Source organism: Umezawaea sp. (assembly GCF_057122925.1).
The window spans coordinates 1-43,955 of sequence record NZ_DBNGPQ010000068.1 but is presented as its reverse complement, the minus strand read 5'-3'; the positions used below and the strand labels follow the sequence as shown (position 1 = coordinate 43,955).

General features: G+C 71.4%; 48 protein-coding genes. 8 read left to right on the top strand and 40 right to left on the bottom strand.

Annotated elements, in window-relative coordinates:
- The 4 genes from AC156L_RS15565 to AC156L_RS15550 form a co-directional block, all read right to left on the bottom strand.
- Window positions 1-735 (bottom strand): ParA family protein (locus AC156L_RS15565; RefSeq protein WP_484406957.1); only part of this gene is annotated, 735 nt, incomplete at its 3' end.
- A 199-nt stretch (window positions 736-934) separates the two neighbouring features.
- The gene (ccsB, locus tag AC156L_RS15560; RefSeq protein ID WP_330881216.1) at window positions 935-1,897 is read right to left on the bottom strand and encodes a c-type cytochrome biogenesis protein CcsB; all 963 of its coding nucleotides are present in this window, start codon (window positions 1,895-1,897) and stop codon (window positions 935-937) included.
- Window positions 1,897-3,447, bottom strand: a complete 1,551-nt coding sequence (resB, locus tag AC156L_RS15555; RefSeq protein WP_330881218.1) for a cytochrome c biogenesis protein ResB — start codon at window positions 3,445-3,447, stop codon at window positions 1,897-1,899. Before resB ends, ccsB begins: the two co-directional genes overlap by 1 nt.
- Window positions 3,448-4,227, bottom strand: a complete 780-nt coding sequence (locus AC156L_RS15550) for a cytochrome c biogenesis CcdA family protein (RefSeq protein ID WP_330881220.1) — start codon at window positions 4,225-4,227, stop codon at window positions 3,448-3,450. It lies immediately after the preceding gene.
- Between the two features lie 168 nt (window positions 4,228-4,395).
- On the opposite strand from AC156L_RS15550, the gene AC156L_RS15545 reads away from it, so the two are divergent.
- The gene (locus AC156L_RS15545; RefSeq protein WP_330881222.1) at window positions 4,396-5,385 is read left to right on the top strand and encodes a M64 family metallopeptidase; all 990 of its coding nucleotides are present in this window, start codon (window positions 4,396-4,398) and stop codon (window positions 5,383-5,385) included.
- 30 nt (window positions 5,386-5,415) lie between these two features.
- Here AC156L_RS15545 and AC156L_RS15540 read toward each other — a convergent pair whose 3' ends face one another.
- From AC156L_RS15540 to AC156L_RS15455, 18 genes are all read right to left on the bottom strand, one after another.
- Window positions 5,416-5,988: a TlpA disulfide reductase family protein gene (locus AC156L_RS15540; protein ID WP_330881224.1), complete on the bottom strand. Its 573-nt coding sequence runs from the start codon at window positions 5,986-5,988 to the stop codon at window positions 5,416-5,418.
- A complete protein-coding gene (locus tag AC156L_RS15535) occupies window positions 5,985-6,614 on the bottom strand; it encodes a histidine phosphatase family protein (RefSeq protein ID WP_330881226.1) in 630 nt (209 codons plus the stop codon). Before AC156L_RS15535 ends, AC156L_RS15540 begins: the two co-directional genes overlap by 4 nt.
- Window positions 6,611-7,927 carry a glutamate-1-semialdehyde 2,1-aminomutase gene (gene hemL, locus AC156L_RS15530; RefSeq protein WP_330881228.1) on the bottom strand — a complete coding sequence of 439 codons (1,317 nt, stop codon included), beginning with the start codon at window positions 7,925-7,927 and terminating at the stop codon, window positions 6,611-6,613. Before hemL ends, AC156L_RS15535 begins: the two co-directional genes overlap by 4 nt.
- Window positions 7,928-7,938: 11 nt before the next feature.
- On the bottom strand, window positions 7,939-8,280 hold the full coding sequence (locus AC156L_RS15525) for a hypothetical protein (RefSeq protein ID WP_330881230.1): 342 nt from the start codon (window positions 8,278-8,280) through the stop codon (window positions 7,939-7,941).
- Between the two features lie 46 nt (window positions 8,281-8,326).
- Window positions 8,327-8,770, bottom strand: coding sequence for a hypothetical protein (locus AC156L_RS15520; RefSeq protein WP_330881232.1), 444 nt, complete (start codon window positions 8,768-8,770; stop codon window positions 8,327-8,329).
- Entirely contained in the window at window positions 8,770-9,336 is a 567-nt protein-coding gene (locus AC156L_RS15515; RefSeq protein ID WP_330881234.1) for a hypothetical protein, read from the bottom strand. Before AC156L_RS15515 ends, AC156L_RS15520 begins: the two co-directional genes overlap by 1 nt.
- The gene (locus tag AC156L_RS15510) at window positions 9,333-9,941 is read right to left on the bottom strand and encodes a hypothetical protein (protein ID WP_330881236.1); all 609 of its coding nucleotides are present in this window, start codon (window positions 9,939-9,941) and stop codon (window positions 9,333-9,335) included. Before AC156L_RS15510 ends, AC156L_RS15515 begins: the two co-directional genes overlap by 4 nt.
- Window positions 9,942-9,961: 20 nt before the next feature.
- Window positions 9,962-10,360, bottom strand: a complete 399-nt coding sequence (locus AC156L_RS15505) for a hypothetical protein (RefSeq protein ID WP_330881238.1) — start codon at window positions 10,358-10,360, stop codon at window positions 9,962-9,964.
- Window positions 10,357-10,947 carry a hypothetical protein gene (locus tag AC156L_RS15500; protein WP_330881240.1) on the bottom strand — a complete coding sequence of 197 codons (591 nt, stop codon included), beginning with the start codon at window positions 10,945-10,947 and terminating at the stop codon, window positions 10,357-10,359. Before AC156L_RS15500 ends, AC156L_RS15505 begins: the two co-directional genes overlap by 4 nt.
- Before the next feature lie 77 nt (window positions 10,948-11,024).
- Entirely contained in the window at window positions 11,025-11,618 is a 594-nt protein-coding gene (locus AC156L_RS15495; protein WP_330881242.1) for a hypothetical protein, read from the bottom strand.
- Window positions 11,619-11,671: 53 nt separating this feature from the next.
- A complete protein-coding gene (locus AC156L_RS15490) occupies window positions 11,672-12,202 on the bottom strand; it encodes a hypothetical protein (RefSeq protein ID WP_330881244.1) in 531 nt (176 codons plus the stop codon).
- Window positions 12,199-13,176: a porphobilinogen synthase gene (hemB, locus tag AC156L_RS15485; protein ID WP_330881246.1), complete on the bottom strand. Its 978-nt coding sequence runs from the start codon at window positions 13,174-13,176 to the stop codon at window positions 12,199-12,201. Before hemB ends, AC156L_RS15490 begins: the two co-directional genes overlap by 4 nt.
- A gap of 94 nt (window positions 13,177-13,270) precedes the next feature.
- Window positions 13,271-14,803: a bifunctional uroporphyrinogen-III C-methyltransferase/uroporphyrinogen-III synthase gene (locus AC156L_RS15480; protein ID WP_106187000.1), complete on the bottom strand. Its 1,533-nt coding sequence runs from the start codon at window positions 14,801-14,803 to the stop codon at window positions 13,271-13,273.
- A gap of 15 nt (window positions 14,804-14,818) precedes the next feature.
- Window positions 14,819-15,769: a hydroxymethylbilane synthase gene (hemC, locus tag AC156L_RS15475; protein WP_330881249.1), complete on the bottom strand. Its 951-nt coding sequence runs from the start codon at window positions 15,767-15,769 to the stop codon at window positions 14,819-14,821.
- Window positions 15,766-17,103 carry a glutamyl-tRNA reductase gene (locus AC156L_RS15470; protein ID WP_330881251.1) on the bottom strand — a complete coding sequence of 446 codons (1,338 nt, stop codon included), beginning with the start codon at window positions 17,101-17,103 and terminating at the stop codon, window positions 15,766-15,768. Before AC156L_RS15470 ends, hemC begins: the two co-directional genes overlap by 4 nt.
- 55 nt (window positions 17,104-17,158) lie before the next feature.
- Window positions 17,159-17,920 (bottom strand): redox-sensing transcriptional repressor Rex, encoded by a 762-nt coding sequence (locus tag AC156L_RS15465; RefSeq protein ID WP_330881275.1) that lies wholly within the window; start codon window positions 17,918-17,920, stop codon window positions 17,159-17,161.
- 481 nt (window positions 17,921-18,401) lie between these two features.
- Window positions 18,402-19,073 (bottom strand): fasciclin domain-containing protein, encoded by a 672-nt coding sequence (locus AC156L_RS15460; protein WP_330881253.1) that lies wholly within the window; start codon window positions 19,071-19,073, stop codon window positions 18,402-18,404.
- A gap of 88 nt (window positions 19,074-19,161) precedes the next feature.
- Complete coding sequence (locus tag AC156L_RS15455; RefSeq protein ID WP_330881255.1) at window positions 19,162-20,727, bottom strand: molybdopterin-dependent oxidoreductase; 1,566 nt, start codon at window positions 20,725-20,727, stop codon at window positions 19,162-19,164.
- 116 nt (window positions 20,728-20,843) lie between these two features.
- Between AC156L_RS15455 and AC156L_RS15450 the strand changes: the two genes are divergently transcribed.
- Complete coding sequence (locus AC156L_RS15450) at window positions 20,844-21,083, top strand: glutaredoxin family protein (protein WP_330881257.1); 240 nt, start codon at window positions 20,844-20,846, stop codon at window positions 21,081-21,083.
- Between the two features lie 465 nt (window positions 21,084-21,548).
- On the opposite strand, the gene AC156L_RS15445 is transcribed toward AC156L_RS15450, so the two are convergent.
- Window positions 21,549-23,057, bottom strand: a complete 1,509-nt coding sequence (locus AC156L_RS15445; RefSeq protein ID WP_484406954.1) for an AMP-binding protein — start codon at window positions 23,055-23,057, stop codon at window positions 21,549-21,551.
- 138 nt (window positions 23,058-23,195) lie between these two features.
- Here AC156L_RS15445 and AC156L_RS15440 point away from each other — a divergent pair, with 138 nt between their 5' ends.
- From AC156L_RS15440 to AC156L_RS15430, 3 genes are all read left to right on the top strand, one after another.
- Window positions 23,196-23,849 carry a sigma-70 family RNA polymerase sigma factor gene (locus tag AC156L_RS15440; protein WP_330881776.1) on the top strand — a complete coding sequence of 218 codons (654 nt, stop codon included), beginning with the start codon at window positions 23,196-23,198 and terminating at the stop codon, window positions 23,847-23,849.
- Between the two features lie 86 nt (window positions 23,850-23,935).
- Window positions 23,936-25,033, top strand: a complete 1,098-nt coding sequence (locus tag AC156L_RS15435; protein ID WP_330881778.1) for a DUF5667 domain-containing protein — start codon at window positions 23,936-23,938, stop codon at window positions 25,031-25,033.
- 48 nt (window positions 25,034-25,081) lie between these two features.
- On the top strand, window positions 25,082-25,978 hold the full coding sequence (locus tag AC156L_RS15430; RefSeq protein WP_330881780.1) for an HAD family hydrolase: 897 nt from the start codon (window positions 25,082-25,084) through the stop codon (window positions 25,976-25,978).
- 230 nt (window positions 25,979-26,208) lie between these two features.
- On the opposite strand, the gene AC156L_RS15425 is transcribed toward AC156L_RS15430, so the two are convergent.
- The 13 genes from AC156L_RS15425 to AC156L_RS15365 form a co-directional block, all read right to left on the bottom strand.
- On the bottom strand, window positions 26,209-27,213 hold the full coding sequence (locus AC156L_RS15425; protein WP_484406953.1) for a lysophospholipid acyltransferase family protein: 1,005 nt from the start codon (window positions 27,211-27,213) through the stop codon (window positions 26,209-26,211).
- Between the two features lie 18 nt (window positions 27,214-27,231).
- Window positions 27,232-28,269 carry an NAD-dependent epimerase/dehydratase family protein gene (locus tag AC156L_RS15420; protein ID WP_330881784.1) on the bottom strand — a complete coding sequence of 346 codons (1,038 nt, stop codon included), beginning with the start codon at window positions 28,267-28,269 and terminating at the stop codon, window positions 27,232-27,234.
- Between the two features lie 252 nt (window positions 28,270-28,521).
- A complete protein-coding gene (locus AC156L_RS15415; protein WP_015105422.1) occupies window positions 28,522-28,623 on the bottom strand; it encodes a 30S ribosomal protein bS22 in 102 nt (33 codons plus the stop codon).
- 144 nt (window positions 28,624-28,767) lie between these two features.
- Complete coding sequence (locus AC156L_RS15410) at window positions 28,768-28,980, bottom strand: helix-turn-helix domain-containing protein (protein ID WP_259628474.1); 213 nt, start codon at window positions 28,978-28,980, stop codon at window positions 28,768-28,770.
- Between the two features lie 130 nt (window positions 28,981-29,110).
- Complete coding sequence (gene proC, locus AC156L_RS15405) at window positions 29,111-29,923, bottom strand: pyrroline-5-carboxylate reductase (RefSeq protein ID WP_330881786.1); 813 nt, start codon at window positions 29,921-29,923, stop codon at window positions 29,111-29,113.
- A gap of 86 nt (window positions 29,924-30,009) precedes the next feature.
- A complete protein-coding gene (locus tag AC156L_RS15400; protein ID WP_330881788.1) occupies window positions 30,010-30,843 on the bottom strand; it encodes a thioesterase family protein in 834 nt (277 codons plus the stop codon).
- Window positions 30,840-31,760 carry a proline dehydrogenase family protein gene (locus AC156L_RS15395; RefSeq protein ID WP_330881790.1) on the bottom strand — a complete coding sequence of 307 codons (921 nt, stop codon included), beginning with the start codon at window positions 31,758-31,760 and terminating at the stop codon, window positions 30,840-30,842. The genes AC156L_RS15400 and AC156L_RS15395 overlap by 4 nt, the downstream gene beginning before the upstream one ends.
- Window positions 31,761-31,788: 28 nt before the next feature.
- Window positions 31,789-32,595, bottom strand: a complete 807-nt coding sequence (locus AC156L_RS15390) for a sugar phosphate isomerase/epimerase family protein (protein WP_330881793.1) — start codon at window positions 32,593-32,595, stop codon at window positions 31,789-31,791.
- Complete coding sequence (locus tag AC156L_RS15385; RefSeq protein ID WP_330881795.1) at window positions 32,592-33,935, bottom strand: hypothetical protein; 1,344 nt, start codon at window positions 33,933-33,935, stop codon at window positions 32,592-32,594. The genes AC156L_RS15390 and AC156L_RS15385 overlap by 4 nt, the downstream gene beginning before the upstream one ends.
- Entirely contained in the window at window positions 33,935-34,945 is a 1,011-nt protein-coding gene (locus AC156L_RS15380) for a Ppx/GppA phosphatase family protein (RefSeq protein WP_330881797.1), read from the bottom strand. Before AC156L_RS15380 ends, AC156L_RS15385 begins: the two co-directional genes overlap by 1 nt.
- A 27-nt stretch (window positions 34,946-34,972) precedes the next feature.
- The gene (locus AC156L_RS15375) at window positions 34,973-35,653 is read right to left on the bottom strand and encodes a response regulator transcription factor (RefSeq protein ID WP_330881799.1); all 681 of its coding nucleotides are present in this window, start codon (window positions 35,651-35,653) and stop codon (window positions 34,973-34,975) included.
- Window positions 35,650-36,822 carry a sensor histidine kinase gene (locus tag AC156L_RS15370; protein WP_330881801.1) on the bottom strand — a complete coding sequence of 391 codons (1,173 nt, stop codon included), beginning with the start codon at window positions 36,820-36,822 and terminating at the stop codon, window positions 35,650-35,652. The genes AC156L_RS15375 and AC156L_RS15370 overlap by 4 nt, the downstream gene beginning before the upstream one ends.
- A 133-nt stretch (window positions 36,823-36,955) precedes the next feature.
- The gene (locus AC156L_RS15365) at window positions 36,956-37,756 is read right to left on the bottom strand and encodes an oxidoreductase (protein ID WP_330881803.1); all 801 of its coding nucleotides are present in this window, start codon (window positions 37,754-37,756) and stop codon (window positions 36,956-36,958) included.
- A gap of 67 nt (window positions 37,757-37,823) precedes the next feature.
- Here AC156L_RS15365 and AC156L_RS15360 point away from each other — a divergent pair, with 67 nt between their 5' ends.
- On the top strand, window positions 37,824-38,450 hold the full coding sequence (locus AC156L_RS15360) for a helix-turn-helix transcriptional regulator (protein WP_330881805.1): 627 nt from the start codon (window positions 37,824-37,826) through the stop codon (window positions 38,448-38,450).
- Here the strand turns inward: AC156L_RS15360 and AC156L_RS15355 are convergent.
- Both AC156L_RS15355 and AC156L_RS15350 read right to left on the bottom strand, forming a co-directional pair.
- Window positions 38,447-39,193, bottom strand: a complete 747-nt coding sequence (locus AC156L_RS15355; protein ID WP_330881807.1) for a phosphoglyceromutase — start codon at window positions 39,191-39,193, stop codon at window positions 38,447-38,449. The genes AC156L_RS15360 and AC156L_RS15355 overlap by 4 nt on opposite strands.
- A gap of 61 nt (window positions 39,194-39,254) precedes the next feature.
- Window positions 39,255-40,787, bottom strand: a complete 1,533-nt coding sequence (locus tag AC156L_RS15350) for an MDR family MFS transporter (RefSeq protein ID WP_330881809.1) — start codon at window positions 40,785-40,787, stop codon at window positions 39,255-39,257.
- A 125-nt stretch (window positions 40,788-40,912) separates the two neighbouring features.
- Between AC156L_RS15350 and AC156L_RS15345 the strand changes: the two genes are divergently transcribed.
- Window positions 40,913-41,512, top strand: coding sequence for a TetR/AcrR family transcriptional regulator (locus tag AC156L_RS15345; RefSeq protein ID WP_330881811.1), 600 nt, complete (start codon window positions 40,913-40,915; stop codon window positions 41,510-41,512).
- A 215-nt stretch (window positions 41,513-41,727) separates the two neighbouring features.
- Here AC156L_RS15345 and AC156L_RS15340 read toward each other — a convergent pair whose 3' ends face one another.
- Window positions 41,728-42,582, bottom strand: coding sequence for an SDR family NAD(P)-dependent oxidoreductase (locus tag AC156L_RS15340; protein WP_330881813.1), 855 nt, complete (start codon window positions 42,580-42,582; stop codon window positions 41,728-41,730).
- Window positions 42,579-43,304 (bottom strand): dioxygenase family protein, encoded by a 726-nt coding sequence (locus AC156L_RS15335; RefSeq protein WP_330881815.1) that lies wholly within the window; start codon window positions 43,302-43,304, stop codon window positions 42,579-42,581. The genes AC156L_RS15340 and AC156L_RS15335 overlap by 4 nt, the downstream gene beginning before the upstream one ends.
- A 91-nt stretch (window positions 43,305-43,395) precedes the next feature.
- Between AC156L_RS15335 and AC156L_RS15330 the strand changes: the two genes are divergently transcribed.
- Window positions 43,396-43,955 (top strand): TetR/AcrR family transcriptional regulator (locus AC156L_RS15330; RefSeq protein ID WP_330881818.1); only part of this gene is annotated, 560 nt, incomplete at its 3' end.

Here is a 43,955-nt window from a genome sequence, read left to right as displayed (position 1 = left end):
GCCGCGCAGCGACGAGAACGTCGAGCCGAGCGAGGCGGTGGTCGTGGTCTTGCCGACACCGCCCTTGAGGCTGAGCATCGCGATCTTGTAGCACCCGCGCAGCGGCTGGTTGATCCGCGTGATCAGCTCGCGGCGCCGGATGTCGGCCGGGCTCTCGCCCAGGTTGAGCAGGCCACCGGTCATCGTGTGCACGGTCTTGCGCCAGCCGGTCTGCGGTGGGCGCTTCTCCTGCCGGATGAGCCGCTGCGACGACATGTCGTGCGCGGTCATCGGCTGCTGCTGGTGCTGGTGGTGATGGCCCTGCTGGTGCGGCAGCGACTGGGGGAAGTTGTTCGGGAACGCGCCCTGGCCCTGGTACTGCTGCTGGGACGGGTCCACGTAGTGCTGGCCGGACGGGCCTCCGCCGACCTGGTAGGGGCCCGAGGGACCGCCGCTGACGGGGTACCTGCCGGACTGGCCGCCCTGGACCGGGTGCTGACCGGACGGGCCGCCGCCGACGCTGTGCTGACCGGAGGGCCCACCGCCGACGCTGTGCTGGCCCGACGGGCCGCCACCGACGCTGTGCTGGCCCGACGGACCGCCACCGACCTGGTGGGCGCCGGACGAGCCGCCACCCACCTGGTACGGGCCCGACGGGCCGCCGCTGACGGTGTGCTGGCCGGACTGGCCACCACCGGCCTGCTGGGCCGCGTCGACCTGGTGTGCGCCCGACTGAGCCGGGTTGGTTTGGTTCATGTGGCCCTCCGCGCCCGTGGGCTGCGGCTGCCATGACACGTTGTGCCGCGGCTCAGGCTCCTCGTAGCGACCAGTCACCGCTGGGGTCCTCCCCTGAGCAAGCGGATCGAGACCTCCCCGACCCCCACCTGGGACGGTAGTCGGCGACAACAGGTTCCACTAACGGGGGTGGGCATCCCACCTGGGGTGATGTCGGAGGTCAGCCGACGCCCGCATAGGAATGCAACCCGCTCGTCACCAAGTTGATGAAGAAGAGGTTGAACACGGTCAGCAGGAAGCCGAGCGTGTTGATCCACGCGGCGTTCGCCCCGCGCCACCCCGCGGTCGCGCGGGCGTGCAGGTAGGCCGCGTAGACGACCCACGACACGAACGCCACGGTCTCCTTGGGGTCCCAGCCCCAGAAGCGGCCCCACGCGGCCTCGGCCCAGATCGCGCCGAACATGATGCCGATCGTGAACAGCGGGAACGCCAGCACGGTGCTGCGGTAGGCGAGCCGGTCGAGCGTGTCGGCCGACGGGAGCCTGCCCGCGAGCTTCGCGAACTTCTCCGGCTTGCGGTCGTTGGTCGCCTTCGCCAGGTACAGCAGGCTCGCGACGCCCGGCACCAGCAGCATGCCGGTGGAGATCGAGATGACCGAGACGTGGATGACGAGCCAGTACGACTGGAGCGCGGGCTGCACGGGCGCGGCGGGCGCGTAGAGGGCCGTGCCGCCGAGGAACATGAGGATCACGACCGGCACGAGCACGAACCCGCCGAGCCTGCGGACCGGGAACGACCGCATCAGCACGACGAACGTGATCACGGCGGCCAGCGTCAGCAGCGCGCCGTACTCGTACATGTTGCCCCAGGGGGCGCGGCCGGTCGCGATCCCGCGCAGCACCAGCGAGGCCGCGTGGAACAGGGCGCCCAGCAGCGTCAGCGCCACGGCCGCGCGGCCGAACCGCTCGGCGCGGGACCGCTCTGGCTTCGTCGGCACGACCAGGCCGGGCTTCCAGGTCCCGCCCGCGCCGCCCGCGACGACGAGGTCGCGCTCCTTCGCCTTCGCCCTGGCCTTGCCGAAGGCGTACTCGTAGACGTAGAGGAACGTGGCGAGGAGGTACACGCCGACCGCGCTGTTGTACAGCCAGTCGCCGTAGGTCGCCATCGTCTCGTTGACCGGCATCAGCTCTCCTTGTCCTGACCGGCAGAGAGGAGGTCTCGGGACAACCCGGTGAACTCCCCGCCGTAGCCTGCCTGGTCGGTGCGCGCGAGACCACCGACCTCGATGAACGTACGCCCGTCGTCCCGAGGGGACACCCGCACCCACACGCGGCGGCGGCGGATCGCGAGCGAGACGCCGAGGCCTGCCACCATCAGCATCGAGAACACGAGCACGTAGACCTGGGCCGGGTCGTGGGACACCTGGAGCGACACCCAGTCGGTGACGCCGTCGAAGCGGATCACCGTGCCGTCGTCGAGCGTGATCTCCTGGCCCACTTCGAGGTTCTGCCGGGCGACCTTGGTCAGCCTGCCATTGTCGACCATGGACCGGTCGATCGAGAAGATCGACTGGCCGCGGCCGGAGTCGGTGCCGAGGTCGCCGCGGAACACGTCGACCGCCACCGCGGGCTTGCGCGCCTCGGGGAAGTCGGAGCTCATCAGCGTGCCGTCGAACACGGCGCTGGGCGCCAGCAGACCGGTGATGGCGAGCTGGTTCTTCCGCCGCTCCTCGGAATCGGTGATCAGCGGCGGGTCGAACTTCGTCGCGCCCTCGGACAGCAGCGTGATCGGGTCGACCGGCTTCCACTGCACCTCGGCGGAGCGGACCTCGCCGTTCGGGAACGTGACGGTGAACTTGGGCGTGTAGCCGTGGCCCAGCAGGTAGAGCCGGTCGCCCGCGGTGCGCAGCGGGTGGTTGACCTCCAGCGGGTACGGCTTCCAGGCGCCGGTGTCGAGGTCCTCGCCGGACTGGTAGTCGATGTTGGCGCGGAAGCTCTCCGCCTGCCCGTTGTCCAGGTAGGTGGCGTGGAAGTCGTTGACCCGCACGCAGAACGGGGTGAGCTGGGTGCCGTCGACCCGCAGGCCGGGGCGGAACGAGTCGAAGTTGAAGACGCCGGAGTTGCAGTACTGCTTGCCGGTCGCCTGGACGATGACCTGGCCCTCGTAGCCGAACATCTTGCCCAGCGCGAACGCCACCAGCAGGCCGAGCAGCGCGAAGTGGAAGACGAGGTTGCCGGTCTCGCGCAGGTAGCCGCGCTCGGCGCTGATCGTGCGGACGCCGTCGGCCTCCTCGCGCTCGACCGTGCGCCAGCCCTTGAGCCGGGTGCGGGCCGCGGCGACGACCTCGTCGACGCCGCGACCGCTGTGCGCTTCGGCGTGGTGCGGCATCCGGGCCAGGTTGCGGGGCGTGAGCACCGGCTTGGCGCGCATCTGGCTGAAGTACTCCCAGAGGCGCGGCAGCAGGCAGCCGACCAGCGACACGAACAGCAGCACGTAGATCGCGGAGAACCAGAAGCTGCCGTACACGGCGTAGAACTGGCCGCGGTCGAGCAGTCGGCCCCACCAGCCGTTCTCGGCGATGAACTCGTCCACCGCGAGGGAGTTCAGCGACCGCTGCGGCAGCAGCGCGCCGGGCATCGCACCCAGCGCGAGCAGGAAGAGCAGCGTCAGCGCCGTGCGCATGGCCGTGAGGCCGCGCCACGTGTTGCGCAGGAAGGCCAGTGCGTTCTTCATCTACAGCGGCAGCTCTAGGTCGTTGACGACGGTGACGCGCAGCCAGCCGACGAAGTCGCCCCACAGGCCCGTGACGAGCGCGAGGCCGACCATGATCAGCAGCACCCCGCCGAAGACCTGCACGCCGCGCACGTGGGTGCGCAGCCAGCCGGTGACGCGGACGGCCCAGCGGGCGCCGATGGCGATCAGCACGAACGGCAGGCCGAGGCCGAGGCAGTAGGCGAGCACGAGGACCGCGCCGCGGGCCGTGGACGAGCCGACCTCCGTGCCGCGGGCGAGCGCGAGCACGCCTGCGAGCGTCGGGCCGAGGCACGGGGTCCAGCCGAGCGCGAAGACGCCGCCGAGCAGCGGGGCGCCGATCAGCCCGGCGCGCGGGCGCTTGTGCAGCCGGACGTCGCGCTGGAGCACGGGGACGAGGCCGATGAAGACCAGACCCATCGCGATGGTGATGACACCGCCGATGCGCTGGAGCAGGTCCTCGTTGAGCCACAGCGCGTCCACGAGGCCGAGCACGGCGAACGACGTCAGCGAGAACACGACCGTGAAACCGAGGACGAACAGCAGCGCGGCGCCGGTGACCCGCCAGCGGCCCGCCTTCGGCGACTCGCCGTCCTGCACGGCCGGGGCCTCGGCGCCGACCAGTCCCGCGAGGTAGGCGAGGTAGCCGGGGACGAGCGGCACCACGCACGGGGACGCGAACGAGATCGCGCCTGCGAGGAGTGCGACACCGGTGGCCAGCAGCAGCGGACCCGAGGTGGCCAGCTCCGTCCAGGGGTTCACGGCTCCAGAGTAGGTAGTGCTCCGAACCGACGCGGAACCGGAACCCGTTAGCGGAGTCCCAGGTCACATCCGTTGACCACTAGTTGGCATTACGAACAGTAATTACAAATGGGAAATAGTTGCGAAATTACTCTTGTGGGTGACAACCGGCGTACTTAACGTTCCTCCATGCGCTCAACTCGGCTGATCTTGCCCGCGCTCACGATGGGCTTCGTGGTGGTCGCCGCTCCGCTGCCCCACGGCGCGGTGCCCGCGGAGGCGGCGCCCGCCCCGGTCACCTCGCAGGTCGTCCGCGAGGTCTTCTCCCCCGACGGCACCATCAGCAAGGTGGTGGCCGCCGACCCCAGGTCGATGAGGACGAAGGCGAACCTGCGGGTCGCCGCGACCGTCGAGACCGTGCAGCAGACCGGTTCGTCGGACGCCCGGTTCGACCTGGTGTTCGTCGGCGACGGGTACACGGCGGACGAGCTGCCCGAGTTCCACGACCACGTGCTGAGCAAGTGGGCCGAGCTGGCGGCGGTCGAGCCGTTCGCCTCGTACCGGCAGTACTTCAACGTGTGGCAGGTCAACGCCGTGTCGATCGACTCGGGCGTGGACGACAACCCCGCGGGCACCGACGAGAAGCGCACCGCGCTGGACATGGGCTTCTGGTGCAAGGGCACGACCCCGAGCACCGAGCGCCTGCTCTGCGTGAACGAGCAGGAGGCGAACAAGTACGCCGCGCTCGCGCCGGGGGCCGACCAGGTCATCGCGCTGGGCAACACCACCAAGTACGGCGGCGCGGGCGGCGGCGTCGCGACCGCGGCGGGCGGCAACGCCCAGGCGGGCCAGATCGTGGTGCACGAGCTGGGCCACTCGATCGGCAACCTGGCCGACGAGTACTACTCCCCCGGCACCTACACCGGCGCCGAACCCGTCGAGATCAACGCCTCCAAGCTGGCCGACGGCTCCAAGTGGGCGCGCTACCTCGGCCAGCCGACGCCCGACGGCGGTGTGGTCGGCGTGTTCGAGGGCGCGAGGTACTACGGCACCGGCCTCTACCGGCCGACCCAGAACTCGATCATGCGCACGCTGGGCCGCCAGTACAGCGTCATCGGCCGCGACGCGATGGTCGAGGCGTTCAAGGCCAAGATCCCTGAGCTGCGGGGCACCCCGTAGCTCCCCCGGCGTGGGCGTCCGGCCGGACGCTCACGCCTCGGCGAGCAGTTCCCGCACCACCGGCGTCAGGTCGGAGGCGAGGACGCCCTCCAGGAAGATCGCGGCGACGCGGTGCTGCTTGTCCAGGACGATGGTCGACGGCACCGCGTTGGGCGGGTAGCCCTTGAACGCGAGCAGCGTGCGCCCCGACTCGTCGTAGATCGACGGGTACGTCAGCTCCCGGACGTTCGCGAAGTCCCGCGCGGGCTCGGGCGAGTGCTCCTTGACGTCGATGCCGAGCACCTGGACGCCGGACGGGCCGGTCTCGTCCTGCACCTTCTGGAGTTCGGACGCCTCCGTGCGGCACGGCGGGCACCACGAGCCCCAGATGTTGACCACGACGACCTTGCCCGCGAAGTCCTCGATCCTGATCGTCTCGCCGTCCCGCAGCAGGCTCGGACCGGACAGGCCCTTCACGACCTTGCGCTCGTCGCCCTCGTAGCGGATCCGCACCTGGCCGTCGGGGGCGACGAACTGGAACTCGCCCCCCGCGACGACCGCGTCCTTCCCCGTCGAGCACCCCGCGAGCACCAGCGCGGAGGCCAGCAGCGCGACCGCCCTCACGCCCCGGTCACCCTCGGGTTCGTCGCGCCGACGGGCTCGGTGTAGGACACGCGGACGAGCTGCTCGCCCTCGAAGACCAGGCTCGTCAGCGACGCCAGCGAGCACTCGCGCTTGCGCGGGTCGTGCCACATGCGCTTGCCCTCCAGGAACCGCCGCAGCGTCCAGATCGGCAGCTGGTGGGACACGCACACCGCCTCGTGCCCTGCGGCCACCGCACGGGCCCGCTGAGCCGCGCCGAGCATGCGGTGCGCGATCTTCAGGTACGGCTCGCCCCACGACGGCGTGAACGGGTCGACCAGCTTCGGCCAGTGCGACGGGCTGCGCAGCGCGCCGTCGCCCACCGACACCCGCAGGCCCTGGAACCTGTTGTCCGCCTCGATCAGCCGCTCGTCGGTCGCCAGCTCCAGCCGGTGCGAGTCCGCGATCGGCGCGGCGGTCTGCTGCGCCCTCGTCAGCGGGGACGCGACGACGTGCACGATGTCGTGGTCCGCGAGGTGCTCGGCGACGGTCAGCGCCTGCCGCTGGCCCGTGTCGGACAGGCGGAAGCCGGGCAGCCGCCCGTAGAGGATCCCGTCCGGGTTGTGCACCTCGCCGTGCCGGAGGAAGTGCACCACGGTACGAGTCACTTCTTGGCCTCCTTGGCAGCGGCCGCCGCGTGGGGCAGCGCGTCGGCGATGATCGAGAACTCGTCGTCGCCCATCGCGGCGTTGACGAACCACGCCTCGAAGGCGCTCGGCGGCGCGTAGACGCCGCGTTCGAGCAGGGCGTGGAAGAACGGGGGGAAGCGCCACGTCTCGGCGGCCTGCGCGCCCGCGTAGTCGACGACCTCGTCGGAGGTGAAGAAGACGCTCACCAGGTTGCCCGCGAACTGCACGCGGTGCGCCACCCCGGCCTCGGTCAGCGCGGAGGTGAACAGCGCGCCGAGGCGGGAGGCGTTGGCGTCCAGCGCGCGGTACACGGCCTCGTCGGCCGCCCGCAGCGTCGCCAGGCCCGCCGCGACGGCGACGGGGTTCCCGGACAGCGTGCCCGCCTGGTAGACGGGGCCCTGCGGGGCCAGCCTCGCCATCACGTCGGCGCGCCCGCCGAACGCGGCGGCGGGCAGCCCGCCGGACATGACCTTGCCGAACGTGTAGAGGTCGCCCGCGACGCCCTCGACGCCGTACCAGCCCGAGCGGGAGACGCGGAAGCCCGTCATGACCTCGTCCACCACCAGCAGCGCGCCGTCGGCGTGGCACAGCTCGCGCAGCGCGGCGTTGAAGCCGGGGAGCGGGGCGACGGCGCCCATGTTGCCCGCGGCGGCCTCGGTGATCACGCAGGCGATCTCGCCGGGGTTCTCCGCGAACGCGGCCCGCACGGCCTCGACGTCGTTGTAGGGCAGGACGATCGTGTCCGCGGCCTGCGCGCCGGTGACACCGGGCGACGTCGGCAGGCCGAGGGTCGCGACACCGGAGCCCGCCTGGGCGAGCAGCGCGTCGACGTGACCGTGGTAGCAGCCCGCGAACTTGACGACCTTGCGGCGCTCGGTGAACCCGCGCGCCAGCCGGATCGCGCTCATCGTGGCCTCGGTGCCGGAGTTGACCAGGCGCACCTGCCCGACCGGCTCGACGCGGTCGATGATCTCCTGGGCGAGGTCGACCTCCCCCTCCGTGGGGGTGCCGAACGAGAGCCCGTGCACGGCGGCCGACCGGACCGCCTCGACCACGGCGGGGTGCGCGTGGCCCAGGATCATCGGGCCCCACGAGGACACCAGGTCGACGTAGCGGTTGCCGTCCGCGTCCCACAGGTGCGGCCCCTCACCCCGGACCATGAACCTCGGGGTGCCGCCGACCGAGTGGAAGGCCCGCACCGGGGAGTTGACCCCGCCGGGCGTGACGGTCGCCGCTCGCGCGAACAGCTCCTGCGACCGGGTGGTGTCCGTTGCCGTGTTCCTCGTCGTCACGGGTTCCAGTCTCACACGAGCTCGTCAGTGGTCTGCGCCACGTCCTCCGGAGGCCTGCGGTCCCGCGTGCGGACCGCGAGGAGGGTCTGCCGGATCGCGTCCAGCACCAGGATCCCGGCGACGGTGGCCAGCGCGATCGAGCCGCCGATCCAGTTGCCGTGGTACCGCGTCGACACGAGCGGCGGACGCCCCTCCACCGGGTAGGAGAACCGCTGGATCCCGCGCTGCCAGCACCAGTGCGCGGCGAACGCCAGGAGCACGACGAGCACCACCTCGACCACGGCGATCAGCGCGCGCTTGGGCTGGTGCAGCTCCGGCGCGGGAGCGGGGGCGGTTGCGGCTGCTGCGGTCACGGCGACGAGTCTGGCACGCGCGGGTGCGGGACGTCGTGAACGCCGCTCAGGCGCGCGTGAGAAGCCGGTGCAGCGCGTCCCGGAGGGCGTCGGGGTCGCGGGCCCAGCCGAGGACCACGGTGCCGTCGGCCAGCCGGATGGGGACGGCGGTGGTGCCCTTGGGGACGTTCCACCCGGTGCCGAGGACGGTCGCGCCCGAGCGGGGCTCGACCCCGTCGACGGCGGCGACGTCGGACATCCGCAGGACCTCGCGGCCCTCGCGCAGGGCGGCCGGGGTGAGGCGGACCGAGTAGAGCCGCTGCCTGCCCTGCACCCACAGCGCGGTGGGTATCAGCAGGCCGAACGCGACCAGCGACCAGAACAGCACGCTGACCGGGCCGGTGAGCAGCTCGACGCCGACGCCGACGACCGCGAACACCGGCCCCCACAGCAGGGGCCACCACGAGGCGCCCTCCTCGGCGTAGAGGACCGGGCCGGTGTCGTCGTCCACTAGCCGAGGTTAGCGGCGAAGTACTGGCGCGTCCCCGGCAGCAGGCTCACCACGACGGCGACCGGCGGCAGCACCAGCCTGGCCAGCGCGACCAGCCAGGCGACCACCTCGGCCGCACCGCTGTACCCGCCCCCGTCGGACAGCGACGCGACGCCGATCACCGCCATCACCTCGACGATCAGCGCCACCCCGCACAGCGCCAGCCGCGCGTGGTAGCTGCCGCGCAGGAACATGATCGCGCCCACCACCCCGGCGATGCCGAGGCACAGCAGGAAGAACAGGCCCATCACGACGCCGAACCCGCCGATGGGCGAGCCCGCGACGAGTTCCCGCAGCAGCGTCCCCAGCGGCCACGACAGCGCGGTCAGCAGCCACAGGACGAACCCGATCGTCACCACGGCGGGCCGCACGTAGGTCTGGCTCGTGTTCTGGTCGACACCCCGCATGGCGCCGGGGAACGGCCGCTGCGGGAAGGGCTGGTGCACCGGCGGCTGCTGCCCCGCGGCCGGGTAGTTCACCGGCTGGTACGGCGAGGAGCCGTACGGGTCTGGTGGTGGTTGGGTCATCGACGGGTCCCCCGCACGTGGTCGTTGGCCGAGGGCAGGAACATCAGCACCACCGCGACGGTCGTGGTGATCAGGAACACGGCGACCCACAGGTAGCCGTACCGGGGGCTCATGTCCTCGACGCCACCGGTGAACGCCGCCAGGGCGATGAGGCCGAACAGCAAGCCCAGCCCGCCGAGGACGGCCAGCAGGACCCGCGCCCACCCCTTGCCCGCACGCAGGTTGATGAAGCCGACCACGTACGGGACGGCCAGGATCGCGAACCCGACGGCGAACACGCCCGAGGTGGCGAGCGCGGCGAACCGGGCGGTCGCCTCGTCCAGCGGTGTGCCGGACGCCGAGTTGTCCTCCATGAGGACCTGGGCGAACTCCTCGTGCTGGAGGGCGAACACGCCGGGAAGGCCGAGGACGACCAGAACGGTCGCCGCGAGCCAGCACCAGAAGGACGCGGTCAGGGTCGCGGGGCGGGTCCGCTCGGCGGTCTCCCACGACGACGACGGCATCGGCCCGACCACCGGCGACACCCACCCCGGCGGCTGCTCCTGCTCCTGCCCCGGGAGCCGCACCTGGTGGTACGGCGACGCGAACGGTTCGTGCTCGGCCATGGAGGTCCCCCCGCTGTTCCCTACTCCTGCTCTCGCAACCAGTGTGCGGCAGCGGGACGCCAGGTGAGCACCAATCCGACGCCGAGCAGCACGACCGAGATCAGGCTGGCCAGGCTCGCGCCCGGCAGCACCACCCACACCAGGTGCACGAACGCGGTCACCGAGAGCCCGAGGCGGGCCCGGCGGACGCCCCGGCGGAGCAGCCACGCGAACAGGCCGTAGGCGGCGGCGAAGACCACGGCGGCGACGGTGAGCGGCCCCAGCGTGCCCCCGACCGTCAACTCGGGCGGCAGCGCCTCGCGCACCTTGTCGCGGTTCAGCCACAGGAAGGCCACGTTGAACAGGCCGAACACCGACAGCGCCAGCCACACCCCCACCGCGGCGCGCACCGCGAGCGGGGGTGCGGTCCCGGTCGTCACGGTGATCGCTGGGCGTTGATGAAGTCGGACGACGGGCGGAGGTTCATCAGCACGAAGCCACCGATGATCAGCAGGCCGGTGATGACGCTCAGGAGGCTCAGGCCGAGCACCTGCACGAAGAAGACCACCGCGCCGAGGATCATCAACCACAGCCGGGCCCAGCTCCTGCCCGCCTTCAGCTTCACCGCGAACAGCACGAACAGGCCCGCGAACACCAGGTCGATGACCACGAACGCGCCGATGAAGAACGAGACGCCGGTCTTCAGCTGCTCGTCGGTGAGGCCGGAGTTCGCCTGGCGCGCCGCGTCGAGGGCCGCGTCGTACGACGTGAACGTGAAGACCGCGGCGACGAGCAGGAGGAAGGCCACCCCGAGCCACAGGAAGTACGCGATCCGCAGCTCCTTGGGCGCCTCGCCGACCGGCGTGCCGCGCCCCAGGTCGGCCGCGCTGAGCGGCGGTGCCGAGAACACGTTCGGCGCGACCTCGCCCTGGTGCGGAGTTGCCTGCTGCTGCTCGGGCGGTGGCGGCGGTGCGGAGGGGAACGGCGCAGGCTGCTCCCGGTCCCCCGGATCCTGTGGAGTCGTCACACACCGAAACGCTAGAACCGACCGGGGTCGCTGTCCACCGCGACAGGCGTCGACGGCGACCCCGGGGTCCGGATCACCTAGCTGGCCTTGAAGTACTGGTTCGACTCGGGCTTGAACATGAACACGATGCCTGCCGCGATGGCCGCGTAGCTGACCAGCGCGAGGACGCCCTGGAGCAGGCCGAGGAAGCCGAGGCCGAAGTACACCCAGATGCTGAAGATGCCCAGGAGCAGGCTCAGACCACCGAGCACGGTCAGCAGGATGCGGGCCCAGTTGGCGCCCTTGCGCATCTGCATCACCACGACGACCCACAGCGCGGCGATGAGCAGCGAGAAGATGATGCTGCCGTAGCCGGGGGACGACTGCTCCAGCGCCGTCTGGAACTCGGGGCCCAGGTCGTTCGTCCCGAGGATGTCCCTCGCCAGCTTCTCAGCGAGGGCCTTGGCGGTGAAGAAGCTGAGGATGCTCGACAGGATGGACGTACCTGCCGCCACCAGCCAGCAGAGGTAGGCGGTGTCGACGGCCTTCGGCTTCACGGCCGCGGCGGTGTCGCTGTGGCCCAGGGGCGGGGGCGGGGGGAAACCGGGCTGGCCCTGCTGGGGGTACCCGCCGGGCTGCTGGCCCTGCGGGTAGCCGCCTTGCTGTGCGTAAGGATCGTTCGGGTTGGTCATGACGCGCACGGTAAGGACCTGCGCATGTGTTTTTCAGGTGAAATCACAATCCGTTAGCTACTGGGGGTGGTGGTCTGCTGACCCACCGGAGCGCTGCGGAAGTGACCTGCGACGGAAGGCTGGAACACCAGGACCAGAACCGCGGCGTCCATCGCCATCGTGACCAAGCTGAAGGCGAGGTTGACGGGGCTGACGGTCTGCTCGAAGGCCGACGCGAGGCCCGACACGACGACCAGGAGCCTCATCAGGCCGATGATGATCCCGCCCGCGCCGAACACGGTGATCAGGATCCGGGCCCAGTTGCGGCCTCGGGCCATCCGGTTGGCGATCGTCGCGTGGATGAGCACCAGCACCCCGCACGCCAGGAGGCTGAACATGACCGCGGCGGACATCGCGCCGTCGAGCTCGCTCTGGCCGAGGTCCGGCTGGGCCTTGCGCAGCTCGTCGAGCAACAGGTCGCTGCTGGTCAGCTCCAGCAGGAACGCGACGGAGCCCAGGACGGCGCTGCCGATCCACAGCCAGCGCGCGAGGTCGACGAGCTTGGGCGGCTGGGGGTGCTCCGCCTTGGCGGGACGGGTCGTCATTCCCGGTCCAGCCAGGCAGCGGCCTCGGTGGCCCAGTAGGTGAGCACGACGTCGGCGCCCGCGCGGCGGATCGAGGTCAGCGTCTCCAGGACCGTGCGCTCGCGCTCGATCCAGCCGTTCGCGGCGGCGGCCTCGACCATCGCGTACTCGCCGGAGATCTGGTACGCCGCGACCGGCACGTCCGCGATCTCCTTCACCGAGCGCACCACGTCCAGGTAGAGCCCGGCGGGCTTCACCATGACCATGTCCGCGCCCTCGGCGAGGTCGAGCGAGACCTCGCGCAGCGCCTCCCGGCCGTTGCCGGGGTCCTGCTGGTAGGTCTTGCGGTCGCCCTTGAGCTGCGAGTCCACTGCCTCGCGGAACGGCCCGTACAGCGCGGACGCGTACTTCACGGAGTAGGCGAGGATGCCGGTGTCGGTGAACCCGGCCTCGTCCAGCGCGGCGCGGATGAAGCCGATCTGGCCGTCCATCATCCCGCTCGGCCCGACCAGGTGGGCGCCCGCCCGCGCCTGGGCGACGGCCATCTCGCCGTACACCTCCAGCGTGGCGTCGTTGTCGACCGAGCCGTCGGGCGCGAGCACGCCGCAGTGGCCGTGGTCGGTGAACTCGTCGAGGCAGCAGTCCGACATGAGCACGGTGCTGTCGCCCAGCTCCGAGCGCAGGTCGGCCAGGGCCGCGTTGAGGATGCCGTTCGGGTCGGTCGAGCCGGAGCCGACCGCGTCCCGCTCGGCGGGCACGCCGAAGACCATCAGCCCGCCGACGCCGGCCTGCACGGCCTCCACGGCGGCCTTGACGAGCGATTCACGGGTGTGCTGGAACACGCCCGGCATGCTGGAGATCGCGACCGGCTGGGTCGCGCCCTCCTTGACGAACATCGGCAGCACGAGCTGCCTCGGCCGGACGGTGGTCTCGCTGACCAGCCGCCGCATCGCGGCCGTGGTCCGCAGGCGGCGGGGACGGTGTGCTGGGAACACTGGCGTGCACTCCCTGGAGTGGGGTTCGGAAACCAACGAGGCCATGCCCAGGACGGTGGTCCCGAGCATGGCCTCAGCGGTACATCGGTCTGGCTCAGGAACGGCGCAGGCGCTTGGTCTTGCGCGGCGGCGGCAACGCGCCCTCGGCGCGCAGGCGCGCGGCGTGCTGGGCCAGCGCGTCGACGAGCGCCGGGACGTTCGCCTCCTCCGGCTGCACGTCGACCCGGAGGCCGAACTCGCGAGCCGTCTCGGCGGTCTGCGGGCCGATGCAGGCCACCAGGGTCCGCGCGTGCGGCTTGCCCGCGATGCCGACCAGGTTCCGGACCGTGGACGACGAGGTGAAGCACACCGCGTCGAACCCGCCGGACTTGATCATCTCGCGGGTGTCGGCGGGCGGCGGGGCCGCCCGGACCGTGCGGTACGCGGTGACGTCGTCGATCTCCCAGCCGCGGTCGCGCAGACCGGCGGCGAGGGTCTCGGTGGCGATGTCGGCGCGCGGCAGCAGCACCCGGTCGACCGGGTCCAGGATGTCGTCGTAGGGCGGGAAGTCGTTCAGCAGGCCTTCGCTGGACTGCTCACCGGACGGCACCAGTTCGGGGATGATCCCGAACGAGCGGACCTTCGCGGCCGTGCTCTCGCCGACGCAGGCGATCTTCACGCCGGAGAACGCGCGGGCGTCCAGGCCGAACTCGCGGAACTTCTCCCACACCGCGCGGACGGCGTTGGTCGAGGTGAAGACGACCCACTGGTAGCGGCCGTCGACCAGGCCCTTGACGGACCGCTCCATCTGCGCGGGGCTGCGGGGCGGCTCGACCGAGATGGTCGGGACCTCCACCGGGATGGCGCCGTGCGAGTGCAGCCGGTCGCTCATCGCGCCCGCCTGCTCCTTGGTGCGGGGCACCAGCACGCGCCAGCCGTACAGCGCGCGCGACTCCCACCAGGAGAGCCGGGCGCGACCCGCGACGGCCGCGCCGACCGTGACGACGAGCGGACCGGAGAGGTCACCCGCGTCCGAGGCCAGCGAGGCGAGCGTGGTGTCGATGGTGCGTTGGCCGAAGCCGGTGCCGTCGACGGTCACCGCGACCGGGGTCTGCGGTGCGACGCCGTGTTCCACCAGCGACGAGGCGGCCTCGGCGAGGTGGCTGCCGCTGGCGTGCAGCACGAGCGTGCCGGGCGCGGCCGCGAGGCCCGCCCAGTCGACCGTGCCGCGGACGTCGACCTCGGTGTGCACGGCGCCGAGCGCGACACCCGCGTAGGCGGGCACCGCGGTGCCCGCGGGAACGCCGGGCACCACGTCGAACGCGATGCTGGTGCGGGAGACGGCCTGCGCCTCCTTCACCACGGAGTCGAGCGTGAGCGGGTCGCCCGCGACGAGCCGGACGACGGTGTGGCCGTTCTTCGCCTCGGCGACCAGGTCCTTGGCCACGTCCGCGGGCTCGCCCACGGCGGGCCTGACCTCGACGCCCTCTGGTACCAGCGCGACGATGTCGCTTGGCACGTCGGGGTCCGCGACCACGAGTTCAGCCCTCGCGAGCAGGTCGTGGGCCCGGACGGTGAGCAGCCCGGTGTCGCCGGGGCCGGAGCCCACGAATGCGACTCGGCCGGGGGTCTTGCGTGCGCGGGTCATCAGGGCACTCCCCATCTACGCCTCCGGGCCGCTGAGCACCGCGGCCCCGAGGTCGAGCAACTCGGCGGCCAGCGCGCGGCCGAGTTCCTCTGCTGCGGTCAAGTCACCGGTGGCGGACGCTCGGAGCATGTCGTTCTCCGAAGTCGCCGCGACCCCGCGCAAGGACAGGCGGAGGACGACGCGCGTCGACCCGTCCGCTGCGTCTTCCACGAGGTCTTCCACCACATCGGCCAGTGCGCCGACCGGCGCGCTGCAACCAGCTTCGAGCGCGGCCAACATGGCGCGCTCCGCGGTTACCGCGGCCCTACTGGACGAGTCGTCCAAAGTGGACTGAAGAAGGTGCTCGGTGTCGACGTCGTCGACCCGGCATTCCACTGCTAGAGCGCCCTGGGCGGGCGCGGGGAGCATCTGGATCGGCTCCAAGGTCTCGGTGATCTCGGCGGAGCGGCCGAGGCGCGCGATCCCCGCACGGGCCAGCACGACGGCGTCGAGCTCTCCGTCGGCGACCTTGCGGATGCGGGTGTCGACGTTGCCGCGCAGCGGGACGATGGTGAGTCCCAGGCCGAGCGCTTCGAGCTGGGCGGCCCGCCGCGGCGAGCCGGTGCCGACGGTCGACCCGACGGGCAGCTCCCCGAGGGTGAGGCCGTCACGGGCGACGAGCGCGTCCCGCGGGTCTTCGCGGGGCGGCACGGCGGCGAGCGCCAGACGGGGGTCCGGAGCGGTGGGCAGGTCCTTGTACGAGTGCACGGCGACGTCGATCTCGCCCGCGGCCAGCGCGTCGCGCAGCGCGGAGGTGAAGACACCGACGCCGATCTCCGCGATGGGCGCGGAGGAGCGGTCGCCCGGCGTGGAGACCACGACGATCTCGACCCTGGCGCCCGCCTTTTCGAGAACTTCGGCGACGTGGCCCGTCTGCGCGAGTGCCAGAGCACTCCCGCGGGTGCCGATCCTGAGGATGCGGTTCACCGCTTCTCACCCTTGTCGTGCTGCGTTGTGTGTGGCTGGCTGACGGCGTTGGGGACCTGCGGGTCGAGCCCGAACAGTTCGCGCAGGGCTTCGGCGTACCCGGCTCCGCCGGGGGCCGAGGCCAGCTCCTTCACCCGCACGGTGGGGGTGTGCAGGAGCTTGTCCACGACTCGACGGACGGTCTTGGCGAGTTCGCCTCGCACGGCGGCGTCCAGCTCGGGCAGGCGGGTGTCCAGGCGCAGCAGTTCGGCGTCGACCACCTCGGCGGCGCGCTTGCGCAGCGCCGTGACGGTCGGGGTCACCGCGGCGGAGCGCTGGCCCGCGAGGTAGCCGCGGACCTCGTCGCCGATGATCTCGGTGGCGCGCGCGGCGTCCTGCCCGGTGGGAGCGTCGGTCAGCCTGCGCTGGAGGGTCTCCAGGTCGACCACGGTCACGCCCGCCAGGTCGGCGGCGGCGGGGTCGACGTCCTTGGGCAGGCCGAGGTCGCAGACGACGAGGGGGCGGCCGGGGTCGCGGTCGAGCAGGGCCGCGGCCAGCAGCTCGACGCCGACGACGGTGTCCATCGAGCCGGTGCAGGCGAACACCACGTCCGCGTCGGCCAGCTCGGAGCGCAGCTCCACGAGGTCGACGGAGCTGGCGGGCACGCCCTCGGCGATCAGCGACTGGGCCAGCCGGGCGCCGTTGGCGGCCGTGCGGTTGGCGATGACGACCTCGCCGATGCCCGCGCGGCGCAGGTGGGCGGTGGCGAGACCGCCCATCGAGCCCGCGCCGACGACCAGGGCGCGGCGGCCCGCGAGGCCGCCCAGCTCGGTCTCGGCGTCGGAGAGGGCCTCGGAGACGACGGAGGCGCCCGCGTGGTCGATGCCGGTCTCGGTGTGCACGCGCTTGCCGACGCGCAGCGCGTTCTGCGCCAGCTCGTGCAGCGCGCGGCCGACCGTGCCCTCGGTGTCGGCCCTCGTGTAGGACGAGCGCAGCTGGCCGAGGATCTGGGCCTCGCCGACGACCATGGAGTCCAGGCCGCCCGCGACGCGGAAGACGTGCTCGACCGCGGCGGCGGCGTAGTGCACGTAGAGGTGCTCGAACAGCTCGACGGGCTCGGCACCGGCCTGGGCGGCCAGCACGTTCACCACGTCGTTCATCCCGCCGTGGAACGTCTCGACGACGGCGTAGACCTCGACCCGGTTGCAGGTCGAGAGCAGCATCGCCTCGGAGACGCTCGGGCTGCGCAGCAGCTCGGCGAGGACTTTGCCCTGGTCCGGCTCGGAAACGGTGACCCGTTCGAGCACGGGGACGGGGGCGGTGCGGTGCGAGAGACCGACGACGAGCACACTCATGCCGTCACCACGTCTCCGCGAGCCGTTCGGCTCACGGTCGAGCCGATTCGCGCACTCACGGGCGAATCACCACCCTGTCCACGCCCACTCCGTTGATCAAGTCGTTCGCCGCCTGCTCGGCCGAGGCCTCGTCAGCCCGTCGCGCCACGTGGAACGACAGGATCTGCATCTCGACGGCCAGGTCGACCTTGCGCACCTCGACGTCGTCCGGGACCTGGAGCACGACGGGTGCGAAGTTCAGGATGCACTGCACGCCTGCGGATACCAAACGGTCGCAGACCGCCTGTGCCGCCTGCGGCGGTGTCGCGATGACGCCTATCGACACCTCGCGCTCGACGCAGACCGTCGTGATGTCGTCGATGTGGTTGACGGGTATGCCACCCACGGGGACACCGGTCAGGTCCTCGTCGACGTCGAAGAGCGCGGCGACCGGGAAGCCGCGGCTCTGGAAGCCGCCGTAGTTGGCGAGGGCGTGACCAAGATTACCGATCCCGACCACCGCGACGCTGTGCTTGCGGGTCAGGCCGAGGATGCGCTCTATGTGGCTGACGAGCACCTCGACGTCGTAGCCGACGCCGCGCGTGCCGTACGAGCCGACGTAGGAGAGGTCCTTGCGGAGCTTCGCCGAGTTGACCCCGGCGGCCGCGGACAGCTCCTCGCTGGAGATCGTCGTCACGCCCTGGTCGACCATGCCGGACAGCACCCTCAGGTACACCGCGAGGCGGGCGACGGCGGCCTCGGGGATGGCGCGAGCCCGCTCGCGGACGACGACCTCGTCCTGCTCCGGAACGACGGCGTTGGCCGGGGTGGTGGTCACGACCTCGTCACCCTCGCCCCGCTGAGCCACCACGCTGGAACTCCTCACAACACACGAAAGTCGACGCACGGACCCGTCGGCATCGAGCGGTGAAACCGCTTCGGCATCTGACGGTGTGACACCACCACCGTACCGCTTGTGAAGGCGTGCACAAAGTCGGCGATCTTCGCGTGACGGCGGCTCGCCGCTGGTCACAGGCCGTCACCTGCTGGTCGGACCACGGATCGGGTGACACTCGTCGCCCTGTCGGCGGGGGTGGGAGGGCCTCTACCGATTCAGTTCCACGGAGGTCGACCGATGGTCGGATGAATTCCCCGCTTTCGGGTGGGAACGCCACCCTGCGATGCACAGGGGGAACGATTCCGCACAACGAGAACCGCCCGGTCCGAAAACTATTCGGGACCGGGCGGAAAACATCGACGTGGTGCCGTGAGGCGCTTTGTTCCGCGTCACGGCACCACGTCGGGAAAGAGCTCTGGAATCACGCGGCGGGCGGGGTGAGCACCTTGCCGATGACGAAGACGGTGGCGTTCTTGGTGGGGATGTTGCCGCACAGCACCGGCGCGCCGTTGACGGTCATCGTGTCGCCGGTACCGGCGATCGTCAGCTTCTGACCGGTGAGGGAGTCGACCGTCTTGGCGGCCTCCAGGCCCTTGGCGTCGTAGCGCTTGCCGACGACGTGGTACTGGAGGATCTTGCCCAGGGTCGCCGGGTCGGCGGCCAGCTCGGCGAACTTGGCGTCGCCCAGCTCGGCGAACGCGGGGTCGTACGGCGCGAAGACGGTGATCGCCGCCTGCGAGTTCAGGGTGTCGCCGAGGTTCGCGGCCCCCACGGCGGCCACGAGCTTCGTGAGCAGCGGGTTGTTGCTGGCGGCGGTGGCGACCGGGTCGCTCACCATGCCCTGGAGCGAGCCCTTGTTGGCCGGGTCCTGCGGGACGGACGCACAGCCCGCGCCGAACACGTCCGTGGTCTGGGTGACGCCGTCGGACGCGCCCGCCATGGCGGACGAGCTGGTCGCGGCGGTCGTGGTGGTCGTGGCCGCACCGGCGGTCGACGAGCTACCGGTGGAGGCGGTGTCGCTGCTGCCGCAGGCCGCGATCGACAGGGTGGCGGCGGCAATGGCGCCAACGACGGCGAGCTGGGTCTTCCTCACGCGGATCACTCCTTGTTGATTTCTGCTTCGCTAGTCACCGGACATTCGAAGCGGGGGGCGATCCGGTTCGGCTTTCACCCGATTGAGTTTATTTTTCTACCGTGAAGAAGGCTGAATGCCAGCCGGTGGCCCCGTCGGGGATGGGCGCCAGGCGCGCCTGGGGCTGCACGAATCCCGATTTGTCGGTGGCACGGCACTCGACCGTGTGACCCCCCGCGGGCAGGTCGAGCTCCACCTTCCACATCCGCCACGAGCTGTCGTTGACGTCGGCGGACAGCGTCGCGTCCTGCCACGGGCCGCCGTCGACGCGCACCTCGACCTTCGCGACGCCCGTGGGCTGGGCCCACGCCACGCCGGACACGGTCGTCCGGCCACCACCGGTCAGCCTGCTCAGGCCCTTCGGCGAGTCGATCCGCGACATGGGCTTGATCGGCCCGAGCCTGCCCCAGCCGCGGTCGATCCAGTACGAACGCTTCGCGTCGAACGTCGTCAGCTCCAGGTCGACGAGCCACTTGGTCGCCGAGATGTACCCGTACAGGCCGGGCACGACCATCCGCACCGGGAACCCGTGCTCGACCGGCAGCGGCTCGCCGTTCATGCCGAGCGCCAGCAGCGCACCCCGCTCGGCCTCCATCACGACGTCGACCGGCGTCCCGGCGGTCCACCCGTCCGAGCTGGTGCCGAACAGCTGGTCGGCACCGGGCTTCACGCCCGCCTCCTCCAGCACGTCCCGCAGCAGCACGCCGGTGAAGTTCGCCGTCGACACGTACGGCCCCCCGACCTCGTTGGACACGCAGGTCATCGTGATCGTCCGCTCGACCAGGTCGCGCGACCGCAGGTCGTCGTAGCTCAGCGTCAGCTCCCGCTCGACCATGCCGTGGACCCGCAGCGACCAGTCCTCGGCACGCAGCCGCGGCACGCTCAGCGCCGTGTCCACCCGGTAGAAGTCGGCGTTCGGCGTGATGAACGAGGGCGTGCCCTGCGAGGCGAAGTCGGCACCCGCCGGGATCTCCGGCGCGGGCGTGGTCGGCTTGATCGACCCGACAGCGGCCCGCGACCCCTCGACGTCGATCCGGTTGCCGAGGAACTGCCCGACCAACCCGGCCACACCGGCCCCCGCGGCCGTGGCGCCGAGCGCGATCAGCAGCGTGCGCCGCCCGTCGGCCGACCCGCTCCGCTGCTCGTCGCGCAGCGCGAACGCGGTCCGGTGCAGCCAGCGGAACACCGCGATGCCCGCCACCAGGCTGGCGATCGGCGCGAGGACGCTGAGCTGCCCGGAGTCCGGCCGAGCCAGCACGGCGGCCACCCCGAGCAACCCGAGCGCTCCGGCGAGCACCGAACCGGGCAGCGGACCGCGCCGCGACAGCAGCCCGGCCAGCACGGCGGCGCCGAGCAGCACCGCGGCCATGCCGCCGAGCAGCACGAGCTTGTCGTACGTGCCGAACGTGCGGACCGCGAAGTCCTTGAGCGGTGCGGGCGTCAGGTCGATCGCCGTGTTGCCCACGGCGAGGAACGGCGACGCCGACGGCCCCACGAACCCGGCGACGAGGTGACCGGCGGCGAGCGCGACGGCGACCGACAGCACCCCGATCAGAGCCGCGACCGGCGCGGCGAGGCGAGGCGGCTTCGGGGGTGGCTGTGCGGAAGGCTCCATGCTGCACATTCGACTCCCGCACCAGACCGGTTCGCCGCCAACGCGGACGACCGTAAGCAGACGGTAATCAGCCGGAGCGCTCGGTGCGGCGGGAGCCGATCCGGCACGATGACCGGGTGACCCACCACGTGACTCTGATGACCCGCACCGACTGCCACGCGTGCGAACAGGCGAAGGCCGACGTGGAACGCATCTGCGACGAACTAGGCGTGCCCTGGTCGACCGAGGACGTGGACGCGGACCGCGAACTGCGAGCCGAGTACGGCGACCGAGTACCGGTGATCCTCGTGGACGGCGAAGAACACGGCTACTGGACAGTGGAAGAACCACGCCTACGCGCAGCGCTAGCAGACTGACAGGGCACCAGGCCCAACCGAGCACCACCAGGGCCACCGGCCACCAGAGCGACCGGGCACCGAGGCGGCCAGGCACCGGGGCAACCGGACGCCGGGGCGAACGGGCACCGAGGCGACCGGGGGCGAGCACCGCGAAACCGCAGGCCAGCGCCCTGAACGTGGCCGATTTTACTCGGGGGATTTGACCCTTACCCTGGTAGATCGGGCAGGTTGACACCACCTGCCCTTGAGCCCGATCACAGGGTCAAATCGAGGGGTCCCCGAGTCAAATCGGCCACCACCGCTGGGACCGGCAGCCACCAGATCCGCTGGGACCGGCAGGCACCGGATCCGCTGGGACCGGCAGCCACCAGATCGCTGGGACCAACAGCTACCCGATCCGGCAGGACCGGCAGCTACCCGATCCAACGGAACCAGCAGCCACCCCGACGAGACCGGCAACCACCCCACCCACCGGAACCAGCCTCAAGCGAGCGGCATCCTCAACCGAGCCCGAGCCAACTTCCCGGTGGCCGAGTGCGGCAGCTCCACCGCGAACTCCACCACGGTCGGCACCTTGAACTTCGCCAACCGGGCGGCGCAGTGCTCGACCACGGCCTCCGCGCTCAACTCCGCCCCTTCGCGCAGCACCAGCACGGCCTTCACCGACTCCCCGGTCCGCTCGTCCGGCACCCCGACGGCGGCGGCCTCGGCCACCTGCTCCAGCTCGCCCAGCACGCGCTCGACCTCGTGCGGGTACACGTTGAACCCGTTGACGATGATCAGGTCGCCTGCCCGGTCCACCAGGTGCAGGTCGCCCTCGGCGTCCAGGTACCCGACGTCCCCGGTCCGGAACCAGCCCTCGGCGTCCGGCCCGTGCGCGCCGTCCGGCCAGTACCCGCTGAACAGGTTGGCCCCCCGGACCGACACCAGCCCGGTCCCCGGCTCGTCCTCGTCCTGGTCCAGCACCCGGCCGTCGGTGTCCACCAGGCGCAGCTCGACCCCCGGCAGCGGCCTGCCCACCGAACCCGGCTTCGGCGAACCACCCACCAGGGTGGACGTCAGCACGGGCCCGGTCTCGGTGAGGCCGTACCCCTCGTAGATCGGCAGCCCCACGGCGTCGCGCATCGCGTCCAGGACGCCCTTCGGCAGCGGCGCCGCGCCGGAGGTGAACAGCCGGACGGTGGAGAGGCTCTCGCCGAGCCGCTCGGCGGGCTGCGCGAGGACGGCCTGGTACATGGGCGGCACGCCCACGACGGTCGTGATGCGGTGCTCGCGCACGGTCTCCAGCGCCGTCCCGGCGTCGAACCGCTCCAGGAGCACGGCCGTGGCGCCCGCCCCGGCCACCTGGAAGAGGCCCGGCCCCAGCCCGTAGACGTGGAACAGCGGCAGCGCCAGCAGCACCCGGTCCCCGGCGGTCACCGGAGCGGGCCGCAGCGCGGCGCACTGGCCGACGTTCGCGAGCAGCGCGCGGTGGGTCAGCATCGCGCCGCGCGGCACGCCGGACGTGCCCGAGGTGTAGCCGAGCACGGCGAGGTCCTCGCCGCCGCCGACGGGGGCGAACTCCAGCTCGTCCTCGACCACGAGCGCGGGCGGTCCCATCACCGGGAGGTCGGCGCCGCCTCCGTCACCGAGCAGGAGTCGGGCGCCGCTGTCGGAGATCAGGCGTTCGAGTTCCCGCAGCGGCTGTCCGGGCCCGGCGGGGACGACGACGCCGCCCGCCCGCAGCACGCCGAACACCGCGACGCAGAACTCCGGCCCCGTGGGGAGGCGCACCACGACCCGGTCACCGGGCGCGACACCCGCGTCGACCAGCGCTCGGGCCTGCGCGTTCACCGCCGTGTCCACCTGGCCCCAGGTGTACTGCGCACCGCTCGCCACGTCGATCAACGCGGCGTGGTGCGGCCCGCGCAGCGCTGAAGCGCTGACCAGGTCGGCGACGTTCCGGGCAGACTCGGTCAAGGTGACCTCCTGATGAACAACCTTCACGCTCATCGCAGTCTGTCACGCGTGGCCCGAGTCATGTAGGCATGGCTTGCGCGTCGCACAACCGTGACGGCCCTTCGCTACCTACTAAGGAGTAACAACCCGTATGCTCGCGCCACGGCGAACCTGTGGAGGAGCCGCTACCCGATGATCTCCAGGGGACGCGCGAACAACGTCCGATCCATCCGGACGTTCCGCTCGGGGCGGAGCGCAGGAGGGCAGTCGACCACGGCCGAGGAGACGGACATCGACACGGCGCAGACGCCGTGGGACCTGGTCCGTGCCGCCCAGGAGGGCGACACGGCCGCGTTCGGTGTGCTCTACGACCGGTACGTGGACGTCGTCTACCGGTACGTGCTGTTCCGCGTCGGCGACCGCAACCTGGCGGAGGACGTGACCAGCGAGACGTTCCTGCGGGCGCTGCGGAGCATCGGGTCGGTCAGCTACCAGGGTCGCGACGTGGGTGCGTGGTTCGTCACGATCGCCAGGAACATCGTCTACGACCACGTGAAGTCGAGCCGGTACCGGCTGGAGGTCACCACCGCCGAGCTCGCGGACAACCGCGAGGTCGCGAGCGGTCCGGAGCAGGAGGTCCTCACCGACGCGACCAACGCGGAGCTGCTGCGCTGCGTCGGCCAGCTCGGCGACGACCAGCGGGAGTGCATCACGCTGAGGTTCATCCAGGGGTTGTCGGTGGCCGAGACGGCCGCCAGGATGGGGCGCAACGAAGGCGCGATCAAGGCGTTGCAGCACCGCGCCGTGCGGCGGTTGGCCACGTTGCTGCCCGCCTGGTTGCGGTGATCGCCATCGCAAAGATCCCGTTCGCGTAACCCCCGCGCACGTCCTTTCGTTGTTCGGGTCAGGTCTTGAAGTCGAGATGGTGCGGGATGGTGGGCAGAGGTATCACGCCGCTTGGGCGTCGCAGGCAGCACGAGCGCTTCGCTCGTGCCGTCGAGTCGCGTCCGCAGAGCGTCGATCCCGAACTGGCGGCCGAGCTGGCCGTGGTCGACGCGCTCCGGAAGGCGGCCTCGACCAGCGGTCCGGACGCGGCGGCGCGCGAGCGGATGCGGCAGCGGATCCTCGAAGCCGAACGGCCCACGTCGGCCGTCACGATCCTCAAACCCCGGCGGTCCAGCGCGCGGGGGCGCTTAGCCGTCGCCGCGGCGGCGGCGCTCTGCCTGGTGCTGTCGCTGGCCGGGATGAGCCTGCTGCTGAGTCGTGACGCGCTGCCCGGAGACGCCCTGTACGGCATGAAGCGGACCGCGGAGTCCGCGTCCCTGGGGTTCACCTTCGGGGACGAGTCGAAGGCCCTCAAGCGGCTGGAGTTCGCCACCGCGCGACTCGCCGAACTGGAGACGCTGACCGACGAGCACGGCGACGACGGCCCGCTCGGGGCCTACCTGACGGCGTTGACGGACTTCGACGCCGACACCGCCGCCGGGGCGCGCGAGCTGTCCGCGGTCGGGACGAACTCCGACGAGCGGGTGCTGGGGACGCTGGACGAGTGGGCGAGGACCCAGTACGCCCGCTTGACCGACCTGCGGACGCGGCTTCCCGAAGCGGCCGTGACCCGATCGGCTGCATCGCTGACCCTCCTGGCCCGCATCGCGCAGCGGACGGCGGACCTGCGGGGGCGCACCGGGTGCTCCCCGGTGACGTCCGGGACCGTGGACGACATCGGGCCGCTGCCCGCCGACTCGCCGTGCTCGACCGGCGCCCCCGTTCCGGGTTCACCGTCGTCGCCCGAACCGTCGGTGCTGGTCAACCCGCCCGTGCCCACCGTCCCCCAGGCTCCGGTGCCGCCCGCGTCACCGCCCGCCTCCGGGGTTCCCGCACCGGACCCGACCACCCCGACGTCGCCTCCGCCGCTGCTGCCGCCGATCACGTCGGTGCTCCCGACGGTGCCGTCGCTCGGTTTGCCGACGATCACCGTTCCGTTGCCTTTGCCACTCCCCGGGCTACCCGGCATTGCGTTCGGTTCCTGATCGCTACCCTGATGCCAGAGCTCGCAGGTTGACCAGGAGGCGCTGGCTGTGTCATGGAGGCGTGTAGAGAGCTCGGCCGATCGCGAACGGGCGGCCGCGCTGGCCGGAGAGGCCTCCGCCGAGGCTGCTCTCGCCGCGGCGCTGCCCATGGACGACCCGGCCGAACGGGCCACCGACCTGACCGCCGCCGCGTTCTTCGACGTCGACAACACCATGATGATGGGTGCGTCGATGTTCCACTTCGCGCGGGGACTGGCCGCTCGGGACTACTTCAACACCTCGGCCCTCGCCGGGTTCGTGTGGCAGCAGTTGAAGTTCCGGGTCGGGGGGCGTGAGGACCCGCAGAGCGTCAAGGCGATGCGGGAGCAGGCGCTGTCGTTCGTGGCCGGGCGGTCGGTGGCGGAGCTGATCTCGCTCGGCGAGGAGATCTACGACGAGCTGATGGTGGACCGGATCTGGACCGGTACCCAGGCGCTGGCGCAGAAGCACCTGGACGCCGGGCAGAGGGTGTGGCTGGTCACCGCCACGCCCGTCGAACTGGCCCAGATCATCGCTCGGCGGCTGGGGTTGACCGGAGCACTGGGAACGGTCGCCGAGTCCACCGATTCCATTTACACGGGTCGACTGGTCGGGGACCTGCTGCACGGGAAGGCGAAGGCCCAGGCCGTTCGGGCGTTGGCCGCGAAGGAGGGGTTGAACCTCCGGCGGTGCACCGCCTATTCCGATTCCGCCAATGACGTGCCGATGCTGTCCGTGGTGGGGAACGCCGTGGCCGTCAATCCGGATTCCGGGTTGCGGGAGACGGCTCGGCGGCGCGGGTGGGAGGTTCGGGACTTCCGGACCGGGCGGAAGGCGGCGAAGATCGGGGTGCCTTCCGTGTTGGGGGCTGGGGTACTGGCCGGGGCCGTGGCTGCTGGGATGGCTTATCGGCGGCGGCACGCCTGAGGTGTGCCGGGGTTGGCGGTGGGTCCGGTATCCGCAGGTCCCAGGGGTGAGAGCCGGCATCCACGAGTCCCAGAGGGGATGGCCGACGTGACTCGGGGGCCCCTCGACTTGCCCCTTTGCTCGGGCTCAAGGGCAGGTGGTGTCCCCCTGCCCGATCTACCAGGGCAGGGGGCAAATCCCCCGAGCAAAATCGGCCATGGCTTCGGGGAAGGCGTTGTGTCGCCTTTTGTCTAGCCGAGGAAGACGTTTCTGCGTTGGGTCAGTAGTTTGTACAGGGTTTGTTGGATTGTTTCCCTTACCTGGTCCGTCAGGTTGAAGACCAGCATGGGGTCTTCTGCCGCGTTTTCGCCGAAGTTGTCCGTTGCGATCGGTGCGCCGAACTCTATGTACCACTTTGACGGCAGCGGGATTGCTCCCAGTGGTCCTAGTAGTGGGAATGTTGGCGTGATGGGGAAGTAGGGGAAGCCGAAGAGCCTTGCCAGGGCCTTGACGTCGCCGATCATGGGGTAGATCTCCTCCGCTCCCACGATCGAGACCGGGATGATGGGGACGCCGGTGTTGAGCGCCGCCGAGACGAAGCCGCCCCTGCCGAAGCGTTGGAGCTTGTAGCGGTCCTTGAAGGGCTTGCCGATGCCCTTGAAGCCCTCTGGCCAGACGCCCACTACTTCGCCTGAGCTGAGCAGGCGTTCCGCATCCGGGTTGCAGGCCAGTGTTTGGCCCGATTTCCTGGCCAGTGCGCCCAGCAGCGGGGTTTTGAAGACCAGGTCTGCTCCCAGCATCCGCAGGTGGCGGTTGGCGGGGTGTTCCTTCGCCACGGCGAAGGCCGTCATGGTGGCGTCCAGCGGGAGGGTGCCCGAGTGGTTCGCGACCAGGAGCGCGCCGCCCTCGGCAGGGATGTTGTGGATGCCGGTCGTCTCCACGCGGAACCACTTCTCGTACAGCGGCTTCAGCGGGGGCATGATGATGTTGTCCGTCAGGTCCGGGTCGAAGCCGAACTCGTCGACCTCGTAGTCGCCCACGAGCCGCCTGCGGATGAAGTCGAGCAGGCCGCCCAGGCGTTGCTCCCAGTCCTCTCCCCGCTCCTGCTGGGGTTCCGGTGCCACCGCGAGCGGTGGCTCCTCCACCGCCGGCTGGTGGGCCGGGACCGGCCTCGGCCCGCGGGGCCTGGTCGGGGATGCCGGGTTGCGGTCAGCACCGTGCAACGGGATCACGCGTGCTCCTGCCACGGGGTCCATCTCCTCACTGAAGTGGTACTAGCGGAGCTTCGCGGCGACGTCGAGGAGTCCGCGCTCGATCGCCTCCACCCGCTCCGGGGCGATGAGCGGGCGGAGTCCGCGGCCGCTCACGTAGTCGTCGAAGGCCTGGCGCGTCGTCCAGCGGGGGGTGAAGCCGAACTGGCGCTTGAGCAGGCTGGTGTCGACCACCCGGCCCCAGTTGAGGAACCGCATCTGGTCGGGTGAGAAGTCGACCAGTCGGGCGCTGCGGAAGAAGCGACCGACGCTCGGCACGGCTCCGCTCGGCACCGGCAGGGTCAGCCTGCCCGCGCGGCGGATGGCCTGCGAGAGGAGCAGCACGCCTTCACCGCCCGCGTTGTAGACGCCGGGGAGGTCGTGCGTGGTGGCGCGCTCCAGGATCGCCAGGGCGTCCTCGGAGTGCAGGAGTTGGACGCGCGCGTCGTAGCCGAACACGGTGGGCACCACCGGCAGGGCGAAGTACCGGGTGAGCACGGTGTCGATGCGCGGGCCGATGAAGTTCGTGAACCGGAGCGTGGTCACGTCCACGTCCGGGCGGCGGCGGGAGAAGCCCCTGACGTAGCCCTCGACCTCGACGGCGTCCTTGGCGTAGCCGCTGGACGGCAGGTCCTTGGGCCCCATCTCCTCGGTGAACACCGCGGGGTCGCGGGGGCTGGAGCCGTAGACCGCGCTGGTCGACTTCACGACCAGCTTGCGCACGTGCGGCGACTTCTGGCACGCGGCCAGGAGCTGCATCGTGCCGATGACGTTCATCTCCTTCATCACCGTCCGCCCCGTCGGGCCCGCCGGGTTGGCGGTGACCGACGCGTGGACGACGGTGTCGACACCCGCCGTGGCGATCACCTTGGCGATCAGCGGGTTGCGGATGTCGGCGCGCACGAACTCCGCCCGACCCATCCGGCGCAGGAGGTCGCGCGGTGGTGGTTCCGTGTCGACGCCGAGCACCCGCTCGATGTCGGGGTTGGCGGCGAACCGCGCGGCGAGGTTGCCGCCGAGGAAGCGGCTCACTCCGGTGACGAGAACGACCTTCGGCGCCATGCGACTCCATGTCAGGGTGCTTGAGCGGCTCGATGCTACAAGGGAAACCGGTGACCGCGCCGTCCCGGAACGCCGTCTTGACGCAGGTCACGCAGGCTTTACGGGCTAATCACCCGATCGGACCGAGTCCATCTCGTCAGGGTGCGGCGCACTCCCACCCGTTGGGACCGGGTGGTCCAAACACAACTGCCGCCGACCCCGGAGACCGGGATCGGCGGCAGTCGAGCGCTGAATGAAGAACCCGCGCGTGGGCTACTTGCCGCGCTTGCGACGCTGAACGCGAGTCTTGCGAAGCAACTTGCGGTGCTTCTTCTTCGACATGCGCTTGCGGCGCTTCTTGATGACCGAGCCCATGCGGGTTCCTTAGCTACTAGACGTTGGTGGTTCTCCATGCTCCGGTGCAACCTACGGACGTGCGCCCGTCAAGCAGGCGCGCCGACACCAGGCACGAACGGCTGCCCAGTTTACCCCGCGCCGCACACCGGCCCGACCCCGAGGTCACCCGGCGTCGAAATACGCGTTCTGGAGGTAGGCGTGCACGGCCTTCTCGGGCACCCGGAACGACTTGCCCACGCGGACCGCGGGCAGCTCCCCGGAGTGCACCAACCGGTACACCGTCATCTTCGAGACACGCATCATGGAGGCCACTTCGGCCACGGTCAGGAACTGGACCTGAACGAGGCTCGATCGATCGTTCTCCTTCGCAGGCATGGTTATCACCGCGTCCTTCGACACGTGTCGTGCCGTCGGCTTCCCCACCGACGGTTCGACACGCACGTGCTGCTCCCGAGAGTAGCGGGACAGGTGGGGCTACTGCGACGTGCAAAGTCCCCCGGCGCCGTCACCCGTCCTGGTGCGCACGGCCCAACTCGGCCGAACGGTCGCGCGCCGCCTCGATGGCCGCGAGGAACGCCGCGCGCACCCCGTGCTTCTCCAGCTCGCGGATCGCCATGATCGTCGTGCCCGCGGGCGACGTGACGGCCTCGCGCAGGATCACCGGGTGCTGGTCGCCCCGCGCCAGCATCGCCGCGGCCCCGACCGCCGACTGGATGATCAGCTGCCCGGCGAGGTCGCGCGGGATGCCGAGCAGGATGCCCGCGTCGATCATCGCCTCGACGAGGTAGAAGAAGTACGCCGGTCCCGAGCCGGAGAGCGCCGTCACGGCGTCCTGCTGCGCCTCGGGGACCCTCGCGACCCTGCCGACGGTCGACAGCAGCTCCTCGACGATGTCGAGGTGCTCCGGTCCCGCGTGGGCACCCGCGGAAATGGCGCTCATCGCCTCTCCGACGAGCATCGGCGTGTTCGGCATGACCCGGACCACCGCGGTGCCCTCGGGCAGCCTGCGTTCGTACAGGGCGGTCGGAAGGCCCGCGCAGAGCGAGACGACCAGCGCGCCGGGGCGCACCACCGGCGCCAGCTCGTCCAGGAGGGGCTCGATGTCCTGCGGCTTCACCGCGACCACGAGCACGTCGGCGCGCGCGGCGGCCTGGGCCACGTCCACGGCGTCCGTGCCGTACTGCTTGGCCAACTCCTCGGCCCGCTGCGGGTGCTTCTCGGTGAACAGCAGCTCATGGGGTTCGCGGCCACCCTGGAGGAGCCCGGACAGCAGGGCTTCCCCGATCTTGCCCGCGCCGAGCACGGCGATCGTCGTCATGACCCCAAGGGTGCCACGCCCGCGCGAGCCGGTTCAGCGGCGGAGCGGGCGCGGGCACCCCCGTGCGACCGGGGTGGAGCAGCCGCTCACCCGGCGGGCGTCAGTGCCAGCTGCCGCGCCTGGCACACGAGCCGCCCGGTCGAGTCGATCACCACGCTGTCCTCGTCGAACCACTGCCCGTGCACGGCGCTGCACGACACCTGCACCCGCAGCCACCCCGGAGCGGGGTTGGCGCGCACCAGCGCGGTGAGCTGCACCGTCGGCGACCACCCGAACCGCCCGAGGTTGAACGTCACGGGCATCGAGATGTCGCTCGCGACCAGGGCGAAGTACGCGTCCGGGCGCTCGCCCTTCGGCCGCACCCACAGGCGCAGCACGAGCGGGTCGCCGGTGCGCCCGGTGAGGAAGCCCGCCCCCTGCTGGTCCAGCCGCACGTCGCACACGGCGCCGAGCTTGTAGACGCCGCCCGACTCCATCGTGCTGAGGTCGATCGAGTCGGCGGGCGGCTCGGCGGCGATGGACGGCAGGGCCGCGTAGTCCGGTGGCTGCTCGGGGAGCCTGCCGACGGTCACCACGGACTCGACGCAGCTCCGGCCGCGCTGCTCGATGGTCGTCGAGACCACCGTCGCCGTCCGGCCCGCCTTGCGGATCTCCGTCCGGATCAGCACCGGACCGACTTCGGGGGCCCGCAGGAACTGCGAGCTGACGGCGAGGGGTGCCAGGCCCTCGGTGCCGGGGACCGCGTCCGTCGCGGTCCGAACGGCGGCTCGGGCGGCGAGCACCAGCAGGAAACCGCCGTGCGGTTTGGGACCGATGGTCCACTCCGCGGGCAGGCTCGCCGTGTAGGTGCTGTCTCCGAGCGAACGCACTGCACTGGCAGCCGTGAACGTGGGCACCGAGCTCCTCGTACGAATCGTCATGAGCGGCTGACCAGCGACCGCAGGAAGAAGGCGACGTTGGCCGGGCGTTCGGCCAGCCTCCGCATCAGGTACCCGTACCACTGCTCGCCGTACGGCACGTACACGCGCACCACGTTCCCCTCCGAAGCCAGTCGTCGCTGCTCGGCGGGCCGGATCCCGTACAGCATCTGGTACTCGAAGCTACCGGGCTTCCGGTCGTGCCAGCGCGCCCTTTCGCCGATCACGTCCACCAGTCTGGGGTCGTGGGTGGCGAACATGGGGAAACCGTCACCCGCGAGGAGCACGTTGGCGCAGCGGACGTAGTTCAGGTCGACCTCGTGCGGGTCGGTGTGGGCGACGCCGTCGGGCTCGGCGTAGGCGCCCTTGCACAGCCGGACGCGGCTGCCTGCGAGTTCACGGCAGTCGTCCAGCGTGCGGCGCAGGTACGCCTGGAGGACCGCGCCCACCCACGGCCAGCTCCGGCGCAGCTCGGCGAGCACGCGCAGCGTGGAGTCCGTGGTGGTGTGGTCCTCCATGTCGAGCGTGACGGTCGTGCCGCACTGCTCGGCGGCGGCGCAGATGCGCGACGCGTTGGTGAGCGCGAGGTTCTCGCCGAGCGACTGGCCGACGGCCGACAGCTTGACGCTGACCTCGGCCCTGCCCGCGAGGCCGGTGGCGTGCAGGCGGTCCAGCAGCTCCAGGTAGGCGCGCACGGTGCGTTCGGCCTGCGTGCGGTTGGTGGTGTCCTCGCCGAGGTGGTCCAGGGTCACGTGGAGGTCGTCGGCCACCAGCGACCTGGTGACCTCGACGGCCTCCTCGGTCGACTCGCCCGCGACGAACCGGCGCACGACGTCGCGGCTGACGGGGGCCGACGCCACGAGTCCGCGGACGGTGTCGTTGCCCGCCGCCGCGAGGATCAAGGAGCGCAACGGGTTCACCGGACTGACCTTACGGGGTCGGCGGCGTTCAGCGCTCGGCTCGCCAGTCCAGGTGGAGGCGGGCGAACAGGAGGGACTCGGCGAGCATCCTCGACCGCTCGGCGGCACCTCGGGCGCGCCTGGTGTTGATCTCCAGGACGACCTGGCCCGCGAAGCCGCCCCGCGCGAGGTTCTCGCACACCGCGGCGCACGGCTGGCTGCCCCGACCGGGGACCATGTGCTCGTCCTTGGCCGCGCCGCTGCCGTCGGCGAGGTGGATGTGCGTGAGCCCGTCGCCCATCCGCTTGGCCAGCTCGACGGCGTCGACGCCCGCGGCGGCGGTGTGCGACAGGTCGAGCGTGTAGTGCCGGTGGCCGACGTCGGTGGGGTCGATGGACGGGGCGAACGCGGTCACCTGCACCGACCGGCCCCGACCGAGCGCCCGGCGGACCGGGAACATGTTCTCCACCGCCACGTCGACACCGCCGGAGTCCTCCAGGGACTCGACGAGGTCGGCGAAGCCGTCGGCGTAGCGGCGCTGCCAGCGGAACGGCGGGTGCACCACGACGGTGCGCGCGCCGAGCTCGCCCGCGGCCTCGACGCTGCGGCGCAGCCGTTCGACCGGGTCGGGCGACCAGACCCGCTGGGTGATCAGCAGGCACGGCGCGTGCACGGCCAGCACGGGCACGCCGGTGCGCTGGCTCAGCCGCTCCAGCGCCCGCACGTCCTGGCTGGTCGGGTCGGCCCAGACCATGACCTCGACGCCGTCGTAGCCCAGTTCGGCCGCCAGCTCGAACGCGGCGCCCGCCGGCTGCGGCCAGACCGATGCCGTGGAGAGCCCTACCGGGATGGTCAAGACTTCACCAGCAGCATCGCCGCTGGTGAGACCGTCACGATCAACCCGACGAGCACGGCCAGCAGCGTGGTCTGGAGGTCGTCGGCCTTGCGGATCTTGCGGACCAGCAGCACCAGCCCGACGGTCACGCCGAGGGCGAGCACCAGCGCGGCCGCGGGGATCGCGCGCCACAGGAAGTTGAAGCCGAGCCACAGCGCGGCGCCGCCGAGGACGCCGACCGCGAGCTGGCCGATCATGACGAGCCACTCCTTGACCGGGGAGCGCTCGACGTCGTCCAGGTCCTCCAGCTCCTCGACGTCGACCTCGTCGACGTCGGACAGACCGGCCGGTTGCTCGGCGTCGAAACCGCCGACGGAGTAGTCGTCCGAGTAGTCGTCGACGTACGGGCCGGGGTGGGCCGCGGTGTTCTCCTGCTCGGCGAACTCCTCGTCGTCGTCGCCGAACCACTCCTCGGGACGGGCGTCCGGCAGCGGGTCGGGCAGCTTCGGCGGCGCCCCTGGGAACACCGGGACGGCGTGGGTGATCTGGGTGTCGGCCGCGCCGGGCTCGGCCGGGACGCGCGGGATGACCTCGGTCATCGCCTCGCGCACGGGCGCCGGGGGCGGCGGGCCGAGGGGCGGGCGGGCCGGGTTCGCCCGCGACGGGTCCGGCTTGGGCAGGTTCGCCCGCGAGGACTGCTCCGGTGTGGGCGGGTTCGCCCGCGACGGGTCCGGCTTCGGCAGGTTCGCCCGCGAGGACTGCTCGGGCTTCGGCAGGTTCGGCCGCGACGGGTGGTCGGGCAGCCCGCCGGGCTTCGGGATCGACGGCAGCGAGTACTCGTCGACGATCGGCGGCACCTGCCGCGTCTCCTCGGCCGGGTCGACCGGGGGCACCGCGGCGCGGCGGGGCTCGGGGCGGCGCGGCTCGGGGCGCGCCTGGTCCACCCTCGGCGGCTCCGGGCGCACCGGGGCCGCGCGGGGCGGTTCGACGCGCGGCGGAGGACCGGCCTTGGGCGGCTCGGCCCTGGGGGGCGGGCTCACCTTCGGCGGCGGCTCGGCGCGCACGGGCTTCGGCGGCTCCGGACGGACCGGCGCCGCGTACTGGGTGCGGTCGGGGTCCACGTCCGGCTTCGCGCGCCTGCCCGTGCGGGTCGCGGGTGGCTCGACCGACGGGTCGATCACCTTCATCTCGCCGCTGTCGGAGTTGATCCGCTCGATGATCGCCTGCGGAGCCGTGTCGGTCGGGTCCTCCGCACGCCGACGCCGACGCCGCGGCGGGGCGTCGCCCGCGCTGGCGCCGTACTGGGCAAGGAGCTCAGCGACCGTCCGCTGAGTCTGCTCGGACTCGCTCTCTCGACTCATCAACTCCACCGTGCTCCGTGCTGGGCTGAACGTCCAGTGTCACCCGGCTGCCGGCCTTGAGCCGTCGGCGCGGTCTGTTCCGAGCCGTTAGTGTGGTCCAACCGGCGGAGGATGACACCTTCCCGCAGGGCCCAGGGGCAAATCTCGACCTGCGTGAGTGACAGCGCTCGCATCGTGGCGTCGGCCACGAGGGCCCCCGCGACGAGCTGGTGGGACCGGCTGGAGCTCACGCCCTCCAGCTCGGCGAGGTCGCCCGCGGACATCCGCGAGACGAAGGCGATCAGCTGCCGCAGCCCGGCGTCGGTGAGGACGCGGTGCGCCCTCGGGCCCGCCGAGGACGGCGCCGCACCCGTCAGCCGGGCGAGCGTGCGGAAGGTCTTCGACGTGGCGACCACACGATCAGGTGTACCTGAACGGCGTAGCTTCTTCGCCACCGAGGCCAGTTGTTCGTCCAGCCACTCGGTGGTGTCGCGCACCTCGGAACGGCTCGGCGGGTCCTTGCGGAACCTCGTCCTGGTGAGCCTGCCCGCGCCGAGCGGCAGCGAGAACGCCTCCTCGGCGACCTCGTCCACACCGACGGCCAGCTCCAGCGAACCGCCGCCGATGTCCAGGCACAGGAGCCTGCCCGCCGACCACCCGTACCAGCGGCGGACCGCGAGGAACGTGTAGCGGGCCTCGTCCTCGCCCGTGAGCACCTTGAGGTCGACGCCGGTCTCCGCGCGCACCCGCTCCAGCACCTCGGCGGAGTTGCCCGCCTCGCGCACCGCGGACGTCGCGAAGGCCATCAGGTCCTCGCAGTCGAGCCTCTCGGCCGCGGCCTTCGAGGCGGCGATGGTCCGGACCAGGTGGTCCGCGCCCGCTCTGGTGAGCTGCCCGGTGCCGTCGATCTGCTCGGCCAGGCGGAGCACGGACTTCTCCGAACTCATCGGCGTCGGGTGGGCACCCCGATGAGCGTCCACCACAAGGAGGTGGACGGTGTTCGACCCCACATCGAGGACCCCGAGGCGCACGCGGTGCACCGTACCCGGTCGACCCGGTCAGGACTCGAACTTGTAACCGAGACCCCGGACGGTCACGAGGTGCTTGGGCACCGACGGATCGGGTTCGATCTTGGACCGCAGGCGTTTGACGTGCACGTCCAGCGTCTTGGTGTCGCCGACGTAGTCCGCGCCCCACACCCGGTCGATCAACTGGCCCCTGGTGAGCACCCGGCCCACGTTGCGCAGCAGGTACTCGAGGAGGTCGAACTCCTTCAGCGGCAGGCTGACCTCGGCCCCCTCGACCGTGACGACGTGCCGCTCGACGTCCATCCGGACCGGCCCCGCCTCCAGCACCTGCGGCAACAGCTCCTCGGCCTCGCCGCCGCGGCGGAGCACCGCGCGGATGCGGGCGATCAGCTCGCGGGCCGAGTAGGGCTTGGTGACGTAGTCGTCGGCGCCCAGTTCGAGGCCGACGACCTTGTCGATCTCGCTGTCCCGCGCAGTGACCATGATCACCGGGACGGCGGACCGCTGGCGCAGCTGCTTGCACACGTCCGTGCCGCTCATGCCGGGCAGCATCAGGTCGAGCAGCACGATGTCGGCGCCGTTGCGGTCGAACTCCTCCAGCGCCTCCTGGCCGGTGGCGGCGAGTGCGGCGGTGAAGCCCTCCTTGCGGAGCAGGAAGGCGAGCGGATCGGCGAAGGACTCCTCGTCCTCCACGATGAGCACCCTGGTCACAGCTCTCCTCCGTGCGTTGTGGCGAGTTCCTGCTCGGGCAGGGTCGGGCCCGGCTCCACCTGGTCGAGGTGGGCCGGGATGCGGAGGGTGAACGTCGAGCCGGTGCCCGGCAGGCTCCACAGCTTCACGTCGCCGCCGTGGTTCAGCGCGACGTGCTTGACGATGGCCAGGCCGAGCCCCGTGCCGCCGGTGGCCCGCGAACGGGCCCGGTCGACGCGGTAGAAGCGTTCGAAGACGCGGGTCTGCTGGTCCTCGGCGATGCCGATGCCGCGGTCGGTCACGGCGATCTCCACGAACCCGTCGACGAGCCTGCGGCTGATCGACACCGGGCTGCCGGGCGGCGAGTAGGCGACAGCGTTGTCGAGGAGGTTGCTCAACGCCGTGACCAGCAGCATCCGGTCGCCCTCGACGACGAGACCGGCCGGTTCGTCGCTGCTGATCTCGATGCCCGCGGACTCGGCGCCCAGCCGCGACCGGCCCAGCGCCTCGGACACGACGGTGTCGACCTCGACGGCGGTCAGCTCGGGCAGCTTCTCCGCTCCCTGGAGCCGGGACAGCGCGATCAGCTCGGTGACCAGCGTGCCCAGCCTGGTCGCCTCCTGCATGATCTTCGCGCTGAACCTGCGGACCTGCTCCTCGTCGTCCACGGCGTCGAGCACGGCCTCGGCGAGCAGCGCGAGGGCCCCGACGGGCGTCTTCAGCTCGTGGCTGACGTTCGCCACGAAGTCCCGCCGGGTCGCCTCCAGCCGCACCGACTCCGACTCGTCGGAGGCGTCCACGACGGTGAAGCCGTCGGTCAGCACCTTCACCCGCGCGTGGACGGCCTCGGCCTGACGGCCCTTGACCTCCAGCGGCGACAGGTCGACGTGCACGACCTCGCCGGTCCGCCGGACGATGTCGGCGGCCCGTCTGGCCCGGTCGTCGGCGCGGTTGTTGCGCACGACCCCCAGTTCCTCGGCGCGGGCGTTGTTCAGCACCACGTCGCCGAAGCCGTTGAGCACGACGATGCCGTCGTCGGACGACTGGACGACCATCGCCATGAGGTCGGCGACGGTCAGTCCGGTCTTGGTCGAGGCCTGCTTGCGGACCGAGGCGCGGCCGATGAGGAAGGCCGCGCCACCGGTCAGCACGAGGCCGACCACCAGTGCGAGGTAACCCGTTGCGGTCACGGCCGAATGGTAAGCAGGTCAGGGCGGTCGGGGCCTAGTGCCGGAGGGCGAACCGTGACTCCCGCGACACCCGCTGAGCGGCTTGTTCTTCACCCCGTCAGCCCGTGTTCACCCAGTCGTGTCCATCCGGCGTTCAGAACACGGCGAGGTCCTCTTCGGACAGCCGCAACCCGCCCGCGGCCAGGTTCTCCTCCAGGTGCGCCACGGACGACGTGCCGGGGATCAGGAGGATGGTCGGCGAGCGGTGCAGCAGCCACGCCAGCGCCACCTGGCGGGGGGTCGCGTCGTGCCGCTTCGCCACCTCCTCCAGGTGCTGGAGGTCGAGCGGCTGGAACCCGCCGAGGGGGAAGAACGGGACGTAGGCGATGTCCTGGGCGGCGCACTCCTCGACCATCGCCTCGTCGCCGCGCTGGGCGAGGTTGTACTGGTTCTGCACGCACACGACCGGCGCGATCGCCCGCGCCTCGGCCAGCTGCGCCATGGTGGCGTTGCTGATGCCTAGGTGCTTGATCAGCCCCTCGCGCTGGAGGTCGGCCAGCGCGGAGAAGCCCTCCTGGACGGAGCCGCCCTCGTCCATCACCCGGAAGTTGACGACGTCGATCGCGTCCACCCGCAGGCGGCGCAGGTTGTCGTGCACGGCCGAGCGCAGCTCGTCCGGCGACAGCGCGGGCAGCCACGCGCCCTCGTCGTCGCGGCGGGCGCCCACCTTCGTGACCAGCACGAGGTCCTCGGGGTAGGGGTGCAGCGCCTCGCGGATCAGGTCGTTCACCACGTACGGGCCGTAGTAGTCGCTGGTGTCGATGTGGTCGACGCCCAGCTCGACGGCGCGGCGCAGCACCGCGCGGGCCTGCTCGGGGTCCTTCGGCGGGCCGAACACACCGGGGCCCGCGAGCTGCATGGCGCCGTAACCGATTCGCTTCACCTTCAAGTCCATGCCACCAGGGTGGCCGGAAGTGTCCACGGCCCGCACCTCGTGGCCACAAGCTGCCATGCTCGACGGCATGGACCTGATCGAGGTGGTGCGCGGCGAGCGCGAGCTGTTCGAGCGCGCGGGTCACCTGTTCGACGTCGACGAGCTGGCGTGCGCGGCGAACTCGCTGTTCACCTGGTGGAGGACCAACGCGGAGTCGCGGCAGGACCCGAAGCGGCTCAAGCGGCTGCGCAAGCTGTTCCGGCTCAGCTCGATGCTCGACCCGTCGTGGTCGCAGCAGGCGCACGTGATGGCCGAGCACGGCGCGGAGGTCAGGGTCACCCCGGACGACCTCAACGAGACGCTGCTGCTCGGCAGCCGGTTCGTGATCATGGCGGGCGACCTGTCGCACGGTGTGCGGTCCTACAGCGTCATCTCCGCCCCGGAGGCCGTGCAGGGCATCCAGGCGCTCTACGAGGCCGCGTGGAGGGCCGCCAGCCCCCTGGAGGTGCACGACGCGTCGATGGTGGAGCTGCGGCCGTTGACGCCCGGCATCCTGACGGCGCTGAACGACGGCATGACGGACGCGGCGGCGGCACGCGCGCTGGGGCTGTCCCTGCGCACGTACCGCCGCCGCGTGGCCGAGCTGATGGTCGCCATGGGCGCCACCTCCCGCTTCCAGGCGGGAGCGAGGGCCCGTGAGCTGGGCCTGGTCTAGCGGCCCTGGTTGGCGACGGCCTTGATGGCGTCCGCCGCCGCGTCCGGGTCGAGGTAGAGGCCGCCCGGCGTGATCGGCTGGAGCGCCTCGTCGAGGTCGTAGCGCAGCGGGATGCCGGTCGGGATGTTGAGGCCCGCGATGTCGTCGTCGGAGATGCCGTCGAGGTGCTTCACCAGCGCGCGCAGCGAGTTGCCGTGGGCCGTGACCAGCACGGTCTTGCCCGCGCGCAGGTCGGGGACGATGGCCGACTCCCAGTACGGGATCATCCGCTTCACGACGTCGAGCAGGCACTCGGTCAGCGGCAGGTCGGGGCCGAGGTCGGCGTAGCGCGGGTCGGCGTCCTGGCTGAACTCGGAGCCGGGCTCGATGGGCGGCGGGGGCGTGTCGTAGGACCGGCGCCAGAGCATGAACTGCTCCTCGCCGAACTCCTCCAGGGTCTGCTTCTTGTTCTTGCCCTGGAGCGCGCCGTAGTGCCGCTCGTTGAGGCGCCAGTCCCGCTTCACCGGGATCCAGTGCCGGTCGGCGGCGTCGAGGGCGAGGTTCGCCGTGGCGATGGCGCGGCGCATCAGCGACGTGTGCAGCACCTCCGGCAGCACGCCCGCCGCCTTGAGCAGCTCGCCGCCGCGCTTGGCCTCGGCGACGCCCTTCTCCGACAGGGGGACGTCCACCCAGCCGGTGAACAGGTTCTCGGCGTTCCACACGCTCTCGCCGTGGCGGAGCAGGACCAGGGTTCCCACAGACATGCGGCCAGCCTAAGGGGTGGCGCCGCACCCGCGAACGGGGCGAGTGCGGCACCACACCCGGTCAGAGCTCAGCCGCGACCGCGTCCTCCGGCTTCGCGTGACCGCGCAGGGGCACCTGCTTGATGAACAGGGCCACCACGACGCCGACGGCGGCGACGCAGCCCGCGACGGTGAACAGGGTCGTGACGCCGTCGGTCACGGCGACCTGGAACATCCGCTGCGCGGCCTCCGGCAGCGACTTCAGGACCGCGGGCGTCATCTGGTTCGCCTCGCCCGGCAGCGACGACCCCGCGGCCAGCGAGTCCGTGAGCGAGCTGGTGTAGAGCGCGCCCAGCAGGGAGACGCCCAGCGAGCTGCCCATGTTGCGGAGGAACGTCGACGCCCCCGTGCCCGCACCCATGTCGCGGAGCTCGATGCTGTTCTGCGCGATGAGCGTGGAGGTCTGCATGAGGCAGCCCATGCCCGCGCCGAGCAGGACCATGTAGAGGGCGGTGGTGGTCTTGCCCGTGTCGACGTCGATGGTGGCGAACAGGCCCAGCGCGAGGACGATCAGCGCGGTGCCGACGACCGGGAACGCCTTGTAGTGGCCCGTCCTGCCGATGACGGCGCCGCTGGCGAGCGACACGGTCATGGCGGCGATCATCATCGGCATCAGCAGCAGGCCGCTGTTGGTGGCCGACGAGCCCTGCACGAACTGCTGGAACTGCGGCAGGAACGTCACGGCGCCGAACATCGCGAACCCGGAGATGAACGCCAGGGCCCCGGCCAGGGTGAAGTTGAGGTTGCCGAACACCCGCAGCGGCATGATCGGCTCGGCCACCCGGCGCTGCACGGCCACGAACGCGACGAAGGTCACCAGCGTCAGCGCGATCAGGCCGAGGATCGTCGGCGAGGACCACTCGTGCTCGGTGCCGCCCCAGCTCGTGATCAGGACCAGCGCCGTGATCCACACCGTCAGCAGGCCCGCGCCGAGCCAGTCGATCCTCGCCTTGCCGGTGCCGCGCGGCAGCTTGGCGAGGGTGATCCAGCAGACGACGAGAGCCACGGCCCCCAGCGGCAGGTTCACGTAGAACGCCCAGCGCCACGAGAAGTGGTCGGTGATGAAGCCGCCCGCGAGCGGTCCGCCGATCATCGCGACCGGCATGACGGCCATCATCAGGCCCATGTACTTGCTGCGCTCGCGCGGCGGGATCATGTCGCCGATGATCGACAGCACGCCCACCATGAGGCCGCCCGCGCCGAGGCCCTGGACCGCGCGGAACGCGATCAGCTCGCCCATGTTCCGCGACATCCCGGCGAGCACGGAACCGCCGAGGAAGACGACCACGGACGAGACGAACGTGATCCGGCGGCCGAACAGGTCGCCGAGCTTGCCCCAGATCGGCGTGGACGCCGTCGAGGCCAGCACGTAGCCCGTGGTCACCCAGGCCAGGTGGCTCAGCCCGCCGAGGTCTCCGACGATCGTCGGCAGTGCGGGCGCCACGATCATGTTGTCCAGCATCGCCAGCAGCATCGCGATGACCAGGCCGCTCATCGTGACCATGATCTGCCGGTGCGTGAACCGGGCGGGCGCCTCCGCCACTTCTGTCGTCATCTCGCGTTCCCCCACGAAGAGGCCAACTTACTTACCGGTCGGTCAGAGAGTACTTACTGACCGGCCGGTAAGCAACGCTATAGTTCGGCGGAGAGCGGCAAAACGGACGGAAGGGGACGCGGGGCGTGGTCCAGCAACGCAAGACGGGAACCGATCGGCGGGCGGACATCCGGCGCGTGGCGCTGGAGCTGTTCACCGCCCACGGCTACGAGTCCACGTCGATGCGCCAGATCGCGGAACGCCTCGACATCACCAAGGCCGCGCTCTACTACCACTTCGACAGCAAGGAGGCCATCGTCCGCGGTCTCTTCGAGGAGCGCCTGGCCACGCTGGACGCGCTGATCGAGTGGGCCGAGGCGCAGCCGCACACCCCCGAGCGCTCCGCCGCCGTGGCCGCGGGCTGGTTCGACCTGGTCGTCGAGGGCGGCCTCGGCTTCGCCCGCTTCGCGCTGGCCAACCAGGCCTCGCTGCGCGAGCTGATGCCCAAGGGCGGCGGCGGCCTCGACCGGATGCAGCGCGTCTCGGCGCTGCTGGCCGACCCCGGCACACCGCCCGTGGAGCTGCTGCGGATCCGCATGGGCCTGATGACCGCCAACCTCGCCGTCATGGGCTCCCAGGGCCTCGACCTCACCGACGAGGAGATCATCGCCGCCGCGGCCGAGGCCGCGGGCCTGCTGGTCCCCGGCTTCACCGACGCGATCACCTCGCGCGCGAAGACCGCCTGAGCCCTCCGCCGGACCTCGTCGGCGAGGTCGGCCGCCCGCCCCGCGAACGCCGCTCCACCCCGTGACGCGCGACGCCGGGGTGAACGGTCCGGGGTCCTGGCATCGACCCGTGCCGCACTTCGAGGTCACCACGAGCGTCGCGGCACCGCGACGCGCGACGTCGTCGACCTCGCCGCCCCGCTCCGCCCCCTCGGCACCACCGCCGAAGCACCGGTCTAGCGCGCGAGCGGCGAGACCCCCAGTTCCGCCGCGGTGCGCCGGTAGACCTCCGCGGCCAGCACGGCGTCACGGGCCCGGTCCGACGGCGTGGCCGGGGCACCCTTCGCGAAGTACCCGCCGTTCGGGCCGGGCGGGTACGTGCTGCCCGCCAGGCGCACCGGCGTCCGCGCCCCCTCGTCCGGGGTCGACGAGAACAGGCCCGCCAGCGTGCCGAACACCTTCATGGCGCCACCCGCGTGCGCCGTGAAGCCGGTCCGGACGACACCGGGCGAGGCGCTGTACGCGCTCATCCCGTCGGGCAGCCGCCGCGCCAGCTCGGCCGTCGCGAGCACGTTCAGCAGCTTCGCCGTGCCGTACACCGGCAGCTGGCCGAAGCGGTCGCGCCACGAGGTGCCCAGGACGTCGGGGTCGTCGCGGTCGAGCCTGCCGCGCTTCTCCAGGTCGCTGGAGACGTTGACGATCCGCGCGCCCGGCGCGAGGACCCCCTGCGCCAGCAGCAGGTGCGCCAGCAGGAACGGGGCGTGGTGGTTGAGGACGTGCGTGCGCTCGCCGCCGTCCGGGGTCTCGGCGTAGTCGGGGAAGGCCGCGCCCGCGTTGTTGACGAGGACGTCGACCGGCTCGGTGATCTCCTTCGCCAGGACGCGGACGTCGTCGCGGACGAGCAGGTTCCCGTGGTGGGCGCCCGCGACCAGGTCACCGCCGGGCGCCTGGCGCAGCGCCTCGCGGGTCGTGCGCGCACTGGCCTCGTCGCGGGTCACGACGACCACGCGCGTCCCGAGGGCCAGCAGTTGGCGGGCGATGGCCGTTCCCAGGCCTCCCGCCGCACCGGTGATCACAGCGGTCCTGGTCATCGTCGCCCTCCTTCGCGGTCGACCCTCACGGTGATGGCCCCCACCACGCCGTCGGCCGTCTCGGTGATGTCGAGCCAACTCCCCGCCGACCCCTTGGCCACGCGGATCTCGATGTCGTTGTCGTTGGTGAACGGACCGCGCCCGCGCCGGTCGTAGGGCGGCGAGGCCTGCACGCGCGCCGAGAACTCGTCGGGGAAGTAGAACTCGGTCGTCACGAGGTCGACGCCGTCGAGGAACGCCCGGTAGTGGATGTGCGGCGTCCGGGGCGTGTACCAGCCGGGCACGATCGTCCGGAACTCCACGACCCCGTCGGCGCCGGCCACCTGCCGCCCGCGCAGGAACGTCGTCGCGTCGGTCGGCCGGTACCGCCGCAGGAGCATCAACGGCACGTTCGGGAACTTGTCGGGGTGGTAGGCCCGGTAGCCCGAGTACGACCCGACCGCGTCGCAGTGCCAGATCTCCACGCTCGCCCCGACCACGGGCGAGCCCGTGCCGACGTCCACCGTCCGGATCCGCAGCAGCAGCGGCAGCCCCTCGCGGTCCTCCCGCACGTCGCTCCGCACCGGCGGATCGGCGATGTAGTACGGCCCGGGACTGGACGCGGCGGTGGCCTGACGTCCGTCACCCTCCCGCGGGTACCGCCGGTTGTCGATCCTCCCCAAGACCGTCGACAACACCCGTTTCCGCAGCCGGTCACGCAGCGGCGCTGGTTCGGTGGCCACGCCCACCCCCTCATCTATGAGTCAACTTGTCTCACAGTGAGACTCCCACTGCGCCCATCTATGAGTCAAGTTGTCTCATTACAATGCGGGGGTGACGTCGACCGATCCCCGCAGCACCCGCAGCAGAACCGCGATCCTCACCGCGGCCCGCGCCCTGCTGCTCAAGGAGGGCCCGGCCGCGGTCACCCACCAGCGGGTCGCGCAGGAGGCGGGCATCGGCCGCGCCACGGTGTACCGCCACTGGGCACGACCGGAACAACTCCTGCTGGCCGCCATGTCGGGCAGCGACCTGCCGCACTTCCGCGACCCGGCGACACCCATCCGCCCGTGGCTGCACGACCAGTTGCGCGCCCTGGCCACCGAGATGGAACTGCCGGAGGTCGCGGCGGTGACCCTGACCCTCATGCAGGGCGCGGTGTGGAACCCCGAGATCGCCGACCAGCGCGACCACGCCACCGCCACCGTCACCACCCGCCTGGGCGCGGCCCTGGACATCGCTGTCGAGTCAGGAGAACTGGCCACCAGGGTCGACCCGACGGACGCCACGTCGATCCTCATCGGCCCGCTCGTCTACCGCACGACCATGCAGGCGGGCAGCGTCACGGACGCCCTGATCGACAGCCTCCTGGACGCCGTCGGGTTCCGCCGAAC

Excerpts from the sequence above, each read along its gene's own strand:
- AC156L_RS15425 (WP_484406953.1), bottom strand. The coding sequence starts at position 27,213 with ATGGACCCCGTGGCAGGAGCACGCGTGATCCCGTTGCACGGTGCTGAC.
- AC156L_RS15445 (WP_484406954.1), bottom strand. The coding sequence starts at position 23,057 with ATGAGCGTGAAGGTTGTTCATCAGGAGGTCACCTTGACCGAGTCTGCC.
- AC156L_RS15440 (WP_330881776.1), top strand. The coding sequence starts at position 23,196 with ATGATCTCCAGGGGACGCGCGAACAACGTCCGATCCATCCGGACGTTC.
- AC156L_RS15415 (WP_015105422.1), bottom strand. The coding sequence starts at position 28,623 with ATGGGCTCGGTCATCAAGAAGCGCCGCAAGCGCATGTCGAAGAAGAAG.
- AC156L_RS15385 (WP_330881795.1), bottom strand. The coding sequence starts at position 33,935 with ATGAGTCGAGAGAGCGAGTCCGAGCAGACTCAGCGGACGGTCGCTGAG.
- AC156L_RS15340 (WP_330881813.1), bottom strand. The coding sequence starts at position 42,582 with ATGACCAGGACCGCTGTGATCACCGGTGCGGCGGGAGGCCTGGGAACG.
- proC (WP_330881786.1), bottom strand. The coding sequence starts at position 29,923 with ATGACGACGATCGCCGTGCTCGGCGCGGGCAAGATCGGGGAAGCCCTG.
- AC156L_RS15470 (WP_330881251.1), bottom strand. The coding sequence starts at position 17,103 with ATGAGTGTGCTCGTCGTCGGTCTCTCGCACCGCACCGCCCCCGTCCCC.
- AC156L_RS15495 (WP_330881242.1), bottom strand. The coding sequence starts at position 11,618 with ATGACCAACCCGAACGATCCTTACGCACAGCAAGGCGGCTACCCGCAG.
- AC156L_RS15545 (WP_330881222.1), top strand. The coding sequence starts at position 4,396 with ATGCGCTCAACTCGGCTGATCTTGCCCGCGCTCACGATGGGCTTCGTG.
- AC156L_RS15420 (WP_330881784.1), bottom strand. The coding sequence starts at position 28,269 with ATGGCGCCGAAGGTCGTTCTCGTCACCGGAGTGAGCCGCTTCCTCGGC.
- AC156L_RS15355 (WP_330881807.1), bottom strand. The coding sequence starts at position 39,193 with ATGTCTGTGGGAACCCTGGTCCTGCTCCGCCACGGCGAGAGCGTGTGG.
- AC156L_RS15510 (WP_330881236.1), bottom strand. The coding sequence starts at position 9,941 with ATGGCCGAGCACGAACCGTTCGCGTCGCCGTACCACCAGGTGCGGCTC.
- AC156L_RS15455 (WP_330881255.1), bottom strand. The coding sequence starts at position 20,727 with ATGGAGCCTTCCGCACAGCCACCCCCGAAGCCGCCTCGCCTCGCCGCG.
- AC156L_RS15515 (WP_330881234.1), bottom strand. The coding sequence starts at position 9,336 with ATGACCCAACCACCACCAGACCCGTACGGCTCCTCGCCGTACCAGCCG.
- AC156L_RS15360 (WP_330881805.1), top strand. The coding sequence starts at position 37,824 with ATGGACCTGATCGAGGTGGTGCGCGGCGAGCGCGAGCTGTTCGAGCGC.
- AC156L_RS15480 (WP_106187000.1), bottom strand. The coding sequence starts at position 14,803 with ATGACCCGCGCACGCAAGACCCCCGGCCGAGTCGCATTCGTGGGCTCC.
- AC156L_RS15365 (WP_330881803.1), bottom strand. The coding sequence starts at position 37,756 with ATGGACTTGAAGGTGAAGCGAATCGGTTACGGCGCCATGCAGCTCGCG.
- AC156L_RS15350 (WP_330881809.1), bottom strand. The coding sequence starts at position 40,787 with ATGACGACAGAAGTGGCGGAGGCGCCCGCCCGGTTCACGCACCGGCAG.
- AC156L_RS15410 (WP_259628474.1), bottom strand. The coding sequence starts at position 28,980 with ATGCCTGCGAAGGAGAACGATCGATCGAGCCTCGTTCAGGTCCAGTTC.
- AC156L_RS15490 (WP_330881244.1), bottom strand. The coding sequence starts at position 12,202 with ATGACGACCCGTCCCGCCAAGGCGGAGCACCCCCAGCCGCCCAAGCTC.
- ccsB (WP_330881216.1), bottom strand. The coding sequence starts at position 1,897 with ATGCCGGTCAACGAGACGATGGCGACCTACGGCGACTGGCTGTACAAC.
- AC156L_RS15435 (WP_330881778.1), top strand. The coding sequence starts at position 23,936 with ATGGTGGGCAGAGGTATCACGCCGCTTGGGCGTCGCAGGCAGCACGAG.
- AC156L_RS15400 (WP_330881788.1), bottom strand. The coding sequence starts at position 30,843 with ATGACGATTCGTACGAGGAGCTCGGTGCCCACGTTCACGGCTGCCAGT.
- resB (WP_330881218.1), bottom strand. The coding sequence starts at position 3,447 with ATGAAGAACGCACTGGCCTTCCTGCGCAACACGTGGCGCGGCCTCACG.